The sequence below is a fragment of the Bacillota bacterium genome (genome assembly GCA_013178125.1).
Classification (GTDB): domain Bacteria; phylum Bacillota; class SHA-98; order Ch115; family JABLXJ01; genus JABLXL01.
In genome coordinates, this window is record JABLXJ010000020.1 from 1 (window position 1) to 46520 (window position 46520).

40 protein-coding genes and 2 pseudogenes are annotated in these 46520 nt (G+C 48.4%); 11 read left to right on the forward strand and 31 right to left on the reverse strand.

What is annotated here, in order from left to right; translation table 11 throughout:
* Positions 1 to 248: 248 nt before the first annotated feature.
* Positions 249 to 461 (reverse strand): hypothetical protein, encoded by a 213-nt coding sequence (locus HPY71_13135; GenBank protein ID NPV54438.1) that lies wholly within the window; start codon positions 459 to 461, stop codon positions 249 to 251.
* Positions 462 to 553: 92 nt separating this feature from the next.
* Positions 554 to 1462 carry a DUF4351 domain-containing protein gene (locus HPY71_13140; protein NPV54439.1) on the reverse strand — a complete coding sequence of 303 codons (909 nt, stop codon included), beginning with the start codon at positions 1460 to 1462 and terminating at the stop codon, positions 554 to 556.
* Between the two features lie 303 nt (positions 1463 to 1765).
* Between HPY71_13140 and HPY71_13145 the strand changes: the two genes are divergently transcribed.
* Positions 1766 to 2851 carry a sulfatase-like hydrolase/transferase gene (locus tag HPY71_13145; protein ID NPV54440.1) on the forward strand — a complete coding sequence of 362 codons (1086 nt, stop codon included), beginning with the start codon at positions 1766 to 1768 and terminating at the stop codon, positions 2849 to 2851.
* Between the two features lie 366 nt (positions 2852 to 3217).
* Here the strand turns inward: HPY71_13145 and HPY71_13150 are convergent, their stop codons facing one another.
* From HPY71_13150 to HPY71_13165, 4 genes are all read right to left on the reverse strand, one after another.
* Positions 3218 to 3547, reverse strand: coding sequence for a hypothetical protein (locus HPY71_13150; GenBank protein NPV54441.1), 330 nt, complete (start codon positions 3545 to 3547; stop codon positions 3218 to 3220).
* Positions 3548 to 4429: 882 nt separating this feature from the next.
* Positions 4430 to 4642, reverse strand: a complete 213-nt coding sequence (locus tag HPY71_13155) for a hypothetical protein (protein NPV54442.1) — start codon at positions 4640 to 4642, stop codon at positions 4430 to 4432.
* Positions 4635 to 4952 (reverse strand): hypothetical protein, encoded by a 318-nt coding sequence (locus tag HPY71_13160; protein NPV54443.1) that lies wholly within the window; start codon positions 4950 to 4952, stop codon positions 4635 to 4637. The genes HPY71_13155 and HPY71_13160 overlap by 8 nt, the downstream gene beginning before the upstream one ends.
* A gap of 457 nt (positions 4953 to 5409) precedes the next feature.
* Positions 5410 to 5646 carry a hypothetical protein gene (locus HPY71_13165; GenBank protein NPV54444.1) on the reverse strand — a complete coding sequence of 79 codons (237 nt, stop codon included), beginning with the start codon at positions 5644 to 5646 and terminating at the stop codon, positions 5410 to 5412.
* A gap of 208 nt (positions 5647 to 5854) precedes the next feature.
* Here HPY71_13165 and HPY71_13170 point away from each other — a divergent pair, with 208 nt between their 5' ends.
* The gene (locus HPY71_13170) at positions 5855 to 6748 is read left to right on the forward strand and encodes a coenzyme F420-0:L-glutamate ligase (protein ID NPV54445.1); all 894 of its coding nucleotides are present in this window, start codon (positions 5855 to 5857) and stop codon (positions 6746 to 6748) included.
* A 1149-nt stretch (positions 6749 to 7897) separates the two neighbouring features.
* Here HPY71_13170 and HPY71_13175 read toward each other — a convergent pair.
* From HPY71_13175 to HPY71_13245, 15 genes are all read right to left on the reverse strand, one after another.
* A complete protein-coding gene (locus HPY71_13175) occupies positions 7898 to 8968 on the reverse strand; it encodes a TIM barrel protein (protein ID NPV54446.1) in 1071 nt (356 codons plus the stop codon).
* Between the two features lie 365 nt (positions 8969 to 9333).
* Positions 9334 to 10539 carry a DUF401 family protein gene (locus HPY71_13180; protein ID NPV54447.1) on the reverse strand — a complete coding sequence of 402 codons (1206 nt, stop codon included), beginning with the start codon at positions 10537 to 10539 and terminating at the stop codon, positions 9334 to 9336.
* A 226-nt stretch (positions 10540 to 10765) separates the two neighbouring features.
* On the reverse strand, positions 10766 to 11797 hold the full coding sequence (locus tag HPY71_13185) for a M20/M25/M40 family metallo-hydrolase (protein ID NPV54448.1): 1032 nt from the start codon (positions 11795 to 11797) through the stop codon (positions 10766 to 10768).
* Positions 11798 to 11875: 78 nt separating this feature from the next.
* Positions 11876 to 12889, reverse strand: a complete 1014-nt coding sequence (locus HPY71_13190) for a Gfo/Idh/MocA family oxidoreductase (GenBank protein NPV54449.1) — start codon at positions 12887 to 12889, stop codon at positions 11876 to 11878.
* Positions 12890 to 12962: 73 nt separating this feature from the next.
* Positions 12963 to 13235, reverse strand: coding sequence for a TIGR04076 family protein (locus tag HPY71_13195; GenBank protein ID NPV54450.1), 273 nt, complete (start codon positions 13233 to 13235; stop codon positions 12963 to 12965).
* A 58-nt stretch (positions 13236 to 13293) separates the two neighbouring features.
* A complete protein-coding gene (locus HPY71_13200; GenBank protein ID NPV54451.1) occupies positions 13294 to 14421 on the reverse strand; it encodes a hypothetical protein in 1128 nt (375 codons plus the stop codon).
* Between the two features lie 74 nt (positions 14422 to 14495).
* Entirely contained in the window at positions 14496 to 15554 is a 1059-nt protein-coding gene (locus tag HPY71_13205) for a hypothetical protein (protein ID NPV54452.1), read from the reverse strand.
* A 122-nt stretch (positions 15555 to 15676) separates the two neighbouring features.
* The gene (locus HPY71_13210; protein NPV54453.1) at positions 15677 to 16375 is read right to left on the reverse strand and encodes a GntR family transcriptional regulator; all 699 of its coding nucleotides are present in this window, start codon (positions 16373 to 16375) and stop codon (positions 15677 to 15679) included.
* Positions 16363 to 17496, reverse strand: a complete 1134-nt coding sequence (locus tag HPY71_13215) for a pyridoxal phosphate-dependent aminotransferase (GenBank protein NPV54454.1) — start codon at positions 17494 to 17496, stop codon at positions 16363 to 16365. The genes HPY71_13210 and HPY71_13215 overlap by 13 nt, the downstream gene beginning before the upstream one ends.
* Before the next feature lie 115 nt (positions 17497 to 17611).
* Positions 17612 to 18580, reverse strand: coding sequence for an ABC transporter permease (locus HPY71_13220; GenBank protein NPV54455.1), 969 nt, complete (start codon positions 18578 to 18580; stop codon positions 17612 to 17614).
* A 257-nt stretch (positions 18581 to 18837) separates the two neighbouring features.
* On the reverse strand, positions 18838 to 20430 hold the full coding sequence (locus HPY71_13225; GenBank protein ID NPV54456.1) for a hypothetical protein: 1593 nt from the start codon (positions 20428 to 20430) through the stop codon (positions 18838 to 18840).
* Positions 20431 to 20708: 278 nt separating this feature from the next.
* Complete coding sequence (locus HPY71_13230; protein ID NPV54457.1) at positions 20709 to 21683, reverse strand: ATP-binding cassette domain-containing protein; 975 nt, start codon at positions 21681 to 21683, stop codon at positions 20709 to 20711.
* An 87-nt stretch (positions 21684 to 21770) separates the two neighbouring features.
* Positions 21771 to 22745, reverse strand: a complete 975-nt coding sequence (locus tag HPY71_13235) for an ABC transporter ATP-binding protein (GenBank protein NPV54458.1) — start codon at positions 22743 to 22745, stop codon at positions 21771 to 21773.
* 15 nt (positions 22746 to 22760) lie between these two features.
* Positions 22761 to 23645 carry an ABC transporter permease gene (locus HPY71_13240; GenBank protein NPV54459.1) on the reverse strand — a complete coding sequence of 295 codons (885 nt, stop codon included), beginning with the start codon at positions 23643 to 23645 and terminating at the stop codon, positions 22761 to 22763.
* A 16-nt stretch (positions 23646 to 23661) separates the two neighbouring features.
* Positions 23662 to 24657: an amidohydrolase gene (locus HPY71_13245; protein ID NPV54460.1), complete on the reverse strand. Its 996-nt coding sequence runs from the start codon at positions 24655 to 24657 to the stop codon at positions 23662 to 23664.
* 576 nt (positions 24658 to 25233) lie between these two features.
* Here HPY71_13245 and HPY71_13250 point away from each other — a divergent pair.
* On the forward strand, positions 25234 to 25740 hold the full coding sequence (locus HPY71_13250) for a hypothetical protein (GenBank protein ID NPV54461.1): 507 nt from the start codon (positions 25234 to 25236) through the stop codon (positions 25738 to 25740).
* Between the two features lie 234 nt (positions 25741 to 25974).
* Here the strand turns inward: HPY71_13250 and HPY71_13255 are convergent, their stop codons facing one another.
* From HPY71_13255 to HPY71_13300, 10 genes and pseudogenes are all read right to left on the reverse strand, one after another.
* Positions 25975 to 27099, reverse strand: coding sequence for a glucuronyl hydrolase (locus HPY71_13255; GenBank protein ID NPV54462.1), 1125 nt, complete (start codon positions 27097 to 27099; stop codon positions 25975 to 25977).
* Between the two features lie 60 nt (positions 27100 to 27159).
* On the reverse strand, positions 27160 to 28128 hold the full coding sequence (locus HPY71_13260) for a Gfo/Idh/MocA family oxidoreductase (GenBank protein ID NPV54463.1): 969 nt from the start codon (positions 28126 to 28128) through the stop codon (positions 27160 to 27162).
* Between the two features lie 53 nt (positions 28129 to 28181).
* Positions 28182 to 29006 (reverse strand): SDR family oxidoreductase, encoded by an 825-nt coding sequence (locus HPY71_13265; GenBank protein NPV54464.1) that lies wholly within the window; start codon positions 29004 to 29006, stop codon positions 28182 to 28184.
* Positions 29007 to 29057: 51 nt separating this feature from the next.
* On the reverse strand, positions 29058 to 29828 hold the full coding sequence (locus HPY71_13270; GenBank protein NPV54465.1) for a FadR family transcriptional regulator: 771 nt from the start codon (positions 29826 to 29828) through the stop codon (positions 29058 to 29060).
* 40 nt (positions 29829 to 29868) lie between these two features.
* Positions 29869 to 30876 (reverse strand): Gfo/Idh/MocA family oxidoreductase, encoded by a 1008-nt coding sequence (locus HPY71_13275; GenBank protein NPV54466.1) that lies wholly within the window; start codon positions 30874 to 30876, stop codon positions 29869 to 29871.
* Between the two features lie 23 nt (positions 30877 to 30899).
* Positions 30900 to 31682 carry an ABC transporter ATP-binding protein gene (locus tag HPY71_13280; protein ID NPV54467.1) on the reverse strand — a complete coding sequence of 261 codons (783 nt, stop codon included), beginning with the start codon at positions 31680 to 31682 and terminating at the stop codon, positions 30900 to 30902.
* Positions 31683 to 31759: 77 nt separating this feature from the next.
* Positions 31760 to 32761 carry an ABC transporter substrate-binding protein gene (locus tag HPY71_13285; protein ID NPV54468.1) on the reverse strand — a complete coding sequence of 334 codons (1002 nt, stop codon included), beginning with the start codon at positions 32759 to 32761 and terminating at the stop codon, positions 31760 to 31762.
* Between the two features lie 133 nt (positions 32762 to 32894).
* Entirely contained in the window at positions 32895 to 33731 is an 837-nt protein-coding gene (locus HPY71_13290; GenBank protein ID NPV54469.1) for an ABC transporter permease, read from the reverse strand.
* A complete protein-coding gene (locus tag HPY71_13295; GenBank protein ID NPV54470.1) occupies positions 33712 to 34644 on the reverse strand; it encodes a dihydrodipicolinate synthase family protein in 933 nt (310 codons plus the stop codon). The genes HPY71_13290 and HPY71_13295 overlap by 20 nt, the downstream gene beginning before the upstream one ends.
* A 495-nt stretch (positions 34645 to 35139) precedes the next feature.
* Positions 35140 to 35607, reverse strand: a pseudogene (locus HPY71_13300) (transposase).
* 642 nt (positions 35608 to 36249) lie between these two features.
* On the opposite strand from HPY71_13300, the pseudogene HPY71_13305 reads away from it, so the two are divergent.
* From HPY71_13305 to HPY71_13340, 8 genes and pseudogenes are all read left to right on the forward strand, one after another.
* Positions 36250 to 36654: pseudogene (locus HPY71_13305) on the forward strand (IS256 family transposase).
* Between the two features lie 361 nt (positions 36655 to 37015).
* On the forward strand, positions 37016 to 38227 hold the full coding sequence (locus HPY71_13310) for a hypothetical protein (GenBank protein NPV54471.1): 1212 nt from the start codon (positions 37016 to 37018) through the stop codon (positions 38225 to 38227).
* Between the two features lie 29 nt (positions 38228 to 38256).
* Positions 38257 to 39468 carry an ROK family protein gene (locus HPY71_13315; protein ID NPV54472.1) on the forward strand — a complete coding sequence of 404 codons (1212 nt, stop codon included), beginning with the start codon at positions 38257 to 38259 and terminating at the stop codon, positions 39466 to 39468.
* A gap of 493 nt (positions 39469 to 39961) precedes the next feature.
* A complete protein-coding gene (locus HPY71_13320) occupies positions 39962 to 40981 on the forward strand; it encodes a sugar ABC transporter substrate-binding protein (protein NPV54473.1) in 1020 nt (339 codons plus the stop codon).
* A gap of 116 nt (positions 40982 to 41097) precedes the next feature.
* Positions 41098 to 42615, forward strand: coding sequence for a sugar ABC transporter ATP-binding protein (locus HPY71_13325; GenBank protein NPV54474.1), 1518 nt, complete (start codon positions 41098 to 41100; stop codon positions 42613 to 42615).
* The gene (locus HPY71_13330) at positions 42612 to 43619 is read left to right on the forward strand and encodes an ABC transporter permease (protein NPV54475.1); all 1008 of its coding nucleotides are present in this window, start codon (positions 42612 to 42614) and stop codon (positions 43617 to 43619) included. The genes HPY71_13325 and HPY71_13330 overlap by 4 nt, the downstream gene beginning before the upstream one ends.
* A gap of 47 nt (positions 43620 to 43666) precedes the next feature.
* Entirely contained in the window at positions 43667 to 44929 is a 1263-nt protein-coding gene (locus HPY71_13335; GenBank protein ID NPV54476.1) for a Gfo/Idh/MocA family oxidoreductase, read from the forward strand.
* Positions 44930 to 45001: 72 nt separating this feature from the next.
* A complete protein-coding gene (locus HPY71_13340; GenBank protein ID NPV54477.1) occupies positions 45002 to 46057 on the forward strand; it encodes a hypothetical protein in 1056 nt (351 codons plus the stop codon).
* The last annotated feature ends 463 nt before the right edge of the window (positions 46058 to 46520 follow it).

The window sequence follows — 46520 nt, forward strand, 5'->3', positions numbered from 1 at the left end:
GAAACTATTTGATGAGCTTGGTCTTAAGGGTCTTGCGATGATTGGGTAATACAAATCCGAGCGCTCAAAGCCAGATCAGACGGGCATTTGAGGACTATTCACATTGATAAATGAGAAACTTCCGCTAAATGATATATAAAGGCGTTTCTGATGGCTTTTCCCTAAACTTCCGGGTTATGCCACCGAAGGGATTCTATCACACCTTGACACCCCGCGCCAAGCGGAAATCCATTCCAGGGCGGAACCCTCTAAGCCCCAATTCTACTGGGCTTTTTCGTAAGTCCGGTTTCTCGGTCGATGTAATCCTTGACCCGCCTTACGAAATCATCAAGCTCCTTCTCATCGTTTGGGATAGAATCTAAGAATTTCATCGATTTTTCCTGCTGTCCGGGCGAAAGACCATCTGCAAAGTCCGTTATGGTCTTTATGAACTTCTGCTTGATATCTGTGCTTTTGGACATAAAAGTACCTCCGATCCTTGTATGAATTCGCTATTGAAGCAAAAACCCCGGGTTACCCCGGGGCATGCACTACCCTCGTTTATGGTGTAGCATCAAGCTAGATACTGGTCGAGGTCTTCCAGCTTCTCGATCTCGAATATGTTTTCGGCAATTGTCTCAAGGGTAAGCACATCCTGTGATTTGATCTTCTCAAGGTATTCGGTTGGGAGCTTTTTGAATTTTTTACGAAGCTGCCGCAAGGTGATCTCAGAAAGGGCTTCCCTTTTGCCTTTCTCTATGCCTTTTTCTATGCCTTCTTGAATGCCTTCTTCTTTGATTAACTGATATCCGGCGGACTGTCTGATATCAAACATATCCATAACCCCCTTGAAAATCCTCTCGATAATCACCTTGCCAAATGCCAACCCAGCGAAAATCTCCGTCATAACCAGGGTCTTCTGTTTTTCCTCAAGCTCCATAGGGCTATCTATAATGTCATCCACACATTCCCTCAAAAACCTGTCAGGTTCTTTTTTGCGATTTTCCCTTTCGGCGAGAGGCAAAAGCGCGTATAACTCGGGTATCTTTGATGCCTTGAGGGAATCTCGCGTCAATGAACCGATATCCACTAATCTGTACTGGTAATCGAGCCTGCCGAGTTCACCCCTGTGATACGATAAGCTGTTCTTCATGTGGGGCGGGGAAGCCCCAAGGTAGAGTAAGACCTGATACGGGAAGTCCCCATATAAGTCGCATACTTCGATCGAATAACGGAGCATCCTTAAATGCATTTTTGAGTCGCTCGTTGTCTGGAACTCTAGGTGGCAAATGGCCGGCCCTTGTGCCGTTAGTCCCCTCACCACCAGGTCAGATGACCTTTTCTCAAGGAGTTTGAATTCTATGTTAAGAGTCTCGGCATCCTCCAGGGTTATGCCGCTGAAGTATTCAACCAGGGCCTCCTCGTTACCCGCGAATAAATGCTTGATGGTTGTATCGTATTTCTGCCCCGTCTGTTCCGGCAAATTAACCCCTCCCGACCTGGTTCTAACTTTAGTCTACCACATTTATGCAAAGGTCACAATTGGCCTTGAGTAGCTATATTAGTCGTAGCTATATTAGTCCCATCTTCTTCAATGCCTCATTAGCTTTATCTATCGTTTTCGGGGCATCCTCGGGAAGATAGATCATGGCTCCTCCTTCAGCTGGTTTCATACGACATTGCCTTCATCAGCGAGCCTCTTGGTCAACTTTGATAGGATCGGTATTATAAATTGGCCATGAAATCGTCCAAGGAAACTCTCGCCTGACGCAAAATCCCCCGTAACGTGCCGGCTGCTGAGCCTGTCAAGAATGCCGTTCTTATCTCATGGGATGGGGTTCAAAGAGATCATCTACGTGAGCTGCTGGACGCAGGGCAGCTGCCTAACCTCAAAGCCCTCATAGCAGAGGGCACAATAGTGGGAATAGACGTAACCCACAAAGCCGATACCAAAGCTGGCCACGCGCAGATGCTCACAGGTTATGGTCCAGAAGTCACAGGCGTATACAGCAACTCTGTCTACCAGCCAATCCCTAAAGGATATACAATTTTCGAGCGGCTTGAAGATGCATTCGGGAAGGATAATATTGCAACGATCATGATTACTGGCAAGGGAGGAAACCTCGGTTCGAAAGGACCCACTTCAGAAGAACCCTTAATCGCGGAGCTTTTGTGGAAGCAGTTAGAGAAGAAGGGCGTGTCTCGGGATCAGGTATTGGAGAGACTTAAAAAGGTGTTCGGGGACGACAAGGTAAGGCGTGCCATAATCTCTATTATCACAGAAGCCCCTTCCAAAGTTCTGAAAAGGTTACCTTCAGGATTTCAAGGATCGCTCGAAGGCGTCAAGGCGAAGCGCGGTTTCGCTATGCAATCCAATCGAGGTGAGTCTTTCTACAACGTAAAACCAGCTATCGATCTCTTCCAGGGCGACAAGGCAAGGCTCGCTGATGAGGTAGGGAAACTTGCTCTGGATAGCCTGGATCAATATGGCAAAGGACGATTCTTTGCCTTCTTCCATTTCTCCGATCCAGATCATGCCGGCCACAAATATGGGGAGAATTCTCGCGAATGCTCAGATGCCATTATAGCAGCAGACAAATGGCTGGGACGGATAGTGGAAAAGCTGAAAGGACTGGGGATGTATGAGGAGACGCGCATTTACGTTACCTCAGATCACGGTTTTGATGAGGGGAAGACCACTCATTCTATGGCTCTCTATGTGTTCCTTGCGACGAATGACCCGGCGATTGAACGGAGGGGTGACCAGAGGGATATAGCGCCTACGATCCTCACCTGTATGGGAGTCGACATTTCCGAGGTTAATCTGCCACTTCCCGGGAGACTCCTGACAGATCCAGAAAAGCCCTGGTAGTTGGTGAACCTTACGCGGCAAATCCTTGATTTCTAAAGCTTCATTCAAGAGGGGCAGCCCATACGGTCGGGCTGCCCCAAATACTATCCAGCCAAAGATGTATCTGACCTGTCAGGTAATGGTCAGCCCCATTTATTGGCGGTAAGGACCATCTGCACAAGACTCATTACCTAAAAGCACAAGGTAGGGCGTTGCCATCATGTTTCTTCCATGAGCATCCCCGCCCTACCTATATGGCTATGGCATCCATCTGGACTATTATCTCAACAGAGTACTCGTTCATGCCGCCTTAGCGGTACCATCAGAAGGATGAAAATGCCTTTGGCGAGCACACCTGTTTTCAGTATAGTCCAGTGAAGATAGCCATTATGGGTCTACCTGTACCGCGCCAAATTCGACGCTACAGACTCTGTTGAGCGGGATGACAATTGCCCGGACAACTTCCTTTTCTACTAATTCTCCGCCGCTTATTGTCTTCACCAAGATGCATCCCTTATTAAAGCCTACTAAGATCAGAAACCCATCAACTATCGTCAAGATCTTTGCGTTCAGGGCTTTCTTGCAGCAATCATCACATTCGAATTCGACGGCAATGCACTGCTTAAAGGGATCACCGAAGTCCTCAATTGCCTCGAGTTCTTTGAGTGCCCTGAGTAACGGTTCGGTGAAGATTCCCGTGTTTGCTACTTCTTCCATTATATGAATTCCCTCCATTCTCGACCGCACCATTGGGATTGGTCGACATGACAATTACAGAGCGAGTAAGTCTCTGCGTTAATAGAATATGTTCAGTGCCTGAGATAGGTTACTTGGACAAGATCTGCTGCATCTCCTCGAACTCCTCATCATCCATCTCTATGGGCAAGTCCTTCACATATATCTTTTCCCCTTCTTCACCTATCCGGCACTCGAAGACGCTAATGTCATCGTCCATCTCGTCAAACTCCCATCTTTCCGCCTCGGATATAGCCTCATTTGGATCAGCTCATCGGCTGTCTTGAACCTCTCGACCAGGGGTTTTTGCCCTTCTCGGACAAGGAAATCCAGAAGCTTTTCAATTCCCGCTTCCTCAAGATTCGGGTATAACACTCTGACTACTCCTTCCTTGGAAAGTAAAAAGCCCGGGATTTTTCCCGGGCGGCGTAACATGGGGGTTATATGGACTCACCAACCGGAGGAAAATCCTCCGGTTTAGGCTATCCTTACGAAACACTCCCATATTGCTGGATGATGCCACCTGTCAAGGGTGTATTCTAAATGTTCTTTTGCCTCATCTTCTGTGGGGAACCACCTATCTCGGAGATCATGGGTATCCCCATCTACAAGGATCGGAATTAGGATCATGCTCTTCGAGCCAGGCTTCATAGTCGAGGTCAATGCCTTCCTCGTCGAAAAGCCACTGTTCTAATTCACTAAAATTCAGTACTCCCGTGGTAATTCGAGAAGGATACTCAGTAGCCTTTACGTATGGGTTGTAGTTCAACATGTGAAAATCTCTCCCTTCGAAATTTTCCTGGTATCTTGGGCCGCCGGCTAATAGGGCACTGAAATGAGAAACCCGCCCTTGCGGGTGGGCAATTACCTCCTCACATGTCCCGGCCATTCAAATTCTGCATCCCATATTCCCACATAGTTACTCTGCCAAATCTCTATACTCCTGGGGAGTCTTTTTAGTCCCCATACTTTACGGATCTTCTGACGGGCTTCTCTTCCGTTATTTGCATATACATCGTATGGATAGAATGTATCGGCAAACCTGTAGTAAAAATGCTTTGCTTGACCACTATTCATGGGTAACCACCTTCTCTATAAATGGATTCTTGAATCTGGCTTTCTCCAATTCCTCTTCCTTCGCACCACCCATCTTCGCCAAAATCCAGGCATCTTTACTGCCCTGTTTTAGCCCTCGAAACATGGCCGAATAATAATCTCCCCATTGTACCTCTCTTGCGGTGCTGCCAATCTTGTTCACCACCCGGTTCATGGCCCTCTCATATTCTTCGGGGTCGTCCAAACTGAGGCTTTCTTCTCGAGCCTTACGGAGAAGGTCACGAGCATTGTTGCCTACCCATTCGCCGATAGGAACGAGAACCCCTCCCACACCCCCTTTTATATCTCAACCCTCTTTTAAACCCTTTTTCTCTCCTTCCGAGCCTAAAGATTTCTTCCATAATAAACCATGGGAAATTGCATTTTCTAAGGACGAGAGAACTGTTCTAACCAGATTTCATGCAGGTTTGCGCCGATATTTTTGTTCAACGAAAAGGTACTGGGGCTTCAAATACAGTAATGACGCGGGTTTGCGAGAACATAGAAAATGAGTGTAAGCGTCAAAAATGAAATAGTCCGCAACTTGCCCAAAGTACCTTAAAGCCAGTAATGACGAGAATTTGAGGCGATTTCTGGATATCCGTTTGAGAACACTTCTTTTTGTTAGGATGCTAGTTTTTGAAAAAGAATTTCCAGTTCGGGGTAACGCCAGTAACATAGAAGGGGAGGGATCTATGATTTATCTTGTCTAAACAACAGGAGTGCAGGATTAATAGCTTCGGCAAAACTCAATAACCTATCTGTGAATTCCTATCATGCCTCCGGGGGACATTCATAATATCCTTCTTTTTCGTTCCTTGAACCGGGCTAATAGGCCTTCTCGAAAGGGTGACACTCACTTTCTTCGGATGGTGCGCGCTGGCATAGCTACCGCTATGCCTGAACTGCCACAAGCCCATTGCCGTAATAAGGCGTAGGCCAATACCGGCGAGAAACACCGCTATGAGGAGTACCCACCTGAACATGCCTATCGCCTCCTGAAGGAAATATCATATCACAACCCGTTCACCCGCCCGTCATAGGATATACAAATATCCGAAGTAAAGCCAATCAACTCTTTTCTGATTTTATTATACACCCCAGACATAATCTTACAAGAGCCTTCTGTTTGAAATGGAAATTCTCGATAAGGGATGGCGGTTTATGCCATAATTAAGGAAGGGAGATGATACTATGGGGAAAGAGATACGTATCTTGGGTCTTGGTCAGTTTCCGGAGGTATCGGTTGGCGACGATCTGGCTTCTCTAATAGTTGACGCTGTCGCCCGGGAGGGAATTTACCTCCAGGACCGGGACGTGGTGGTTATTGCTTCGAAAATAGTATCGAAGGCTGAAGGCAGAGTTATTCCTCGGGACAGTGTTAAGCTGGGGATGGTTGCGAGAAGAATCGGCAGAGTAACCCGAAAGGATCCAAGAGAGGTTCAGGTAATACTGGATTCTTGCCAGGGGATAGTTGGGGTCATCCCGCTCGGGCTTGCACTTAAGTATCTCGGGGTGACGCCGTTTTGGGGAGACCCTGAAAGGGTAAAAAGGGCAATTGAGAAGGAAAGCACGCTGCTTATGACGCTTATGCTTGGAGGCGGGCTGGCGACTGATGCTGGCATAGATTGCTCTAATGTTCCGGAGGGGTTCTGCCCGCTTCCCCCTAATCCCGATGCATCGGCGAGAAGGATTCGCGAGGATCTGCGACATCTGACGGGGAAAGAGGTAGCTGTCATATTGACGGACACCGAGTTTCGCATTCTAAGACAGGGAACAACGGATATAGCCATAGGAGTAGCTGGCATGGATCCAATAAGAAGGCAATTTGGAAACCTTGATCGTTTCGGCAGACCAAAAGTGGGGGGTATGGATGCAATAGCGGATTTGATCGCTGGAGCCTGCGCCCTGGTAATGGGACAGACGGCGGAGGGCGTGCCTGTAGTCATTGTACGGGGCGTGGATTATGCCGCCGATACAAATAAGGCTACGAATCTGGCAATGCCGGCCCGATGGTTGCAGGCTGGTATGCTGTACTTTTTCTGGTCCAGATTCAGGTTATGGCTTGCGCGCTACACAGGGATTTAATACTGTATCGTCATGAGGAAACAGCAATCTCAAGAGACGCTTCCATGGGCCATCCCTGGACAAAAGAGTAGGGTCTTTGGCTTCTTCCCCGCGGCCACGAGAATCGACATTAACCAATTGCCGCAAAACCCGATCAAACTTGTAAGAATACGATTCTGATTTGAGCGCCCGCGGGAAATCGTAGAGAGATCCCTGCCTATGAACATCCGGGATGACATCGTTCATCGTCCTGGCCGAGGATTTCGGAAAACCAGGAGAAAAAGAAGCTGGCGGTGGATAGGCTCAAAGATGAACTTGCCAAGCTTGGTTTCCCACTGCCTGAGTAGGTGCAGAAGTATCAGGACTTCATCCTGGGAACGGTGGTGGATGTAGTAGTGGCGATCTTGAACCGTATAGGTTTTTTCGAGCATACAGGGACTCAAGAGCCCGACTAGAAGCCAGCGTGAAGCTGAACCCGTTTTCCGTAAGGGTTGGATATCATGTACCGGCTGGCAGGCTCCCCGGAGAGAATCCGGAGGAACTAAATGATTCGGCAAGAGAACAAGCGTTGAAAGATGTTATTGACCATATCCCACAGGTGCGATTTGAACATTGATTTTTTATAGCCCGGCCCTTCGAGGCCGGGGTTTTTTTGTTTAATTTTAAGTATCGGAGCAGGAATACGACCGTGACATAGACTTTCTGGTGACGGGGCAGCAGAAGTTAACAAGGATGAGTTGGTCAAAAGATGGTGCTAATGCCTTCTGTGCACTTACGGCCCTGGGGTATAAAACGGCGAATGGTGTATAGGTATTGGTGCGGTCAGGTGGCGATTTAACTGACAAACCCATCCCTGGGGTTATGCGCGGTAAGCAATTTTTTCTTTGGATACATCCAGACCGACGTATTTTGTGGTATTATTCATTGTACCGGCTCCCTTTCGTATGTAGCTCTGCACTAAGTGCATGTACATTTAGTGTAACCTACGGCTTACAAGTTACAAGAATGGGAGCCGGCTTCGTTCATTATGACTTGTATAGACCTTGCGTCTGTCTTTCTTGTTCAAACTGGAGCATACGCCATCTATGTTTTAAATCTTCTTATACAGTTACAGTCTATTTCACGCTACCATTGGGTTTGGATTATGCTCTCCTACCAATTCAATTTGGTTCAACACCCCATAAGATGTTCACTTATATAAAGATCGAGTTCCTCATAATCCCTCGCAGCTATCAATTGCTGCTCAAGATCTCGATCCGAGGTTCTAACTTTCTCAAGAAGATCTTTGAAGAGCCTTATGCTGTTGGCAAGGTGCTTGGTGGACAAATCCCGAGGTTGCGTCCTTATCACCTTCACATCGAGGCCTACGAACTCACCGTTTCTACCGTACCCGTTTTCATCCAGGACGCGAACCTGGTTAAACGCAACCCTCAAATTGTCACTGCCAAAGGACTTATCCTGATCAAACTTCAACCCGTTCTGCCCATTCAAGTGAACACTCCAGAGCTTACCGTGGGCTAGGGCATACCCCATCTCGTCGGAGGGATCAAGACCCGCAAGGATGGCATGAGCGCTTTCAATCAGGCCCCCGACCCTGGCTGGGTCGGCACTCATGTACGCCAGAGCCAAAGCATGACCTATAGTAGGAATATATGCATGATCCATGGGTTCATTTGGCTTAGGTTCGATAAGAATCCTGATTCCTTTATCATATTCAAGCATTCTATTTATGGCGTCAAGGATGTACTCTACTGATTTTCTGGATGCCTTGGATTCTCTAATATAGGTACCTTCCCGCGCAAGCCAGAGGACAATATTCCTCGTCCCGAGTTCCCTAGCTATATCTATTGCCAAAAGGGAACGACCTATAGCCTGCTCCCTCAACTTGAGATCATTCGCAGTATAGGCACCATCTACGAATTCCCTCGCCTCCCAAAGCCTTGGAGCCACAAACTCAGCTACCAGACCGGCATCATCCAATAGCTTCTTAATCTGGCGAGCACGTGCCAAGATCTCAGGAGTAGACATATCAGTGAGCCCGGGAACTACGTCGTCATCATGGAACTGGACACCATCAAAACCTAAATTCTTTAGGAACCTTATCTTTTCCTCAAATGTAAAAGGCTCTCTAACCGCGGGGCCGAAGGGGTCCGCACCCTCATGAATATTCCATGGGCCTGCGGAGAATCTGTACACACCCCCTAATACTGGATTTTCTCCTAATACTTTCTCTTCCGCCATCTTATCATTACTCCTTCCCTAAGGTTTTGCTTGGGTAAATTAATACTACTCTGTCAGATCTGCAGTCATTGCCAATTCAACAGGCCCAGCTGTAGTATTCTACTAAAAACAGTGTCTTCGACGGCACTTAGGCTATTACGTTGCTAGAGGGTTCCTACATAACAGGGCACTACTGAGAGCGTCGATTTTCTCCAATCTGTGGCAAGATGGTACAGCCCGATGCTATTGGACTGTAGTAATTCTACATTGCGTAGGCGCCTATTACTAACTACCTGGGGAAAACCGACGCCCTCAGTACTAGCAATCCACTAAGAAACCCCGTCAGGAAGCCGATTTCCATTATCCCTCTATTATGAAAATCCACGCTAGCCCTTGAGAGATGCCAGCACCAGCGCCGCAAGCTCGACCGCTATCGCCGGCGCCCAGAGGGAGTTCTGTACCTTTGCGAAGCTGGCCTTGAAATAATCCACGGTGAGCACCAGGCACAAGTGAGCCGGCGATAACATCGTCCCCACAAACCCGCTCACAAAGGCGAAAGTCACGTAAGAAAGATTCACGCTACCTGCAGTGATCAATATCCCCATAATAAGTGGAAAGGCGATGCTTGGCACTGTGACCCCGAGACCGGTTGAGAATGCTACCAAAAACGGCAGGATAAATAGGAGAAACATAGGTGGAATTCCTGTTACACTCAGGAACGTCGATATTTGATTCAACGCACCGCTAGCTACGAGAATGTCCCTAAACAACATCACGCCGAGCACAAGGGCTACTACATTCCGGGAAAAGGCCTCTCTCACAAGGCTCCACGCGTCTCTTAACGAATATCTCCCCACGATCATCATAACGATGAGGACGGCCGCAACAGCAGCTGATATATTCAGCTTCAGGATCGTGACGCCCACTACGACCGCGATGACAGGGCTGAGGGCAGCCAGCGCATCAAACACACAGGATACCTTCCCTGCCGCCATATCCGGTGTTCCCGCCGCAGTCCCCTCCGACGATATCGTCCCTTTACGCGTCATTCCCTTAAATGCAGGAATGATCCCCGCCGCAATTGTAATCGGCACCATGGGGACCATCCCTATGATAAGCCGGTCCAGACGCAAATCCAGCACCTGGCCCGCCACGATAATGGAGGGATAAATCGGCATGACACACTCCCAGATATGCCTGTACCAGTAATTGATAAATGCCTTGCGCTCGGGCGGGATCTCGAGGTTGGCCGTAACCTGATGAACCAGAGGCGCTGAGAATCGCGCCCCACCCGCCGATGGTAAAAGCCCGAGGAAGGCCGGTAAGGCGGCCATGATGATGCGCCGGTCCGAAATCAGGGCATGGAGGGCGCCTACCATCCTCTGCATCAGTCCTGCGCGCCTCATTGCGTGCTCTAGAAACGCGATTAAAACCAGGGCCGAAATAAGATCCAGAGTATCGGGGGATGTGGCTGACTTCACAGCGATTGCGCCCAACGCGGCGGCTCCCATTCCGAAGCTGACACCGAGGATCACCGCAGCTACGAGTATTACAAGCCCGAGGTTAAGGTTACGACGCAAGAGAACTATCATAAGCAGGCAAACTGCAATAAGGCATAAAAACTCTAACATAACATTCTCCTATTCAACTATTGGTTCACTTCTTACTTACTTGTTGCTTGAATTTTTTCGATAGGCTACCGTGAAAATGACCCAGCTATTCCTGGTGAACTCGCGAGTCAACAACCGTTTCCCGAGATTGAATCTACGTTGCCTGGCGGCATTTTCATTGCCTATGGAACCCATAGCGGCATGAGGGTTACGGCATATTCATAAGCATATCTACCAAGATATCAGAAGCCATCTCAGCATTTCTGACATCAACCACCTCAATCGGCGAATGAGAGTATCGGCGAGGGATCATTAGTGTTGAACAACGAAGTGCCGGGTTAACCTCTGAAGCAATGGTAGTATCCGTAAAGGTCCGAGCATATATGTCCGGATTCAACTTCACCCCCAACCGTTCGGCCGCAGCGACAAGCATTTCGTCAAGTTCCTTGTTAGAATACAGTACTTTGGCAGGATAAAGGCTTCCAACTGGCTGACTCATTTGGAATTTACGAAGAACTGGACCTTCGCTGAGGCCTACGATCTTATGGCGGTCGAAGGCGGCATCATTGGCAAAAGCGGTATCCAATGCTATCATGAAGTCCGCTTTCAATCTGGATGATATATATGCAGCCCCTTGAGAGCCCACTTCCTCACGTACCGATCCTACAAAATAAACGTTGCAATTCAAATCTTGTCCCATCAATCGTTTCGCAACATCTAATAAAATGGCACAACCAACCCTGTCGTCAACAGACTTACTTGCCAAGAAACGCTTTTCTTCGTCTAACCAGCGAGCATTCGGAGCGAACGTTATAGGATCGCCTATAGCAACGGATTCCTGCCTGTTTCCCACATCTATCCAAAGCTCACCACTGCCAGTTTCTTCGAAATGAGCCGAAGCTGAGCATATCACCCCGGTCACGTCACCATCGCGGCCTATTATATTAACAGCGGTCCCCATGAGCACCTTTTCGTTTATCCAGCCAACCCTCTCAAACCACACATATTCATCCACATCCCGAACAACTAAGCTCACCTCATCCATATGGGCCATGAGGATGAGACTTACGTTTCCACGTCCTCGCCTATAAGCTATAACGTTGCCTATAGCATCAATCTCAATTTCGTCGACGTATTGTCTTAAGTTCTTGGAAAGATATGTGGCCACCCTATCTTCATGACCAGATGGTGCGCACAGCTGTACGAGTTCGAAAAGAGATTCACGTAACACCTTCTTCATTCTCCCCTCGTCAAGACGTTTGGGCCAATTCATTGGCAGCAAACAGATTCTTTCGAATCCAGCTGTCCAGCTCTGTACTCACACCTTAATGACCCGTCGGCCTTCTGACGCACGGTAGGCAGCGAAAACTATCTCCTGATTACGAGTGCCCTCGCAAGCGTTTAAGAACGGTTCCCTGTCTTCCCTTATACACTGATTTAGATATCCAACCTCCGCTGAATACATATTGATAATCGGAAACTCCAATTTTGTTTCTTCTCCGTCGAGGTTAGCAAACAATCGGCCCTCTGGAAGCTGGCCAATGGTCTCTTCACCGCGAAGGCACCCCTTGGTCCCATACACCTCGAAAACATGTCTCGCTCCCTTGACATTGAAACAGGAATCCACTATCCCATGCGCTCCACTCTTAAACTTGAGCAGGACTGTTGCTGTATCTTCAACGTTATAGTCAGCGTCCAAAGTATCCACGAAAGCCGAAACTTCAACCACTTCTCCCAGCCAGTACCTCAATAAGTCGATACAGTGGATCCCCATATCCATTAGCGAGCCACCACCGGCAAGCTCTTTACTTTGTCTCCAGGTTCGTTCACCATTTGGGCCCCATTCCACCTTATAGTGTGAAAGTTGTGCTCTCGCCATAATCGGTTTTCCAATGATTCCGGAATCGATCATTTCTTTTACTTTCCTATGGGCACCATGAAATCGCATCATGAACCCGATCATAAACTTAACGCCTTGCTTCCGGCACAAAGAGTCTATCTCTTTGCATTGATCAATGGTCAAGGCCATAGGCTTCTCACATAGAATGTGCTTCTTGGCTTTAGCTGCTTTTACCACATTCTCATAGTGCAGAAATACTGGGCTGGCAATGTATACGGCATCCAACTCAGGCAATGCGAGGAGATCATCGGTACGATCGAAATAGTAGGGACACCCGTACTTTTTCGCTATTTCCTCCGCTTCCCCCAACCGCTGGCTAGTAACCCCTATTACTTTCGTATCGGGTAATTTGATCATCGCCGGGATCGTTCGTTTATTAGCGATACCATATGCCGAAATCACGCCCCATCGAATGGTTCTATCGGAAAACACTTTCCTTCACCTTCCTGTACAAATGTTCAGTCCCTTTTAGCTCGTAATGCTGTGAAATCCATGGAGTTCGGGCTTACCCCTCCTCACACTTTTCCCGCGTTAGCCGGAATACCACAGTGTTATACGGGTCCGGGCAACCTACGTATGTGACGTTGGGGTCCTTTTCCCAAGGAAAGTCCGCTCCATATTGAAATGCCTGGACAAAGGGAAACATCGCAGCATAGGCCCAGGAGCAAAAGGCGTTCCTGTCTTCTGACAACTCAAAGACATCACCGACCTTAAGCCCCTTGTCACACCCTCTACCTCTTGTCTCGATAACCTCAGCCTTCACCCGATATTGAACCATATGATAACCCCCCTTGAATTGTTTTTTTGAAGCAGTATTTGGTCAATAGCTTCCACGATTAGGCATATGCACCATATCGCTTTCCAGCCTCGGCAAGAGCAAAAATATTTTCATACGGGGTACCTTCGTGGAGATAATCTGTTGTCGCTAAGATGAACTTTCCTCGATATCTTACTGAATCCATTACTCGCTTGACCTCCTTCTCAATCTCGTGTGGTGAAGCCTGGCGCAGAAAATAAACCTGATCGATGTTGCCGGAAAGAATCATTTCACCACCCAAGCGTTTTAAAGCTTCCTCCAAAACAGTGTCACCCACTGGAGGAGGCGAAAGTGATTCATAGGCTCGCATTCCTAGCCCGGGATATATATCGAGAAGTACTCTAGCCGGTCCACAATTATGATAGAGAACTGGTATACCTTCCGACTGAATGGCTTCAATAACCGCCTTCTCATATTTGAACACATGTTGCCTAAAAAAACCGGGACTCACAACTTTGCCATTGGCTATGTTGGCATTATACGCGACGATGTCAGCACCACTTGTGGCCACCTGTAATGCTAAATCGCGACATCTTGCAGTAAAGTATTCCAACATTTCGTGGTAAAAGGATGACTCGAGCATTGCATCCATGAGTAGATCCTCAAGTTTTCGATAATAAACGACAAATCCAAATGCACCCGATACCCATGGGGCAACAATGCCATACTCGCCCGTCACCTTTTTGGCAAGAGTAACATTCTTGGTATCCAATTTCGGAACAGGGGGTTGGTATTTTAAGAAAAGCTCGAAATCCTCTCTAGTCTTAATGAAAGCCTCGGTTATAGCCTCAATGGTTTCGTACGGGGAAACCTTTCTCCTTTGGAGTACTTGCCTTAGTTCCCCTTCAGGGGTTTCGATCGTGGTAATTACCACCTGCTCTTTTTCACATTCGGACTCACTCACCCTGACCTGCCAATCTGGACCAGAATTCATCGATTCCCCAAAGGACGGAGTACAGTTTCTGTGTATAACATCGAACCCAAAATGTTTATACACTTCAACTGTCCCTTCGATCAAGTCCACGTCAGGATCTTTGAAAAACTCCTTAACAAAATTTGTATGAATAAAAGGAGACGCTGGTAGCCGATCTACGTCCTTCCCGTCAAACAGCCTCAATAATCTTTCCCGAGGAGATAACTCCTTCATGGGACCAGCCCCCTTCTTCACTCCAGTTTTCCTTCGTTAAGAAATGCCCGAAGAGTATTGAAAAGGCCTAGCCACTATCTACCGAACACCTTCCGAAATACCCGAAGCAGGTTACCCCCTAAAACCTTTATGATATCCTCCTCAGAGAAACCCCGCTGTAGCATTCTACCTGTGAGGGCCGGAAACTTACTGTAATCCTCGAGTCCTTCTACCCAACTCAAATCGAAGTCATTATTTTGGTAGGCATCTTCGTAAAAATGCATGGTATTTCTCCGAAAGTCCTCGTTATAATCGAAATAGTCCGGGCCTAGGCCTACATGGTCAATACCAACAAGATCGGCTATGTAAGCAACCTGATCTAGCAAATCGTCAATGGAGGCTCGCCGAGCCCCAGTTTTTATGAGGTGAGCACAAAAATGCACACCGACGACTCCGCCATTTTCGGCTAACTGTTTAAGCGCTGCGTCACTCAGATTGGCGGTAGACTCAGCCAAGACCCTCGAGCCTGCATGGGAATTTATCACCGGGTCCTCGGTAATCTCGTATACATCTTGCATTGCTTTGCGCGACAGATGCGAGAGATCGATGACCATACCCAACCGATTCATCTCGCGAACCACTTGATGCCCGAATGGAGTCAGGCCCGTGTTCTCGGGATCATCCTGAGTACCAGCGATTTGATTATTAAAAGCCCACGTGAGCTGCATATGTCTTACGCCTAACTGATAAAGGCAACGCAGTACCTCCAGGCTACCCTCTAAAGGCTTTCCTCCCTCAAATCCCATGAGTACAGCGGCCTTACCCTCGACCTTTGCTTCACGAATATCCTCAACCGTCAGAGCAAGACAGGCGACATCTGGGGAATTCGCTACAAGACTACGAACCTGATCGATCGCCACTAAGGCTCGTTTCGTCCAGCCCTCGAACTCTGAGATCGAATACTGATATTCCTCTTTCGTTTTAGCCCAGGGCAACGCATCAACAAGCATATGCAGAATCTTGGCCGTCACCCCGCCTTCGCGCATCTGCTTAAACGAATCAAGATTCATCATATGATCGTGTGAAACCACAACGGTTGCCCTACTATGTACGGCCTTAGCTTGTTCGAACTGAACCTCATCGAACCTATGCATACCACCTTCCTCCTTTTCATCGCCTCTACCTTTGGTTCAACTACCTAACCTACATAGCGGCACCATACTTTTCTCAAGAAAAGAGCCACAAGCGAACGATCGCTCTATTCTCCTTATCGATCTTATTCGGCGTTGCCTCGATCTATGGAAGCTAAAATTGCATCCCTGGCATATATAAGGTATTGTTCCATCACCTGCGCTACTTGTTGGGCATCGCGTTTCTTTAGGCTCTCCAGGATCTTAATGTGCCCTTCCAAGGACCTTTTCGCCTCATCCAGATCCATTAGGGTCCTTTTACGGTATCTCAGGATGTGCTCCTTAAGATTACTTATCATATTCGCCAACTTGCGGTTACCGCAGGCTCTGGCAATCACATCGTGAAATTCAGTATTGAGGCTTACCATTCTATCCAAGTCTCTATGTTCCAAACTAGCCCGGGTATAAGCAATGATCTGCTCCAAGCGACGTAGATCCTTTTCCTGTATCCTTTCAGCTGCTAAGCGCCCCATATACGTTTCAAGGGCAATTCGAACTTCAAAAAGTTCTTCTGCGTCCGTCCGAGAGTTTTCCGCTACGACCAAGCCCCCACTCCTAAGCCTTATCAATAAACCTTCTGTTTCTAACTTCTGAAGCGCTTCTCTCACAGGCGTTCGGCTGATCCCTATTCTTCGGGCAATCTTAGCCTCGAGCACACGTTCACCAGGAGCTAGTTTTCCGTTCAGTATCTGCTGCCGCAAAGCAGCATAGACCCGCTCATGCAACACCTTTCGATCTTCGATTCCTATAGATATCTCATCTGCATAGCCTCTCACTTTGAACATCTACCCTCCAGAAAGTTAAATGCTTCCTCTAGACGGTCGACAGCTTTCATTATGGTTTCCCGCGTCCCGCCGAAAGGTAGCCGAATGTGATTTGAAGAGAAATGGCAAGAACCTGGGGTTGATACTAGACCAAAACGTTCTAATAAGCTTTGACTCACCTCTTCACAACTCAGCGGTAATTGGGAGATATCGATGAACAGGAATGGACCGCCCTTGGGTGGAACAACACTAATGGACTCAGTCCCTTCAATCACCCTTAAGAACATGTCTCGGTTGTATTGAAATTCCTCGGCCACTCCGGCTAGCCATTCTTGTGGCCCACTCATGGCAGCCGCCGCCACCTTCTGCGCCACGAAGCTGCAATACAAGTTATTCCATTCTAAGGTCTTCACAAAACTCTCCGTTAGTAGTCGATCCGCGACCACGTAACCAACTCGCCAACTTGGCAGAGCATAGCTTTTCGTAAAGCTTTTGACTAAGATTGTCCTTTCCTTTGCCCCCGGTACTTCCAGAAAGCTTGTATGACGTTCTCCATCATAAACGAGTCTGTCATACGATTCATCGGATATGATCACCCTACCATATTTGCCAGCCAGTTCAGCGATTACTGTCAGATCTCTTTGGCTCGCTACATAACCAGTAGGGTTGACCGGGCTATTGATAAGAATAGCCTTGGTTCTTCCGGTAAGCCTCCTTTCCAGAAGCTCTATATTGAACCGGTAACCGTCTGCCTTTTGAAGAGGCACATGCACCGGATGACCGCCCGCCATTCTAATAATCCCGTCAAAGAAATACGACGGAGTATATAGCACCACCTCGTCGCCCGGATCTAAGATAGACTGCATCACCACATTAAGCGCGTGCATGGCACCATAAGTCACAAGCACTTCGCTTGCGGGATCTACCATAACCCCTGTTAACTTCAAAATATTCTTTGAGATAGCCTCACGTAGCTCTAAAAGGCCCCGGGATGGAGTGTTCTGTGAATGGATTACTGCTTCCTTCGCCACATCGACTACATGTTGAGGTAGTTGACGTACTGGATACGCCGTTAATGGTAATACGTCGACTCCTTCCCCACGCACCCGAGCAGCTTCCTCATCAGTAACCCTTGAACCCACACGGGGCAGACTCAACAACCTTTGAGATATAACTTGACTGATCTTACTAGAACACAACACTCTCACTTCCTCAAACTCAGTCTTACCAATATCTGGCTTTGCTACCCACATAGCATTACCTTTCGTAGGTGATCTTGGGGTTTATCACGGAGTAGGAAATATCGACCAGAAGATTTACAAATACGTATGTCGCCGCTATGATGATAGTTCCACCTTCAATGAGGGGGTAGTCCCTCTTGAGTACGGCCCCAACCATCATACTACCCAGCCCAGGCCAGGCAAAGACCGCCTCGACTAGTACGCCATTGGATAATAAGCTACCGAACATAATTCCGGTATTCGTTACCAGGGGAATCAAGGCGTTACGAAACGCATGCCTGAACATCACCGCTGCATCCGATAGTCCCTTCGCATAGGCGGTACGTATATAATCCTCTCGAATTACCTCCAAGACAGAGGTCCGAACTATAGTTGCTGTGGCCCCGGCAGAGGCAGCTCCCATAGTTACTGCCGGAAGCACTAGATGACGAAGAAGATCCCATATCCCGCCACCAGTTATTGAGACCATCCCTACCGGCGGAAATATGGGGATCTTGACGGCAAATAAGATCATCAGAAAAAGCCCCAGGGAAAATGGTGGGACGGTCAAAAAGAACAGCGGCCCCAACCCCAGAAATCTATCTAGGAAAACATTACCCCTCTTAGTAGTCACAAAGGCACTCAGAGTACCAACAATTGCCCCGGAGACCACCGCCACCAGCATCGCGGAGAAAGCGAGAATCAAAGTCGCCTTAAAACGGGAGATAAGAATGCTAAGAACGGGTCTACCATCAAGGATTGATTGTCCCATATCTCCCTGGATGAGCCGCAAAAGCCATCGGAAATATTGAATATATATCGGTTGATCCAGGCCATACCGCTGCCGATATTCTGCTACTACTTCTGGGTTTGCTACCTGAGCCGAACCAAGCATTGTCGAAATGGGATCTCCTGGTATCACGCGCGCCAGAAAAAAGACTAAAACGGTAGCACCAAGTAAAACCAGAGACATGATCACCAAGCGTTTAAGCAAATACCCCTTCATAGAAAGATCCCCCTATAGGCAGATACACTACGTAGCGCTGAGGCTATCCCTTTACAGGAAGGCCGACAAAGGACAGGATATCGATTATATCTCAAATCAAAATGCACGATCCCTCGCCCGCGACCGTGGGCCTCATAGTCTGGGGGATATGGCCCCCCACACCACTAGTAGTTTTGCCATAAGTACCAATACCTCAAGACTGGCACCAGGGCAGGCCTGGGTGGCACCCAGGCCTGCCCACCATCCTCTCTTTTAGCTTACTTCTTTCTAACCTGTGTAAGATCAACAGTGACGTTACCACGTACCCTTATTCCTTCAATATTATCTCGATATGCCAGAGGGAGGGTTACCACTGAATGGTATAGTATGGGTACTTGCTCTGCAACTATCCTTTGGATCTCCTTAAACATCTCTGCTCGCTTATCCAGATCCATCTCGCTAACCGCTTTCTTCCACAGCTCCTCAACCCGTGGATCAGTATAGAAAGAGATGTTAAATCCATTGGGTGGAATCGCTACGGAAGTGAATCGATCGAAGAAGAAGGAGGGATCGGGCAAGAAAGCGATCATACCGAAGACCACGACATCAGCTGTTTCAGGGTTGAAGACCCCCACCTTGGGATCGAAAAACACTCCCGGGTCTATGCGGACGATCTTTACATTGATCCCGACATCACGCATGTTGCTTTGGAAGAGCTCAGGAATAGCCGCCTCCGGACCATAGAGAGCTCCCGCCTGCACTAACCGGATCTCCAGGGCTTTGCCTTTCTTTTCCCGTATCGTCCTTCCCTTCGGGAGAGTCCAACCGGCCTCTTCCAAAAGCTTCCTCGCCTTATCTGGATTATACGTATATTGCTTTACATTCGGTTCAAAGCCATACGCCCCCTTGAACCATGGATAGTAGCAAGCTAGAGAAGTACCCTTGTTGATCTCTTCGAGAGCCTTGCGGTCAAAAGCATATGAAAGGGCTTGCCTGACTCTGACATCGTCTAGCGGTGGACGGGTAACATTAATGGCCAAATAACCCAGCCATCTCAGAGGAAATATATCCACCTTAATTCCCGGTGTCGCCCGTAGGATGGGAATCTGGTCTGCCGGCGGCCGGGTGATTACATCCACGTTCCCCGCCAGCAAGTCAGCAACCTTTGATTGATCATCCGGGTTGATCTTAAACACTAGCCTCTTAATAGAAGGCTTAGGCCCCCAATAATCCTCAAAACGCTCAAGAACGATCTTTACGTCCTTGTCGAACTCAACCAGTTTATATGGACCCGTTCCAACAGCGTGGTTGGTGTAATCCTTACCCCACTTCTTGATAGCCGTCGGACTCTGAATGTAGGTGGGTTCCATAGTCATACGCCAGAGAAGGATTGGGTCGGGTCTAGTGGCAGTAACCTTTACCGTGTATTCGTCGATTTTTTCTACCTTTTCAATAGGAACGTACGAGGCGTAGGTGAAAGTTCCAGTATTGTGATACGGATGGTTCTTATCATAGATCCGCATGATCGAGAACACAACTGCGTCAGCGTTGAACGGGGTTCCATCATGGAACTTGACACCCTTGCGAAGCTTGAAGGTAATTGACTTACCATCAGGCGATACCTGCCAGCTCACAGCGAGTTTCGGAACTACGATATTCTTTTCCTCATCAAATTCTACTAAAGTTTCACTAATATGGAAAGCAGCTTTTTTCCCTGTGCTTTCCATAGTTTGGGATGCATCCATCCCACCCACTATGACCCGGTCGAGGTTAAATATAAGGGTATCCTTATCCGAGGCAGCGAAGACATTTGCTATCAACATTGCCATGGCAAGCAGCAGGATGACTATTCCCATCGCCCATCTTTTCATTTTAATCTCTCCTTTACATATCGTTCGTTTAGTAGTCAAGAAACACACACGAGCCTGCCGACATCTTTCGGCCATCTCCACTTCACCGGGGCGAGGCCACTCCATCATAGCGCATCACTGGGCACCTTTACAATCCCTACGCTCACTTAACGGTCATGTCTCGACAATTCCTTAGACTACATCTCGTACATCTTAAATTCCTCTCTTCTCTCTCACCCCCCTCCCACTTCCCCTCCGGGCGGACCACACAACAGCTAACGCGAAAGGTACTACAGAAACTAGTATCCCGTTATCCTATGACAGGCAACCCAATGTCCTGTATCAACCTCCTCTAATTGTGGTGGATTCCCCGTACAGAGGTCCCTGAGGGCAACAGGGCATCGGGCATGAAACGGGCACCCTCTAGGCAAATTCATGGGACTTGGGACATCTCCCTCAAGTACGATTCGCTGTCTGGTCGCCTCAATCTTTGGGTTAGGGACCGGAACGGAGGAAAGCAAAGCTTTCGTGTAAGGGTGCAAAGGATTGGCGTAGAGTTCATCCCTTCCAGCCAACTCTACCAAACACCCCAGGTACATAACAGCTACTCTATGCGATATGTACCTCACTATAGAAAGGTCATGCGAGATGAACAACATACTCAGCTGGTAATCACGCTGCATCCTTTTAAGTAAATTAATCAATTGCGCCTGAATTGATACATCCAAGGCCGATAACGGTTCATCCGCTACTAGTAATTGAGGTTTAAGGGACAGGGCGCGGGCGATAGCTACACGCTGTAGCTGCCCACCAGACAGCTGAGGAGGGTATCGAGAGCTCATCTCTCCTGAAAGCCCGACCTGCTCAAGAAGCTGAACCACTTGACGGCGTATTTCAGATCCAGATGTGATCTTGTGAACTCGTAACGGTGTAGCCAGAATGGTCTCAATAGACTTGCGAGGGTTTAGCGAACCGTAAGGATCCTGAAATACCATTTGAATTTCTCGGCAAAGTTGTTGGGAATAAGAGCCCTCCGCTTTAAAGATATCTCTTCCCTTATACAATATCTGACCCTGTGTAGGTGCTATCAATCTACACACTAATCTACCGAGCGTCGTCTTGCCACAGCCACTCTCTCCAACAAGGCCGAGAGTCTCATTTGGAAAAATCTCGAGAGATATGTTATTCACCGCTTTGACCTGAGCTCTCTTGGCGACTCCTAGGCGTTTAATCGTGAATATCTTCGAAACTTGCCTTATTTGGAGAAGTGACATCGCCTTTTCTTGTATCATTCGAATGCAACCTCCCGAACAAATGCCATGCCTGCCAGTAGACGCGGTAAAAACACAAATCTTATTATATTATTCTGCCCACCGCCAGCAGGCAGAAAGGTTTCCAGGTATATCTGTGCTCATTAGGGGAGGGGCCTCTTTCGTGCATTTCGTCTCAGCGAGACTACACCGTGACGAATATGGGCATCCCCTTGGCGGATTGATCAAGTCAGGTGGCTGGCCTTCTATGGTATTTAGTACATCTTTTACTTCACCGACTAAGGATGGGATACACGAAAGTAACCCTTGTGTGTACGGGTGCCGGGGATGATCATACAAGTATGAAGCCGGTCCCCATTCCACTATGTGTCCTGCGTACATAACAAGAACATGGTCGGCTAGGCTTGCAATAGTAGCGAGGTCATGACTGACCCATATAACTGTCATACCAAGCGCTTCTTTTAGGCCCTTAACTAGTTCGACGATCTGAGCCTGTATGGTAACATCAAGGGCAGTGGTTGGCTCATCCGCGAGAAGGACCCTGGGCTCACAGGACAAAGCCATAGCAATCATGATTCTCTGGCACATCCCTCCGCTGAATTCATGAGGAAATTGTCGTAAACGTTGAGCGGGCTCAGGGATCCTCACCCGTTCTAACATCTCAATGGCGCGGCTCCGCGCCTCAACATATGAACAATGCCTATGAACCATAATAGCTTCTGTCATCTGTTTCCCAATGGTAAGTACAGGATTAAGCGACGACATGGGGTTTTGGAAAATCATAGCGATTTCTTGACCGCGAATCTTCCTCATCATAGGCTTTTCAAGTCGACACAAGTCGGTGTCCTTATACAGAACTTTTCCTTCAACGATTCGTGCCGTGGGGGGTAGGAGATTCATAATTGAAAGCGCTGTCATAGTTTTACCACATCCCGATTCTCCTACCACCCCAAGACTCTCTCCCTCATTGACGGTGAAGCTTATACCATCGACGGCTTTTACGATCCCGCGCTTTGTGAAAAGATACGTCCTGAGCGTTTTAACCTCGAGAACTGGTATACTCATATCGAACACCCTCACTTACTCATCCCGGGCCTTTGGGTTGAAAATGACCCGGACCGCATCGCCGATAATAGCAAAGCAAAGAGTAACGATAAGAAGTACAGCACTTGGGACCAGGGTAACATGGGGAGCGATCATGATGAAGTTCTTACCGTCGGAGACCATTGTTCCCCAGTCAGCCTGCGGGGGTTGTACACCTAACCCTAAAAAGCTCAGACCTGCTGTTGCGGAAATCATCAGAGGAATATCCATACTCATGGCCGTCATAGCTATTGCCATTACATTAGGCAAGATTTCGGAAAAGATTATCCTAAGATCACCGTATCCGAGCACTCTAGCGGCATCTATAAACGATGCCTCCTTAATAGACAATGTCTCTCCTCTGATGAGTCGGATCCTAGCAGGAACTGTCGCCACAATAACCGCAATCATCGCATTCTGTAGCGATGGCCCAAGAGCGGCGACCAGGGCTATGGCCAGTAGCATGAAGGGGAAGGATAGCATAATATCAACCACTGCCATAACTATCCGATCAAACCAGCCACCCCAATATCCAGAGAGCAAACCTAGTAATACCCCAAAGGACATGGCAATAAAGGCGGGAACTACACCGGCCAAAAGGGACGTCCGGCCAGCCCAAATAACCCGGCTCAAGATATCTCTTCCATAACTATCTGTTCCAAGAGGGAAACCCGGCGTTCCGATGGGTTTGAGCCGGCTCCTAATCTCCATCTGGTACGGATCTTTCGGTGCCACCCAGAGAGCAAATATAGCTGACATAGCGATCAAAAGAAGGATTAAGCATGCAACGGTTACAAGGGGTTTCTCTCTAAAATAAGAGAGTATTTTCCTATAAGAGTCAATTCCACAGGTACCTTTAGCTCGAGTTAATTCAATGCTCATGAAATTACCACCCTAATCAGGTCATTTTTTTGAGAAAGCGTAAAGCATTTTCTCCCAGGATCAATTCTTTCTGTCGATCGGTAAGGAAATATGCGAAATAACGGATCATGTTTACGGTTTGTTTGTAAGTGCAAATCCCCTCGTTATAAGGCCAATCCGTACCAAAGATCACCTTTTCCGCCCCTGCCCCTTTAACTAGGTACTCAAGAAGCTTTAGCGCGAGCGTAAACGGATATTCGTGATCCAGTACTAACGGATCGAAACCGATTCGGTTACCCGGATTCATATCTGGCAGGAACGTCAGGGCAGCGGTATCGACGTAAACATTGTCAAATCGCCGGAGGGTATCTATCATTGGGTCTAGCCTATGGTATTCATATACTTGGGCATACCCGGTCCGATCAGTCCAAATGCAAGTACCGAAGTGCGCAAGCTGGAAATTAACTTCCGGAAAAGCCTGTAAAACTCGACAAAACCGCTTTATATACTGATCAAAATCTCTCACATCTTCACTTAGACGTAGGGAACCACCCACGAGGCACCAATAGCTAAAATCAATGATTACTGGAACATTCTTCTGTCGACAAAGTTCATAGAGCTCCATTAGACAGGGGTCGTCAGGGAAAACCCTCATAATACTCGGCATCAGCTTTAGACCGGTGGCCCCAGCTTCGAGGTCCTCTTTCGCCCGTTCAAGCAAACCGCCATTTTCCGCGCGACTTACGGTTGAAAACCAGATGAACCTATCCGGGTAATTCCGCAAGGCTTTGAGAGAGTATTCTTTATTTATGAACGATGCCGCCTTTTCAACGGATTCATTCTTAGCCTCTAGAATTGGAGCGATATCTTGAGCATCATAACTAATCAAGAACACCTTGTCTACGCCAGCCAAATCCATTTCAGCCACTAATAAGTCTCCGGAGAACTCATGGCAATGAAAGATGGACGGCGGCTTCGGTCTTTCTTCTTCACTTATCGGCCCAAATACATGCGTATGTGCATCAATTATCATCAGACCCATCTCCTCCCGGTCAAAAATTACATTCGGAATTATATATCTTTACCTAGCTCTGATAATATCTACCCACCACAGCAGGTCTGCAACCCTTGCTTCCCCTCACTTAGAAGAACTCTGTATACATCTACTTTTGTATGATTGTATACCGTATGTTTGTTTCGGATAATTCGACATCCCTTAGAATATTCCTTCTCACTCCTCATAGAAATCCTTAAATTTTTTCTTACCACGCATAACTCCAAGGACGGGTTTGTCAGTGTTAAGCCGCTACCTGACCGCACCAATACCTGTCCTATTCGCCGTTATACCACAGGGTAGTAAGTACACAGAAGGCATTAGCACCATCTTTTAATCAACTCATCCTTGTTAACTTCTGCTGCCCTATCACCAAAAGGTCTATGTCACGGTCGTATTCCTGCTCCCGATACTCAAAATTATCGTAGCGCGCATAAGGTGCGGGATGAGACAGAGGAATAAGTGAAGTTGATCTGCTCCAACATTTGGCATAATACAGTGTAGCTGGTCCTGTGCTACCATCAATGTATCTACAGCATAGATGGAGGCGCAAACATGACCAGCTACGAAGTAATTATACGCCCAAAGAGACCGGAAATAAAGTCCCAGGATGAAATCAGATTTACTATCGAAGCGCCATCGTTACCAGACGGAAATGAGAGCGATCTTGTAGATGCATTGGAGAACGCGGCCATGGAAATCGGCGTTCAAATAGAGCGCGGCTTATTCACTAACCATCTAAAACGTATCGAGATGAAGCTATGTAATAGCTTAACCCATCTGGATGATAACTGCGAGGTAGTTCGTAATGGATATCGTAAGCTTAAGATAAGCGCCAGGTTTGGCATTATTGACATAGAACGTCAGGTCGCCTTCTGCAAGACTTGCGGGAAGGACTTTATCCCCATAAACAGTGTCCTTCCCGAGCATAACGGGATGGTCATAACCAAGGGGTTACAGGAGTTGGCCTGTTTTCTTTCCATGTTTTCATCCTACAGGATTGCACAGCGGCTTTTGGGAGGTTCTGCCATGATCCCGATGTTCTATGTTCGCGCGAGATAGAGGATTTAGTAGGGCATCATGGAGCGATGATACGAAAGCGAGAACTTGAGGAATCTAGGGCTATCGAGGAAAGCAATGATACAGACGTGGTGGTTTCACGGTTGAAGGAATCAAATTAGCCTCAGAAAGCCTCCTGTTTTTGATGTAGATAGGCTCTCACGAAAGATACTCTGGATGCATAGAGCCGGCAACACCCATGCCGGGCGCATAAAAGTGCTTTACGCCCTGGCGGCTTCAGTCCAGTATTCCGAACATATAGTAACGTAGCAAAGCTTCCACCAAGTAATAGTCTCCGAAACCCAACTCAGAGTCGACCCCTCTGTCCTTCGACAGGAAATAGCACCCGTGCGGAAGCAATCCTCCTTCAACGGTTGAGTCGAGGTGGTCAGAGCTGTTTTTGACAAGTGCCGTAAGAAGTTCTTCCGCTTGTACAAACCATTTATAGCGCTCTAATCCTTTTCCGGAGGAAGCGAGGATGAGCAATCCGGCAACCGCAATAGACGAGGCGGAAGAATCTCGCTCCACATTTGGAATCCGTGGATCCAAAAGATCATAGTAGGCTATCTTATCTTCGGGCAAATGACGCAAGAAGAAGTTGGCCAGGCGAACCGCTGCTTCTTTAAACCGCTCATCGCCCGTCTGCCGGTATAACCAGGAAAAACCGTATATTCCCCACGCCTGTCCACGGGACCAACAGGAGTCCGCATTATAACCCTGATGAACTCCGGGTCCCTCTATCTTACCTGAATCGGGATCAAACCAGATGACCTGATAGGTTGAACCGTCATTTCGCACGTTTGCGTGCAGAATCGTTTCTGCTGTTTTCAATCCAACATCATAAAAACACTGTTCTCCCGTCATCCTGTGGGCCCAGAAAAGCAGGCGCAGGTTCATAATTGTGTCGATAATGGTGTAGCCACGCCTGTCCCCATGCTCGACATCACCATGAGCCGGTATGAAGTTACCTCTGGGATTGAAACGGCGACTAAGCCTATCCGCAGCTTTAATGGCTACCTCCTTGAACTCGCTACTGCCAGTCAAAGTGTACCCCAGAACACACGAACAGTTGAAGAGGAAACCCAGGTCGTGATCCTTAAGGTCTATTTTCTCGGCGGCAATTCTCTTAGACATGTATTCCGCTGTATCCCGCAAGAACGGATCGCGGCTATACAGATAAAGCCACCACATGATCCCCGGCCAGAAAGCCTCTGTCCAATAGCCGTTCATATACCACTTTTTCTGCCTGCGGTCGTAGTAGTCGGGAAAGCTGCCATCCCAGATTCCGATATTATGCTTACTTCTCAGTACCATTTTGTCCAGTAGCTCTGTCACCTTGGGCTTCAACTCAGGATTAATCATGGTTGCCGTTCCCCCATGCTATATTTGTTACGACCTAAGAAACTACTACAGACCGTAAATCTACTGACGCCGAGCCAAAGCCACGATTCTAAGGGACTTGATTCCCTCTCCCACCGGAATGCTGACGGGTAGGTCCTCTACAACCGCAGTCAGAAAGTCCCTGTCTTCATTGCGGAACATGTCATCTCTTTCGGTAGGCAGAGTTTCCCTTGTCCAGACCCCATTCTCAGCCGTGAAAGTTGATACTGTACATTGATTCCAACCGGCAAATTCCACTTCAATTACTCCCTCTGTGCCGATTAACTCCGTAAGACGTCGGCGGGGTCTTTGGAAAAAGTCAAGGTGAACACTGGCATAGCAGTTATTGTCAAATTCTATGAGAACCTCGGCCACATCAGTAACTTGGATGTCAAGGTCGCTGATTTTCCCATGAATTGACTTGACGGTTTTGGTTTCCCCGCCCGAAAACCAGACTGCAAGATCGATCTCATGCACAAGGTCAAACACGCCTAAGTGCTGAGAGGCCGTCAGTGTTCGGTAATCGGGTCTTACTGTAGGTAGGTGTTCACCCATCACTGACCGGATGCTGACCAGCCTGCCTATCCGCCCGCTATCCAAATACTGTTTCGCGCGCCGTAAACCTTCATGGTATCGGAAACAAAAACCAACCATGAACTTTTTCCCGCTCTGTTCTATGGTTTCAACGAGCGTTTGAATATTGTTCATATCATCTGCCAGGGGCTTTTCACAGAAAACGTGGCAGCCGGCACGCAATGCTTTGACTGACATTTGCACATGAAGGGGCGGCGGGGTAAGAACGAACACTATATCTGGGCCGGATTTAAGAGCTTCGTGGTAGTCTGAGTAGATCTCTTCAACCGGAGTCTCACGCGAAAGAGCTTCACGTTGGGCAGCAATAGGATCACAGATCTTGAGGTGAGAGACTCCTAAGCTGCTTAGGATTCGTGCGTGCCTTCGACCAACGGAACCACAACCCGCCAGCAACACTTTCAAATCAGCCCAACTCATGGACTACACCCCCAAGTCCTAGAGGCAACTACTGTCTGCTGCGGTCGTAATCTTTACCAGGCTGTCAATCCCCCGTCAACAGGGAGATTTACTCCGGTGATAAAAGAAGCAGCTTCCGAAGCCAGAAAGACCACGGCACCCTTGATTTCTTTGCCATCCATGCCCATCCGGCCCATAGGAATTGTCTCGCTGTACGCCTTTACAAATGCCTCCGGCTGACCGCGCCAGAAACCGGCAGGGCTGATACAGTTGACCCTGATTCCGTCCGGTGCCAGGTGGCAAGCCATATCCCGTGTCATATTGATTACGCCAGCCTTGGCGGCTTCGTAGTCTATCGTGACTCCGCCCATGTTCGTACCCCTATAGACTCGACGGTCCTTTCCTATCATGCCGGCTGTTGAACCCAGGTTGATAATGACCCCCCGTTTTGCAGGCTTCATTGCCCGGGCGACAACATGTTTAGAGCAGAGGAAAACCCCAGTCAGATTGACATCTATCGTGTTTTGCCATTCCTCAAGGGGCCGTCGTTCCAAGCCGTTATTTTCAGGAGTACTCACAACGTTACCGGCGTTATTCACCAGGATGTCTATCCTGCCAAAGTCCGCCAGTACTTGATCAACTACTCTGATTACTTGGTCTTCATACCTTACGTCAAGTTGATAGGGTACTACCTTTCTCCCCGTAAGTTCGGCAATTTTCCGGCTTGATTCCGCAGCCCTATCTAAAGACCTGCTCGTAATGGCAACATCGGCGCCAGCCTCAGCTAGGGCTAAGGCCATATCAAAACCCAGGTTTCTCGCCCCTCCTGTTACAAGTGCAACCTGATTGTTGAGCCGCAACATTTGCATTACGTTGTACTCATTCACCTTGTCTTGCATTCCGGGCACGCTCCTCTCCACAGTAAACCGGTAGGACAATCTACACGTGTATTAGGACGGAAAGTGCTCCACTACCAAGCACGCGGTTGTCTTGGACCTATTAGAACCGTATATGTGCTCTTGGGTAAAGCGAAAGTGATCTCGTAGTAGCATATACGCTTTCTTACTATCCCGGTTGGCTACTGCATTATATATTTTTCTGTGCCGGTCGTAGGATTGCTCCAAGTCGGGATCCGCCAGCTCGGCAAAATCGTGAGCGTTCTGCAATAGCTTCCAAAAAATGTCCAGCAGTTTTAGTAGAAGATTATTGCCGACAGGTTCATAAAGGACCCTATGGAACTCCCCATCCGCTTTAACATATGCCCTCATATCGGCATCTTTGACCGCCTGTTCCATGTCTGAAAGTAATGAACCGAGCTGCTTGAGGTCCTTCTCTGTGATCTGCTCCACCGCTTTGGCGATGTATCCTAGCTCGAGGGTCACGCGAATATCCATTACCTCATCCAGGTCGTCCCGGTCGAACATCATGTTGTACGGAAGGTGTTCAATTATCGGGTCATAACTGAATGACCTGACAAACATCCCATCCCCCGCTTTAATTTCAATTACGCCTAGGACCTCCAAACTCTTGAGCGCCTCACGCACAGATGGGCGGCTCACCTGCAGTGCTGTAGAAAGTTCCATCTCTGTTGGTAGCCGATCACCCGGCTGTAGTTCCTTCTCAATAATAAAGTCCTGAATAGCTTGCATAACAAGCCGAAATCGTTTTGCACTTGGTATCGGCTTCATCTTCTTCACCCTACCTGTCTTCGTGAGTATCACTGATTCGGAAGTAATCTGGTCTTGAACTTCAAGCTGCCTCCTACCGGGGGGCGTTCAACACTTCGTGAATACTCACTAGTCGCCCTTCCCTTGCCGATAGTTCCGCCGCAGCTACCAAAGCAACGGCCCTAAGGCCATCCTGCACGGTGACTTCCGGTTGTCGTCTTTGGGAAATGCAGTCCGCAAACTCATCTATTTCTTCAAGAAGAGAAGCGGCCACACTCTGCTTCGGAACGCTGATTTTAATTCTTTCAGCACCTCCGCTAACGTCGACCTTAAAGAATCCTAAAGAGTCATCGTAAAACAGCTGCCCACGAGTACCATAGACAACGATTCTATATGTAGCGGCTGTTGCGTAACTAGAACCAATATAGCCCAGACAACCGCTTTCGAATTCAAAAACAGTTACAGTGGTATCATCTATATCCGCCGCACTATGAAGCCTTTTTTGCATCCCGAATACGCTGCGAACCGGACCAAACAGGTAATGAAGGGTGTCGGCGTGATGGATCCCTAACTGGATAAGCGGCCCTGTAGGACATTCCTCCCGCGCCCAACGCCACTCTCCGGCCCGGAGCCTCAAACCGCGGTCATGAGAGAAAGTCCCCTCTACCATGACCGACTCCCCGATCCGTCCTTCTGTAATTAACTGTTTCAGCATCCTTGATTCCGGTCTACGACGGCTGTTATGTCCGACAGCAATAACAATCGAATTTTCCGCCGCAATCTCAGATATTCTCTTTGCCTGCTCAATTGACGCCGAAATGGGTTTTTCCACCAAAACACTCTTTCCAAATTCCGCCGCCAGCCGAATTTGTTCTTCGTGAACTGAATTAGGGGTTGCCAGTATTACACCCTGTACTTCGGGGTCTTGCAGTAGCTCCTCGTAACTTCCGGCAGCTTTGCAGCCGTACATACGGGCAAAATCCGCCCTTCTTTGCTCACGCCGGGCAAACACGCTGATGAGTCGTACACGGCTACTTCTCGCAATCTGTTGCGCCAGCACTTCGCTCCAATCCCCTAGTCCAACGAGAGCTACACCAATCACAACAACATTCCTCCCCCAGCGTTCTAGGACATTGTACTGGCCTTGAGAAAGCCCTTCGAGCGGAATATCCCGAAGATTCTGTTGTACAGTTCGTTGAAAGGTTCACTAAATTGCATATCCCCCCTGGGACGGGGAAGGTCGACTTCAATAATTTCTTCAATTCTACCCGGCCTTGGAGTCATAACCACAATTCTGTCCGACAGTTTGATTGCTTCCGAGATACTGTGGGTAACGAATAAGACAGTCTTTTTCGAGGCAAGCCATAGCTTCTCCAGGTCAATACCTATTTCATCGCGGGTCAAGGCATCCAGGGCGCCGAAAGGTTCATCCATGAACAGTAAAGGAGGATCATGTACCAAGGCCCGACAAACTGACACTCGCTGCCGCATTCCGCCGGACAATTCGTATGGGTACTTGGTTTCAAACCCGTCTAGCCCCACGCGCTTCAGCAGCCACAAAGCCTGCTCTTTGTAGTCCGTCCGGTTAAGGTTCCGCATTTCAATTTGCAGAAGTACGTTCCGGAGAACATCATACCAGTCCAAGAGCAAGTGCTCCTGGAACACAATACCCACGTTAGTAATAGGGCGTCTAACCTCTTTCCCGTCGACTATCACTGTACCCTTAGAACTCGGGATTAAACCGGCCACTATCTGTAATAGAGTGCTTTTCCCACACCCGCTAGGGCCGACAAGGGACACAAACTCCCCATACTTGATGGTGAGATTTATGTTGTTAAGAGCTTCGACCCAACCGTCTCTGGTTTTGTATGTTTTGCTAAGGTCCCTGATTTCTATGTGGTTATCCAAAGCGTACACCCCTTTGAGTCTTTCACGGAGATGGAAGGGCGCCAGGCCCTCCCATCTCAGGAATGAATCCCACCAAATTACTTGCCAGGTAGAACGTTAGGCAGAAATTCGTTGGTGTAATACGCCGTTGCTGGTTTGCCGGCGGGAAGACCACGATACTCGGATAAAAGCTTGATAGTATTCTCCCAGTCCTTGGCCGTGGCTTTTCCAAGGGTATTAGAAGTGGGTGAGAATAGGAATGTGAACGCAGCCATCAACTGGTTCTTCATGACCTCCGGGTTGCCTTCCGGGATGTGCTTCAAGATGGCTGCAATTGCTGCATCGGGATTCTTGCGGGCTGCGTCCCACCCCTTAATGACGGCATCCAGGAAGCCACGTACCACCTGGGGACGCTGCCGGAGGGTATCCTCATGGGCGATGATTGACATCCCTATGGTGTTGGTACCGAAATCAGCAAACCTCAACACACGAACAGGAAATCCTTTGGCCGCCAGGGTAAGGGGTTGGTCGTCGGCCCCTCCAAGGATCGCATCGACCCTATTCTCCATCAACGCCCCAACCTTTGCAGGGGCGTCGACGTGGGTCAGCTGAACCTTGTTAATGTCGATGTTGTTTGCCTTTGCAAAAGCGGGGAAAAGCTGGCTGAGAGCGTCACCCGAAGTCATTGCAACACGTTTCCCCTCAAGATCCTTTGGCTGCGTAATGCCGCTGTCTTTTCCGGTAATTACTGCAAAAGAACTAGACTGGAAAAGCGCCGAGATGGTTTTAATAGGTACCCCACGGGCTGCGGCAAGTATCGTAGTGCCTGCGTCAGCCCACCCAAAATCGTTGGATTTGTTGCCGATTAGCTTCACCGTTGTTGCCGAACCACTACCCTCGAGAATCTCCACTTTCAGCCCGTTTTGCGCAAAATACCCATTTTCAAGTGCGAGAAAGAACGGTGCGTGTGATCCCTGCCCGACCCAATTAAGCCGAAATGACACTTTTTCGGCGGCGAGAGTGCCGGCTGTCATTGTTGCCAAAACCAGTAGCAAAACCGAGGTAACAAGAATTCCTCTTTTGAATCTGAGCTCAAACATTTCTGTACCTCCTCAATCCGATTTGTTCGTCAATTAAAGCAATCCAGAAGACAACCAACCATACGACATCCTATCTCAAAACGCGTTTCTCAGATTTCTTACGTACCCCCCTCCCGCGCAAGGCTACATACAGTCATTGCCCGGCCGCTTCACCCCGCTTAGATACATGCCAGGGAATGGTGGCCCTTTCAACTAGTTCCACCAAGGCGTAGAGAGCATAACCAAACGCCGTCAAGAAGAACAATATAGCGAATAGGAGTTCCGTATCAAAGTCCCCGTTAGCCCGAAGGAGAAGATACCCGAGCCCTGAATCCGAACCGACGAACTCGGCAACCACAGCCCCACTAGTGGCAAAGGCACCTGAAACCTTGAGTCCGCCGAAGATATTGGGAAGCGCATTGGGAAACTGGATCCGGCGAAAAATCTGAAGAGGGCTTGCCCCCATTGATTTAGCCAGGTATTCCATTTCGGGCCGCAGGGACTTAAAGCCTATGACGGAGTCGACCAGCAGTGGGAAGAACGACATCAGGAACGTCAACATCACTTTTGGCATAACGCCAAAGCCGAACCAGATTATAAACAAAGGAGCAATCGCCGTTTTCGGAACGAACTGTGATGAGACAAGCAGTGGGTAGACCGTTTTCTCAACAAAGCGCGAACGCGATATGGCTACCGCAGTCGGTATGGCAATCAATATGGACGTACCATATCCCAACATGACTTCAAAGATGGTGACCCTTGCGTGGTTCCATATCATGCCGAATCTGGCAAAAAACTGTCCTATGATCAAGGTGGGTGGGGGGAGTATGTAAACGGGAATATGGAAAACGCGGCTTACAACCTCCCATGCAATAAGCGCAAAGAGGAAGGTTAAACCTGTCCCAAAGTCTGCTAGTTTTAATCGTTCTTTAAGTGAAGAGGGCTTGGATTTGGCAACTGTTTTTCCCGTCCTATGCTGAAGCTTCTCCACTATATATCCCCCCAGGAAAAAGTTCGCACTCCTCGAGTATTCTCTTTATTTCGGCGGTATGGTGTTTAACTTCGAAAATCGGGGCGCTGACACGCCCTCCACATATTCCCAAAATCTCCAAAGACGTTTTTAGTCCACTTAACCAGGAACCAAACAGATGAATTTTGAAAAGGTGATTCAGTTTCTCCTGCAATCTGAAGACCTCGCCAATGTTGCCACTCTTGGCTGCCAGGTAGAGATCTACAACCAGTCTCGGGGCAACATTAGACAGCCCGGCTACAACGCCGTCCGCTCCATAAAGCACACTTATTCCACTAAGGCGTTCGGCGCCCTGAAACACGCGGAATGACTGTTCCTTGCGGAAACGCATCAAGAGTTCCTGAAAATGAGTAAAGTCCCCTGAACTATCCTTGACTCCGACAATGTTGTCAATCCTGGACAGAACTTCGACCGTTTCCGCCTCAATTGATGTCTTCGTAGTTTGGGGAATGTTATAGATCATAACAGGAAGCTCAATAGACCCGGCCACCGCAGCAAAATGATCGATCAATTCGGACTGGGAGTTGCTCTGGAAGTAATAAGGGGGACAGACAACCAGACCTTGGACTCCGATTTTACTCAGGGTTCGCGCCAGCTCAATGGATCTCTTGGTTCCCGCTTCCCCGGCTCCTGCCAGAACCGGTACCCGACCTCGTACCTCGTCAACGACAACTTCAACCGCCTTTAACCTGACGCGGTCAGTAAGCGTTGGGAGTTCCCCGCTTGTTCCCAAAACAAAAACGCCGTTTACTCCCCCTCTGAGTAGATGGTTGACCAGGCGACGAAGACCCTTCTCGTCCAACGACTCGTCCTCTTTGAGCGGTGTCACAATCGGGCAGATAACGCCGGTCATTTTTTCCACGAATGATTGCACATTTGTTCCCCTCTTCCGCAGTTCTCATGATTTGTAGTGGGCTGGATAGAATCTACTTCATCCATGTTCCGAAGCTGCGGTCTTACAACTTGACATCTTACAATATAGATATTGTTCAATAAACCTTAATCGGTCAAGTCCGGATTGCAGTGTAAAATTTCCTCTGGAAGATGATGTTGCCTTATTTTAAGCTCCTTGCGAATGCGTGTTTACTGTTGCGGCTTTTGTCAGGCTGACCTCCCAAATAAGATTTAGATGAGGACAATATGAGCCTCAGATAAGAACAACATAAGAAGGAGAAAAGTCTTAGGGATAAGTAGGGGATAAGGGATTGTATGATTACTTGCGAAGAAGGTTTTCTTTCTTTCTTTCTGATTGGTTCTATGGAAAAACCGAGTCAGGGAGATACTTTCTTTTAGACTGAGTTTATCAGTTGACCCTGTCTAAACCCGCATCAAACCCGAAAAGTTCTTTTTGAAAGTGTACATTTTGCCACTACAAACCCAGGTTCTGGAATTCTCTGGCTGGTAAAACATTTACCGGTGGCTTGATGCGGAGCAACCTCAGTATCTTGTTGCTCAAATCAGTCCCCTTGGTTTTAATAAGATACTCCCTCTCGTCGATCTCTACCTTGGCAAAGTTCATAGAATTTATGGCTTCCCTAATCATTTCCGCTGAAGCCTCTACCCCGGCCTTCCAAAGTTTGAACTCCAAGGTGCGGGCGAGTAGAAAGGCTAAAAAGCAAACCACAAAGTGCCCCTTGATACGTGGCTCAGTCCAATGGAAGACCGGCTGCACTTCCAGAGTCGTCTTCATAATCCGGAAGGATTCTTCAATCTTCCATAGGTCATGGTATGCTGCCAGCACACCCTTCACACTCATCTCCCTTTCATTGGTCTGGATACCGTAATACCCGTCGAATTTCTCATCTTTTCTAATCCGCTCCTCATCTAAAACCCAGTCCACATAACCCGGCTCCGCTTCCTTTATTAGTAGGTTCATTCAATATCTAGCAACATATTCCGTTAAATATTTTGCCACTACATTTTTGAGGCTTCCCTCAGTGGCATGGCCAAAAATGCCGATATCAAGCCATTTTTTGATTCCGAAATGGGTCAAAATCGAGTCCAACTGATAAACTCAGGTGGCAAAGGAGGAGATCCCAGGGCTACTTTTTTATCACATCCTGGGCACTTGATAGTATCGCCGCGTTTCCATAGTCTGCTAGCCTTCCATGATAATTCGGCGCTACAATTGTCGCATCGAAAACTGTATTCGATATCCTCCCATCCCATTTCAAATGACCTCCGGATAAATATCCTTCACATACATTGAAGCGAGCCCCCGCCATATCCGGCGCCCAACCAGAATGTCATAGACTGATGCCCCTAATATCACCTATGTTCTCAATCTGTTGTCTAGTTTCCCACATTATCTTGATAAGAGGCATCGGCACGCCCAAATCAGGTCTCATAATCTTTTCAATATCGTCCTAGCTATATTGGTTCGGGGGTACCTTGAATGTCCTATCTTTGGGAGGTAACCTAAGCATCTTATTAATTCTGTCTTCTATGACCTTCATTTGCCCTATCCTACCCTGGCAAGCAGGAGGCATACATCCCCGGTACCAGCACCCGTAAAGTGGACGAGCTGGTACGGGCTCTGGGCATGAGTGGGGTCAGCAAGAACGAAGTATCGCGGCTTTGCGCCGAGCTCGATGAGAAAATCTCAGCCTTCCTTAACCGGCCGCTTGAGGGTGAGTACCCCTATGTGTGAGAAGATGACATCCTTGCTTACATGGCGTTTCCGTGCGGGCACTGGTGCCAGATATACTCCACTAATACCCTGGAGCCGCTGAATCGAGAGATCGGCCGCCGAACGGACGTGGTGGGTATCTTCCCCAATCGCCAGTCTTTAATACGACTGGCAGGGGCTGTCCTGCAAGAGCAGAGTGATGAGTGGGCGGAAGCGCCGCGACGCTACTTCAGCCAGGCATCGATGGCCAAGCTCGATGCAATGTGTGTGAGCGAAAAATCATGCGGGGAGGTGGCACTTCTAGACGGATACGCGCCGTAGATCCTTACCAGAACGCGGAAATCCTAATTTACACCACTTAACGGGACGTGACTTACGGACGCTCCTGAGGGACCCGGCCGCCACCCTTCTCTTAAAGCAGACGGCGGTTCCCTGTAGCAAGTAGACTTGCGCTCTGACTCCCGCGATGTTGGAGAATTTTTTTCATCCCCAGGCTCACCGTCGGAAGGAATCGAGAGGCGAACGTAGAATAATTTGTTTGTCTAGTGGTCTAACTAAGTCTCCTGGTCATTGCCTCCGGGGTGCTACTGAGTAGCCGGGGGCGGCAATTAACACTATGAGGCGAGAACCGGCGGAAGGCGCGACGACATCGTCGTTGCTCTCCGGGGGTATGGTATTCATGGAGCTGGTTCCCCACCGTTATGCAGGGGGGGGCGGAATTTTTACGATGAAAGCTATGAGTTCCAGGGAGAGGGTACTTTGCGCCCTCAGACGCGAGCGGCATGACCGGGTCCCGGTCACCCCTCTTGTGGGTCACTATGCCGCACGTATTTTCGGAATATCGATCGGGGCATACAGTCGCAGTGCATCTCTCCTCGCCAAAAGCATTGTCGCGGCACAGCGTCAGTTCGGTTACGACGCTGTCTATGTCGCGGCTGATACGTGGGTCAATGCCGAGGCCATGGGATGCGTTCTCACATATCCGGAGGACAGCCCTCCGTTCGGGCGGCCGATCATCAGCTCTTCTGATGAGCTTAAGAACTTGAGACTTCCGGACCCCCAACGGGACGGTCGGTGGCCCCTTATGCTCCGGGCGGTTGAACTGGTGGCGAAGGAACTTGGGAATTCGTGCTGCGTTATCGGTAACTTTGATCAGTCCCCGTTCTCGTTTGCGTGTCAACTCCGCGGGGTCGCCGAGTTCATGTATGACCTCATCGACTCACCCCAGTTTGCCTTCGACCTTCTTGAGATCTGCGCGAAGGCAGTCATCAGGTATGCGAAAGCGATGGCTTCGGCAGGAGCGGATGTCCTCAATACCGGCGACGCTGCTGCAAGCGGGAGTCTCATCGGCGCAGAATTCTACGAGAGGTTCGCGCTTCCGTTCGAGCAAATGGTATTTCGTGCGCTTGCCGACACAGGCTGCCCGTGTGTGCTTCATATTTGTGGCGATAGCTCGAGAATTCTCGAAGCGATGGCGACCTCCGGGGCGCAGGGGATTGAAGTAGATTACCAGGTGGACGTCGCAGAGGCGACGAAGCGTGTTGGCGACAAGGTCTGCATTATCGGGAATCTGAATCCTGCCCACATCATGTCGGAGACACCAGACCGAGTCTACGAGGAGAGCAAGAGCATCATTGAAGCGTGCAAAGCTGTCTCGGGTTTCGTATTCGCGTCTGGTTGTACCATTGCCCCGGCCACCCCCCCGGAAAACGTACATGCCATGGTCAGGGCCGCCAGAGATTGGGGGAGCCTGAGTCAACCTGAAACTGGTATCTCCGGGTGTGCTTTGGGCTTGACCCGCGAAACCCGATCCAAGGAGAGAGGTTGAGTGACGTGACTCTCTTCCACCAAGCGTTGATGAAAGAATACAATAAGCACGCTATCCTTAGGCTTGTGAAGGAGAAAGGGCCGGTTTCCTGCACTGAGATCAGCCGGGCGCTCAATATAAGCCGCACAACAGCAACAGTGCTCGCAAACGAACTGTGCAGTAGCGGCCTTCTGAAGGAAATCGGGTACGGCGAATCACGCGGAGGTCGTAAGCCTATACTTTTCGTGTTCAACCCCGATTATGCATCGGTTGGTTCGATTGAGCTGGGCGCTACCAGGATGGCGTTGGCACTTACGGATCTGAACGCTAGGGTTTTTGCATATGACGAGGGGACCATCGGAGAGCCGGATCCCGGTAGCCTCGTCGAGGTGTTGGTCACCCGAATGCGGTCGCTGCTGAAGCAGGCAAACATCCCTGAGGACCAGCTTCTGGGCCTCGGGGTGAGCGTTCCGGGTCTGGTAGACAGCGAGACGGGGAAGCTACTCAAGGCTGTAAACCTCGGTTGGGAGAACGTTCCGCTTCGGTCGCTCCTCGGGCAACGGCTACAGGTGCCCATTTACATCCTCGATAAGGGCGACGCAGGTGCCCTGGGTGAGAAGTGGTTTGGCGCTGCGCGCCAGTGCGACGATTTCATCTACGTTACAGTTGGAACCGGAGTCGGCTCTGGAATCATCTCTGGGGGGCAGCTCTATAGAGGGGCGCGCCATGCTGCTGGCGAGCTCGGGCATATTACTGTCGTTCCAAACGGGCCACGGTGTAGATGTGGGAACGTGGGCTGCGTTGAGCTTTACTGCTCGGCCAGCGCGATAGCGAGAGGCGCCGCAGCGAAGAGCGAGCCTGGCTCCACTCTTGCCACGAAGCCCGATCTTACGTGTAGAGACGTTTACGAGGCTGCACTTGGCGGAGATAAGTGTGCTATAGAGGCGTTTAGGGAAGCAGGTACATTCCTCGGGGTCGCGTGTGTAACACTCGTGCATTTGTTCAACCCCGCGATGCTGGTATTCGGAGGAGGCGTAGCTCAGGCCGGGGAGCTCATTTTGGAACCGGTACGTGCAGTTCTCAAGGACCGGCTCATGAGAACCCCGCTTTATGATGTTGAGGTGGCGAAGGCCGGTCTCGGAGTGAACTCCGGCCTCATCGGCGCGGCAGCCTACGTGATTCAGGAGTCTCTCGCACCGAGGCGAGTGGTTGCCGGCGAGACTCAGATAATGGGGAACTCTCTCGGATTAATTGGTAGATAACTGGGAAACAGGGTTCTCTGCCAATTCTAAGGAAAAGAGTTGATATTGTTTGGTCTAGACTCCCTTGTACATTGATAATCGAATAGAGTACGCCCTTCTCATGGCTCTCTCTCATAGCTCTATAGAAAATAAAATAGACATGGTACGTATAGCCCGTTATGATCTATTCTAATCAACCTAAATCTAGTGTTATGAGGCCTTTAGCGTAGAAGATTGCCTCTCTCGTTGCCATGACTGTATTAGATCTTTGAAATTCTTTGAAATCGATGTTTGATTCTACAAGCCATGCATCTATGGGACGGTGGAGTTTCTCTTCAGGGCGGGCGTAAATATCAGGCCCATGCGGAGGTGGGGAACCCAGTTGGAGTTTACCACGTCGATGGAAAGGGGGGAGGTAGGTAGTTGGGATGTAGGTATTCTTGGGCATTACTTGGCGACGGACTAAGCGATGTAAATAAAGTGCTTATATAGCTTTATATGAGGAGGAAGAAAAATGAAAAGAATCAGTAAGACTCTGCTCATGGTGATGATCATCGGGTTGATCTTCACAATCAGCATTCCGGCGGTGTCTTCGAAACAGTTAACAATTGGCGTAGTGATTCCCTATGAGATTGGCTGGTTTGGGGCGTTCAAACAAGGCTTTGAGCTTGTGGCGAAACAAGAAGGAGTTAAGCTGGTTTGGCAATATCATGGTTACAAACCGGATCAAGAAACAACCGCTATTCAAAACCTTATTACCATGGCTGTTGACGCCATCAATCTTACAGCTGCTACTCCCGACAGCGCTCAATACTCCTGCAGCCTAGCCAATGATGCCAAAATCCCCATTCAAATTACTGAAAGTGGTCTGGCCCCGGGCAAAGGAAAACCGATTGCCGATATCGATTTCAACTGGGAGCAGATTTATCGCTATATTATTGACAATCTCCGGAAGGATGAAGAGGGCCCGTTATCCCTGGTATATATTTCAGGGTTTGCCGGCAGTCCGCCAGTCCTTCAATATATTAAGGGCTTGACTGATGAGCTCAAAAAAGTAAAAGATGTCAAACTAGCAACTGATATTCAATACGGAGACTATGCTACTGCTAAATCCTTGGGAATTATGAAAACAATTATTCAGTCCGGTGTCAAGTTCAACGTAGCGCTGGGTGCTTGCCAGGAGATCACTGAAGGAATCATCCAAGCCCTGAAAGAAGAGAACATCCCTCGCGATAAGGTGGTGGTCGTCTCCGTCAACGGTGGCCCGATGGATGTTGAGAACTTCAAGACGGGTGATCTGGATTACGCAATAAGTCAATCCCCATCACTGCATGGAATGATCTGCGCTGAGAACCTGATTTCATACCTGAAGGGCCGGACATATCAAAAGAAGGCTTATTCCCCGTTCATTTGGGTCAGCGCCAAAACTTGGCAGGAAAAGCTGATCCCTTGGGATATGGATGTTAGTTGGCTTCCGGTCGTTAAAGAATTTGTGAAGACGGGAGTCTACAAACCCCAATTGCGGAAAAAGTAGGATGTCCTAGTAAGTGTGAATAATGCCCCTAATCAGGGGCTTGAAAGAATCTCTTCAGCCCCTGATTAGGGGCATTATTCTAGTGATATATAAGGTTTGGAACCGAGGGATATCAAATGGAACAAGGTAATATCCTGGAAACCGTAAAGATCTGTAAGCGATATCCGGGAGTTCAAGCTCTTGACGAGGTTGATTTCGAGCTAAAATGCGGGGAGGTCCACGCTCTCGTTGGCCAAAACGGTGCTGGTAAATCCACCCTAGTTGAAATCATCGCGGGAACAGTAAAACCCGACTCCGGGAAGATTATCATTAGCGGCAAAGCATTCAACTACCTTGAACCATCCAAATCCATTGAACTTGGTATTCAAACTGTTCATCAAGAAAATCAGTTGGTCGAAGAGCTTTCGGTGGCCGATAATATTTTTTTACACGATCTCCCAAGCAATAAGTTTGGATTCGTCAACGAATCAGCCTCTGTGAACGCCGCGACTAACTTACTAAAAGAACTTAATATCGCAATATCTCCAGATCGAAAACTAAGTGATTTAACCTTTATCGAAAGGAAACTTGTTAGTTTAGCGAAGGCAACCTCGCGTAATGCTCAAATTTTGATCCTTGATGAACCAACCGCTTCCCTTGATGAAAAAGGCAAAAACATCCTGTTCAAGTTAATCAGAAAGTATACGGAAAAGGGCCGGAGCGTGATTTATATCTCCCATCATCTCGGAGAGATTTTTGAAATCTGTGATCGTGTAACGGTATTAAAAGATGGCCGGAAAGTCGGTACCCACCAGGTGAAAAAGATTAGAATGAACGATATTATTCATCAGATGATCGGCCAATCCACTACGTCGCTATACAACCGAAAACGAAGTGAAGCGCCCGGGGGAAAAGGTGAACATCTTGAGGTGATCGATTACCACCGCCAAGGGGTGGTTGACCATATTTCGTTCACTGTTCAAAAGGGCGAGATTTTCGGTATCGGAGGCCTCGTTGGATCTGGGCGAACGGAGCTTGCGCGGATGATATTCGGGCTAGATAAAAAAGATTCAGGGCGGCTCGTTTATTGTGGCAAAGACATCACCCCCAAAAATCCCTCTGATGCAATTCAAAAAGGAATTGGTTTTCTGACTGAGGATCGAAAATCGACAGGATTGATTATGAAACGGCCTATTTTTGAAAACATCAGCCTGGTACAGCTCGCTAAGAGCTCTTCCTTCTTCCTTAACTTGATAAAAGAGTATGTTGAGACGAATGTGATATCTCAAAAGCTGATGGTGAAGACTCCATCCAACTCCCAACTCGTTGGAAACCTGAGTGGTGGAAACCAACAGAAAGTTGTACTCGCCAAATGGCTTTTCGCCGGGTCAAATATTTTAATTATTGATGAGCCTACAGCTGGAATCGATGTTGGAGCCAAAAGCGAAATTTACAAGCTAATGGATGAACTAGCAGACAAGGGTAAAATAATTATCATGATCTCTTCCGATAATCCAGAGCTGGTCTCTATCTGCGATCGTGTCGGCGTGATGCGGGATGGACGGCTGGTTAAAATTCTTACCGGTGAAGAAATCACTGAAGAAAACATTCTCCACTATTCAATGGGAGTTGATGAAAAGGGGGGGTTGCCTTGAAAGCGCTCGTGATAGCTAATGAAAGGCGAAGAGAAATTTTGAACAATCAGTCGCTGGTACGGATTGCCTTAATAATTATTATCTGTACCGTATCTACTATCGTCAATCCTCGGTTTGCCAATGTGAATAACATCATTAATATTTTTCAACAAATCTCCGTACTCGGAATCATTGCCAGCGGAGTTGGAATGCTATTGGTCGCCGGTGAAATCGACATCTCGGTTGGGGCCCAAGTCTCACTGATAGGTGTGATTCTGGCGATGATCATCCAAAAAGTAGGGGGCTTGCCGAATGGTAATCCTTTGATCCCCATGCTTGTGCCTTTCGCCATTCCAATAGCAGTCATTCTTGCGTTTCTTATTGGGGCAATTATGGGCATGATTAACGGCATCACTGTAGTCAAGACCAAGGCTCCTTCGTTCATTATTACTCTTGGTTTTAGTTCAATGTATAGCGCTATTGCGTTATTGGTGACCGGTGGTGGTTCCTATATGTTGTTTGGCCGATTTCAGACTTTAGGGCGGGGGAAAATATTTAATTTTATCCCCGTCTCAATCCTTTTCTTCCTCGGCACAATGACTGCCGCTTTTATAGTCCTTAAATACACCAAGTACGGGCGTTTTTTGTATGCAATCGGGGGAAATAAGAAAGCAGCCTACGTTTCCGGCATTAATACCCGGAGAATTATCTTAACCGCATATGTAGTTGTCGGTATCGTAAATGCGTTGGCTGCCTTAATCCTCATCTCACGTGTCGGATCGGCCCTCGCCAACACCGGAGATTCCTATTCTCTCGACGCGCTTGCTTCGGTAATTGTCGGAGGTATTTCCCTCCACGGTGGTAAAGGTGATGCCATCAGTAGTTTTCTTGGAGTTGTATTGATTGGATTAATCAGTAATTCCCTGGTAATCATGAATGTAACTCCTTTCTTGCGAGGACTTGTTATTGGCCTTGTAACCATCGCGGCGGTGACGGGGGGTTCTCTCTCTGATAGTCGGGAATAGATCTAACCGCGGTATGCACTAAAATAAATATCTGGGGGGAAATCCGTATGAAGAAGGTAACACTTGCTCTCCTGGGAGCAGGGGACAGGGGAATGAACGCCTATGGAAGTTATGCGCTTACAAACCCGGATGAGGCTGAGTTTGTAGCAGTGGCAACCCGAAATAAAGACCGAAGAAAAAAGTTTCAACAATTGCATGGCCTAAAAGATGAAATGTGCTTTGCGAGTTGGGAAGAATTGCTGGATCGACCTAAGCTGGCTGATGCGATCTTAATCTGCACTCCTGATCGGATGCATTTCCACCCGGCGGTGAAAGCTATTGAAAAAGGTTACCACATTTTACTTGAGAAGCCAATCTCGACCGACCCAGGTGAGTGTTTAAAAATCGGTGAGTATGCTCAAGAGTATGATCGGGTATTTATGCTATGTTATGTTTTACGCTATACCCCATTTTTCCAAGCCCTGAAGAAAATTCTAGATAATGGTAAAATTGGAAGGCTTATATCCATCCATTACTCGGAAAATGTAGGTATTATGCATTATGCCCATAGCTTTGTAAGAGGAAATTGGCGGAATTCGGAAGAGTCATGCCCGATGATTCTGTCAAAATCCTGCCATGATATGGATATATTTATTTGGCTAGTGGGCGCTAAATGTGTCAAGGTATCATCGTTTGGTAAATTGAGTTACTTTGTGGAGGCAAATGCGCCGAAGGGCGCTTTGTCAAGGTGTCTTGATGGTTGCCCGGCAAAATATGATTGCATATTCTATGCACCGGATGTCTATCTGAGGGAAAATTCCGGATTTTCATCTACGGTGATTAGTGTAGACACCTCTGAGCAAGGACGCATCAATGCCTTGAAGGACGGCCCTTACGGTAGATGTGTTTATAAATGTGATAATGATGTGGTGGACCATCAACTGGTAAACCTTGAATTTGAAAATGATGTGACCATAAGTTTCTCTATGTGTGCCTTTACCAATGAGTGTACCCGAACCATGAAATTAATGGGGACTAAAGGAGAAATCAGAGCCGCCCTTGATAAAAACGAATTAGAGATTACTGATTTTATGTCGGGTACCCGAGAGGTGATCCACCTAAATCCATACCAAGACAGGCATAGCGGCGGCGATTATGGCATCATGCAGGACTTCATCAGGTCAATCAATGGGGTGGGTAAAGAATTAACCAGGGTGACAAGCGCAGTAGAAAGCCATATCATCGCCTTCGCCGCTGAAAAATCGAGAAGGGAAAATCGTGTGATAATGATTGAGGAGTATATCGAAGAATTAAAAAAGCAGATGAAGTAACGCTCCACGAGGTTCGTAATGGGCATACGACGACATAGCTTATGCTGATACGACATAGGTGGTGTGCATTTTATGAAGCCTAGAGAGCGAGTTCTTACTACTCTAAACCGGTCTCTCCCCGACAGAATACCGAAATATTTCGAGTTTACGCCCCCTGTTTTAGAGACTTTTAGGAAGATGACAGGGGCGGAGGATCCAGCAGAGTACTTCGACCTAGAGGTCAGGAAGGTAGAGTTTGCTCCGAGCCGGAAAGTAATAGACTTCTCGCGATATCTTGGTAATCTTCCACCCGGAAGCACCGTAAATGAATGGGGCATTGGTTTTATAAAGGGGTCTGGTTATGCCCATTTCGAGGATATGGTCCACCCTCTTGCACGGGCGAAGAGTATTGAGGAGATAGAAGAATACCCATTTCCTGACCTTACCGAAGAATATCGCTGGAGGGACGTTATAAAAGAGGTAGAGGAATGGCACCGCCGCGGGTATGCTGTCATGGGCCTTCCACCCTTTTTTGATGGCACCATATTCGAGACAGCGTGGGGACTTCGAGGGCTTGAGAACCTTCTGATGGATTTTGTACAGAACGAAGCCTTTGCTGCTGCTCTTCTCGACAAGGTTACTTCCCTTTCTGAGGAGACGGCAGCCATAATGGCGAAGGTAGATGTAGACATCCTTGTCACTGGCGATGACGTTGGGATGCAGAGCCGAATGATGATGAGCCCTTCCATGTGGCGCAAGTGGCTAAAGCCTCGACTCGCCCGCGTGATTAAGGCAGCAAGGAATGTAAAGCGGGATATTCTGATTTTTTATCACAGCTGCGGGTATGTCGAGCCGATCATACCGGAGCTGATCGAGATCGGCGTGGATGTGCTGAACCCCGTTCAACCCGAGTCGATGGACCCAGTTAAGCTGAAGGAGCTCTATGGGGAGAGGCTCGCCTTCTGGGGGACCATTGGGACTCAGAGCGTCTTGCCATTTGGCACTCCGGAAGATGTAAAACGACAGGTGAAGTATATGATTGAAACGGTAGGGAGGGGTGGGGGATTGGTTTTGGCCCCCACCCATGTGATAGAGCCGGAGGTCCCCTGGGAGAACATCATGGCGTTTATCGAGGCGGTGAATAGCTAACCCAACTTCCGCACTCTGAACGCTGGAACCCTTGCGGTACCTATGTTCATTGTCAAATTACGTCACTATCTTGCGACCATGTCTTCACCGGTTTGATCATCCGTGGTGATACGCCTAGCGCCTTGATGGTTGGTCAGCGATTCCCGCATGGTTGCCCAACTCGTGTAAAACCCTCTGTCTTGCAGCGTCTTCTCTATGGAGACGAGCAGGTGATATGCAAGCACGCACAAGAATATGTGGGTCTCTACCCGGTTTTTCAACTGATGAAAGATTGGTCTCTCAGCAAGGGGACTCTTCATGGCCCGAAATGCCGACTTTGCCAATCTGGTTTTGAACAGTCGGTAGTCACACAAATCGGCTCAAATGGGCATAATGACGCCATCTGTGGCACCAAAGCCTAAAACAGGCGTGTTACTACACCTTCAAGATTTTGGAACAGGGATCTTGTAATACTTGGGTGGCA

Excerpts from the sequence above, each read along its gene's own strand:
- HPY71_13260 (NPV54463.1), bottom strand. The coding sequence starts at position 28,128 with ATGAGTTGGGCTGATTTGAAAGTGTTGCTGGCGGGTTGTGGTTCCGTT.
- HPY71_13205 (NPV54452.1), bottom strand. The coding sequence starts at position 15,554 with ATGCATAGGTTCGATGAGGTTCAGTTCGAACAAGCTAAGGCCGTACAT.
- HPY71_13285 (NPV54468.1), bottom strand. The coding sequence starts at position 32,761 with ATGTTTGAGCTCAGATTCAAAAGAGGAATTCTTGTTACCTCGGTTTTG.
- HPY71_13315 (NPV54472.1), top strand. The coding sequence starts at position 38,257 with ATGAAAGAATACAATAAGCACGCTATCCTTAGGCTTGTGAAGGAGAAA.
- HPY71_13340 (NPV54477.1), top strand. The coding sequence starts at position 45,002 with ATGAAGCCTAGAGAGCGAGTTCTTACTACTCTAAACCGGTCTCTCCCC.
- HPY71_13180 (NPV54447.1), bottom strand. The coding sequence starts at position 10,539 with ATGATAGTTCTCTTGCGTCGTAACCTTAACCTCGGGCTTGTAATACTC.
- HPY71_13245 (NPV54460.1), bottom strand. The coding sequence starts at position 24,657 with ATGATAATTGATGCACATACGCATGTATTTGGGCCGATAAGTGAAGAA.
- HPY71_13155 (NPV54442.1), bottom strand. The coding sequence starts at position 4,642 with ATGAATAGTGGTCAAGCAAAGCATTTTTACTACAGGTTTGCCGATACA.
- HPY71_13255 (NPV54462.1), bottom strand. The coding sequence starts at position 27,099 with ATGATTAATCCTGAGTTGAAGCCCAAGGTGACAGAGCTACTGGACAAA.
- HPY71_13250 (NPV54461.1), top strand. The coding sequence starts at position 25,234 with ATGACCAGCTACGAAGTAATTATACGCCCAAAGAGACCGGAAATAAAG.
- HPY71_13240 (NPV54459.1), bottom strand. The coding sequence starts at position 23,645 with ATGAGCATTGAATTAACTCGAGCTAAAGGTACCTGTGGAATTGACTCT.
- HPY71_13185 (NPV54448.1), bottom strand. The coding sequence starts at position 11,797 with ATGAAGAAGGTGTTACGTGAATCTCTTTTCGAACTCGTACAGCTGTGC.
- HPY71_13175 (NPV54446.1), bottom strand. The coding sequence starts at position 8,968 with ATGGCGGAAGAGAAAGTATTAGGAGAAAATCCAGTATTAGGGGGTGTG.
- HPY71_13235 (NPV54458.1), bottom strand. The coding sequence starts at position 22,745 with ATGAGTATACCAGTTCTCGAGGTTAAAACGCTCAGGACGTATCTTTTC.
- HPY71_13230 (NPV54457.1), bottom strand. The coding sequence starts at position 21,683 with ATGTCACTTCTCCAAATAAGGCAAGTTTCGAAGATATTCACGATTAAA.
- HPY71_13265 (NPV54464.1), bottom strand. The coding sequence starts at position 29,006 with ATGCAAGACAAGGTGAATGAGTACAACGTAATGCAAATGTTGCGGCTC.
- HPY71_13195 (NPV54450.1), bottom strand. The coding sequence starts at position 13,235 with ATGGTTCAATATCGGGTGAAGGCTGAGGTTATCGAGACAAGAGGTAGA.
- HPY71_13150 (NPV54441.1), bottom strand. The coding sequence starts at position 3,547 with ATGGAAGAAGTAGCAAACACGGGAATCTTCACCGAACCGTTACTCAGG.
- HPY71_13225 (NPV54456.1), bottom strand. The coding sequence starts at position 20,430 with ATGAAAAGATGGGCGATGGGAATAGTCATCCTGCTGCTTGCCATGGCA.
- HPY71_13325 (NPV54474.1), top strand. The coding sequence starts at position 41,098 with ATGGAACAAGGTAATATCCTGGAAACCGTAAAGATCTGTAAGCGATAT.
- HPY71_13335 (NPV54476.1), top strand. The coding sequence starts at position 43,667 with ATGAAGAAGGTAACACTTGCTCTCCTGGGAGCAGGGGACAGGGGAATG.
- HPY71_13200 (NPV54451.1), bottom strand. The coding sequence starts at position 14,421 with ATGAAGGAGTTATCTCCTCGGGAAAGATTATTGAGGCTGTTTGACGGG.
- HPY71_13220 (NPV54455.1), bottom strand. The coding sequence starts at position 18,580 with ATGAAGGGGTATTTGCTTAAACGCTTGGTGATCATGTCTCTGGTTTTA.
- HPY71_13170 (NPV54445.1), top strand. The coding sequence starts at position 5,855 with ATGGGGAAAGAGATACGTATCTTGGGTCTTGGTCAGTTTCCGGAGGTA.
- HPY71_13210 (NPV54453.1), bottom strand. The coding sequence starts at position 16,375 with ATGTTCAAAGTGAGAGGCTATGCAGATGAGATATCTATAGGAATCGAA.
- HPY71_13135 (NPV54438.1), bottom strand. The coding sequence starts at position 461 with ATGTCCAAAAGCACAGATATCAAGCAGAAGTTCATAAAGACCATAACG.
- HPY71_13310 (NPV54471.1), top strand. The coding sequence starts at position 37,016 with ATGAGGCGAGAACCGGCGGAAGGCGCGACGACATCGTCGTTGCTCTCC.
- HPY71_13320 (NPV54473.1), top strand. The coding sequence starts at position 39,962 with ATGAAAAGAATCAGTAAGACTCTGCTCATGGTGATGATCATCGGGTTG.
- HPY71_13165 (NPV54444.1), bottom strand. The coding sequence starts at position 5,646 with ATGTTCAGGTGGGTACTCCTCATAGCGGTGTTTCTCGCCGGTATTGGC.